Below are 53,907 nucleotides of genomic sequence, written 5' to 3'. Positions count from 1 at the left end.
TCAGGTAGGAGGCGCGATTGCCGGGCGTATCGAGGAAGGCGCTCTCTTCGATCACCGTCCGTTCCGCCCGCGACTTCAGGTGGTGGCAGACCCGGGTGGCTTCGAAGCGGGTGCGGCGAACCACCACCTCGCGCCAGTGTCCGGCATAGAGCCCGTGCGCGCACTCGTGGATCAACGCGCCGTTGCCGACGAAGCGGCTGTCCTCGATGACCAGGCGGTGGTCGCGCATCTCCGCCTTGGTCAGGATGCCGTTCTGGTTGTCGAGGAAGGCGGAGCGCCGGATGGTCAGGTCGCCGCCCTCCGCCCGGATGCCGGCCGCATTGCCGCCGGCGAAGGCCGCGCCCTGGAAGGTGATCCCCTCCACCGTGACGTCGCGGCCGGCGATGACGAACAGCCCCTTGTTGGCGCAGATCGGCCCGGTGATCAGCACCTCGCCCCCGGGGGCGGCGGCGATGGTGAGGCGATCGGCGCGCCAGACCGCACAATCGACGTAGCGTCCGGGCGCGATGACCACCCGATCGCTCGCCCGTGCGACGGCGGCCGCCTCGGAAGGGCGGGCGAAGCGCTTGCCGGGGCCGACCTCGAGCGTGGCGGCTGGCGCTGGGACGGCGGACAGGATCAGGACGATCAGAGCGAGGGGGGTGCGCATGCCGTCGTTCCGAGGGGCTCCGAGCGGGTGACCATGCCCACAGCGGCCGCGCCCGATCCAGCCCCCGCTGTGCGGTCCCGCCGCGGCGCTGGACGCGGCGAGCCTCGCCGTGGGAACGGGGCCGCATGATCCCGCACAACCTCGTTCTCGGCCTCGTGCTGCCGCCCCTCGGCCTTGCCCTGCTCGCCGCCGTGATGGGTTTGCTCGCCTGGCGCGGCCGACGCTGGGCAGGGCTGGTCGCCGCCCTGCTGCTGCTCGTTCAGGTCGCGCTCGCCACCCCGCTCGCCAACGCCGCGCTGGAGGCGTCCCTGCAGCGGGTGCTGCTGCAGTTGGCGCCGATCCGCCCAGGCGAGCCGCGTGCGATCATCGTGCTGGGGGCAGAGGTGGCGCATGCGGTGGACGGCTGGAAGGCCGGGCCGCTCACCCTCGAGCGCATGGCCGCCGCGGCCTCTCTCGCGCGCCAGAGCGGCCTGCCGCTGCTGGTCACCGGCGGGCCCGTCGCACCCGAGCCGTCGCCGCCGGTGGCGGAGGTGATGGCGGGGCAGTTCCGCAGCGACTTCGGGCTCGAGGTGCGCTGGATCGAACCCGAGGCAGGGAACACGCTGGAGAATGCCCGGTTCAGTGCCGCCCTGCTGCGCCGCGAGGGCATCACCGGCGCCTATCTCGTCAGCCATGAATGGCACCTGCCGCGGGCGATGCTGTCGTTCCGCGGTACGGGCCTCGTCCCCTTGCCGACGCCGGTGCGGCGTGCGCTGCCGCTCGAGCTTCGCGCCTCCTCCTTCATCCCGCGCGCCGATCGCTGGGGGACGAGCTGGTACCTGCTGCGCGAATGGGCGGGCCTCGGCGTCTATGCGCTGCAGTTGCGGCTCAGACGCGGCTGACGATTCGGTGAGCCGAGGCGATGGGGCGGGTGGCGGACCCGGCGCGATTCGAACGCACGACCTTTGCCTTCGGAGGGCAACGCTCTATCCAACTGAGCTACGGGTCCGCTGTTCGAGCCTATAGCCGAGGCGGGGCGCGCGTGCCAAGCGGCCGAGCCGTGCCCCGGCCTTGCCGCCGGTGCCGGCTCAGAACGTCTTGCTCACCGAGGCGATGGCGCGCGCTTCGCACACGTTCGACCCGCCGATGCCTTTCGGGCAGTCGCTCTTGCGGATGTTGGTGTCGTAGTAGCCGATGGCGAAGGTGAACCCGAACAGCTCGCGCGACAGCACGATCGACCAGTTGGCGAAGTCTCTCAGCCCGAAGCGGTCGTTCTTGTCGATCCACTGGTAGCCGAGGCGCCCGGCGAGGACGAACGCGAACGGCAGTTTCAGGTCCACCCCGCCCTCGACGTAGTAGCCGTTGCCGGACTCGAACTGGAACTCGGGCGACCAGTGGAAGGCGGCGCGCAGCGTGGCGGGGCCGATCTCGTAGGCCGCCTTCGCCGCCACCTCGAAGAAATTGTAGTTGAGCCCGCCCTCGTTCGCGCCGGGATAGGCGTAGTAGATGCCGCCCAGGTCGAACTTGATGCCCGCGAGAGAAAAGCGGTAGCCGAACATCGCATCGAGTTCGAGATTGGCGTCCCCGAAATCGACGTTCGAGCCGAAGCCCGCGACGTAGAGCCCCGTCTCGTGTTCGATGTCGATGCCGGCCTGCAGGGCGGGCTTGGTGTCGGTCTGGCTGATGCCGCGGAAGGTGTAGTCGGTCAGCAGCGCGGCCGAGCCGGAGACGGTGAGCCCCAGGCTCTCGATCGTCGTCTGCGCGGAGGCGGGCACGGCGACGACGAGGCCGAGACAGAGGGCGGGGACGGTCAGACGACGCATGGGCACCCCATCGGACATTCATTGCGGGTGCCGTGCCTGGCGTTCGAGGTTGGCCGCGCGAGCGGCGACGGTGCGAGTCTATGACGACGCGGCACGCCCTGCCAAGCCGCCCGCGCCGCTCTCGAGCCAGGCGAGGATGTCGGAAACGACCCGGGTGCGGATCGAATCGCGCAGCAGCAGGTGGTAGCCGTCGGAGTAGCGGATGAGCCGCTGCTGCCCCGAGGCAAGGCCGGGCAGGCGAGCGGCAAGCGCCTCGATGGCCCGCGGCGGGACGAGATCGTCGCGCCCGCCGTAAAGGATAAGTGCCGGGTGCGGGAAGGACCGCGCCGCTTCGAGGGCGGCGTCCATCGCCTGCACGAGGCCCCACAGCGCATCCACTCGGGTGTAACGAAGCACCAGCGGATCCCGCGCCATGGCGGCGAGAGCGGCGTCGTTGTCCGAGGGTCGGTGGAAGGGCGACGCATTGGCGAAGCCGAGCTGCGGCACGATGTGGGCGAGGGTGCGCAGGGCGGCGCGGCCGATGTCGCCCATGGCCTCCCCGCCCCAGACGGCGGGTGCGGAGAGCACGTAGGCATCGGCGGGCGGCGGGGTTTCGGCCGCACCGGCGAGCAAAAGCACCGCGGCACCCATGCTCTCGCCGAGGAGGACAAGCGGAAGCCCCGGGAAACGGGCGCGGGTGAGGCGAGCGGCGTCGATCGCGTCCGCCGCGAGGGCCGCATGGCCGGGCCAGAGCCCCGGGTGCGGCGCGGCGCCGAACCCCCTCTGGTCGTAGGCGAGAACGGTCCAGCCGGCAGCGGTGAAGAGCGGGGCCGGGATCTCGAAGGCGCGGCGATAGTCGTTGAAGCCGTGCAGGGCGAGGATGACGCCGCGCGCCGGTCCTTCCGCCGGCCAGACGGTGAGCGGAAGACGTGCGCCATCGGGCATCACGAAGGCCTCGCCCTCGTCGCGCGGCGCGCCGACGGCAGGGCCGGGCAGGGCGAAGCGCGGCGCGCAGCCGGCGGCGGCCGTCAAGGCGGCCGCCAGTACGCCGCGTCGGCCGAGTATCGCCAACGTTGATCCGCGCATGGCCCCGGGTATCATCCGCCGCCGCTTCGGCGACAAGGACGGAGCCCCGATGCCGCTCGACCCCCAGGTGCCGGCGCCCTTCGAGGTGATCGCCGTGCAGGACGCCATCGTCGCCTGCGACGGCGGCGGCGGTGTGCTCGGCCACCCGCGCGTCTTCCTCACCCTGGTCGACGGCATGGTGGTCTGCCCCTACTGTTCGCGCACCTACGTGCTGAAGGGATCGGAAGCAGAGCGGCGGCTGGCGGGGGGCACTGCCGCAGCCGCGCGCGACCGCGCGGCGTGAGCACGCGCAAGGCGCCCGCGCGACGGACGGAGGCGGCGGCGACGGCCTCGTCCGCCGGCAAGGACGGCGAGCATTTCAGCCTGATCCTGATCGACGGGTCGGGCTACATCTTCCGCGCCTTCCACGCGCTGCCGCCGATGACGCGGCCGGACGGCACCCCGGTGAATGCGGTGTTCGGCTTCGTCAACATGCTGGCGAAGTTCCTCACCGAGCACACGGCGGACAAGATCGCGGTGGTGTTCGACGCGGCGCGGAAGACGTTCCGCAACGACATCTATCCCGCCTACAAGGCGCAGCGCCCCGAACCGCCCGAGGATCTCGTGCCGCAGTTCGGGCTGATCCGCGAGGCGGTCGAGGCGTTCAACCTGCCGGCGATCGAGGCGGAAGGCTACGAGGCCGACGACCTGATCGCGGCCTATGCCAAGGCCGAACGGGAGCGCGGCGGCACGGTGCGCATCGTCTCCTCCGACAAGGACCTGATGCAACTCGTCCGCCCGGGCGTGGAGATGTGGGACCCGATCAAACAGAAGCCCCTCGGCGAGGCGGAGGTGATCGAGCGCTTCGGCGTGCCGCCTGCGAAGGTGCCGGACGTACAGGCGCTGGCCGGGGATGCGACCGACAACGTGCCCGGTGTGCCGGGGATCGGGGTGAAGACCGCCGCGCAGCTGATCGGCGAGTTCGGCGATCTCGAGACGCTGCTCGCCAAGGCCGACGCGATCAAGCAGCCGAAGCGGCGCGAGGCGCTGATCGCACACGCCGATGATGCGCGGATCTCCAAGCGCCTGGTGACGCTGGCGGACGACGCCCCACTCCCTCTCCCGCTCGAGGCGCTGGCGCTGAGGGAGCCCGACCGCGCGCGGCTCGCGTCATGGTTGCGCGAGCAGAACTTCCGCTCCGTGCTGCAGCGGCTGAAGCTCGAGGGCGAGGCGCCCTCCACCGTGCCCGTTCCGGCCAAGGCCGAGGTGAAGCCGCCCGACGCCCCGTTCGGCCCCTACGAGACGGTGACGGAGCTCGCGGCGCTCGAGTCCTGGGTGGCGGAGGCGACCGAGCAGCGCCATTGCGCCTTCGATACGGAAACCGACAGTCTCGATGCGCAGGCCGCGCGCCTGGTCGGAGTGTCGCTCGCGCTCGCGCCGGGGCGGGCCTGCTACGTGCCGCTGCGCCATGGGGGGGATGATCTCGCCGGGCGGGCACCGAAACAGATCCCCTTCGAAGCCGCACTCTCCGTGCTGCGCCCGCTGCTCGAGGACGCGTCGGTGCTGAAGATCCTGCACAACGCGAAATACGACCTCTCGGTGCTGGCACGCGAGGAGAACGGCGGCGTGCGGCTCGGCCCCATCGATGACACGATGCTGATCAGTTACTGCCTCGATGCGGGCCGCTGGGAGCACGGGATGGACGAGCTCTCGCGTCGCCATCTCGGCCACGAAACGATCACCTATGAACAGGTGGCGGGCAAGGGCAAGGGGGCGATCCCGTTCTCCGCCGTGCCGATCGATCGCGCCACGGCCTACGCGGCGGAGGATGCCGACGTCACGCTGAGGCTGTGGCTGATGCTCAAGCCGCGGCTGCGCACCGAGCGCGTGCTTGCGCTGTACGAGCATGTCGAGCGGCGGCTGATCCCGGTGATCGCGGCGATGGAACGCGAGGGCATCTCGGTCGATGCGCGCGACTTGCGCCAGATCTCGGCCGAGTTTGCCGACCGACTCGCCGCGCTGGAGGCCGAGATCCATCGCCTGGCCGGGCGCGCCTTCAACGTGGGCTCGACACAGCAGCTCGCCGCCGTCCTCTATGAGGACCTCAAGCTCGAGCCGCCCGGCGGGCGGCGGGCGAAGACGGCGACGGGGCAATTCGCCACCGACGCGGCGGTGCTGGAGGAGCTCGCGCTGCAGCACCCGCTGCCCGCCAAGGTGCTGGAATGGCGGCAGCTCGCCAAGTTGAAATCGACCTATGCCGATGCGCTAGTGAACCAGATCGATCCCGCAACGGGCAGGGTGCATACCAGCTTCTCGATGACCGGGGCGGCGACGGGGCGTCTCTCTTCCACCGACCCCAACCTGCAGAACATTCCGGTGCGCACGGAGGAAGGGAGGCGGATCCGCCGCGCCTTCGTCGCCGCGCCGGGGCATGTGCTGCTCTCCGCCGACTACAGCCAGATCGAACTCCGTCTGCTCGCGCATGTGGCCGAGGTGCCCGCACTCGTCGAGGCCTTCGCCCGCGGCGAGGACATCCACGCGCGCACCGCCTCCGAGGTGTTCGGCGTGCCGATGGAGAAGCTCGACCCCTTGCTCAGGCGTCGCGCGAAGGCGATCAATTTCGGCATCATCTACGGCATCTCGGCCTTCGGGCTCGCCGCCCAGCTCGGCATCACCCCGGGCGAGGCGAAGGCGTACATCGATGCGTATTTCAAACGATATCCGGGCATCCGCGACTACATGGAACGGATGAAGGAGGAGGCGCGGATCAAGGGCTACGTCACCACGCCCTTCGGCCGGCGCTGCTGGATCCCGGGGATCGCGGAGAAGAACGCGGGGCGGCGGGGCTTCGCCGAACGCCAGGCGATCAACGCCCCCCTGCAGGGTGGGGCGGCCGACGTGATCAAGCGCGCGATGGTGCGCCTGCCGCGGGCGATCGCGGAGGCCGGGCTCTCGGCGCGCCTCCTGCTCCAGGTGCACGACGAGCTGCTGTTCGAGGTGCCGAAGGCCGAGGCGGACGAGACCGCCGTGCTGGTGAAGCGCGTGATGGAAGGGGCGGCGCGGTTGCGCGTGCCGCTGGTGGTTGAGACCGGAATAGGGCCCAATTGGGAGGCCGCGCACTGAGCGGCGCGATCGCCTGGGGCAGGCCGGGTGGAAGAAGCGAGGGCGGAAAAGAAAAGCGCCCGGTTAGGGGGGTAACCGGGCGCCGTTCTCTTCCGTACGGAATGACCGCGGGCAACGGCAGGGGAGACCGCCCCCGCGGAACCTCGGCGCTCAATTGCCGCCGACGGTCATATTCATAGCGGAACGCGACGGCGTTGCAAACCCCAAACTCGCGTGAGCGCCATCGTCTTCGCGCATAAGTTGTGCCTGCCCGCCGCCGCAAGGCCCTGCGCCGAAGCTCAGCGTCGGATCAGGATCGCCTCGCCCTCGACGGTGGCGGTCAGAAGCACCTCCTCGGGCTCCGCTGCCGGCGGCTGGGCGGAGTCGGCCCGGGCGGCCGCCATGGGGCGCGGCAGCGGCCCTCCCTCGCGCGTCGGGAGATCCACCCGCACCTCGCGGAACCCGGCGAAGCCGAGGCCCAGCACGCCTGCCAGGCGCTCGGCGCGCGTCTTGAGCGCCACCAGCGCCTCCGCTGCCAACTCCTCGCGCGTGCGCCGCTCGAGCGGGCGGGAGACACGGTAGGTCAGGCCCCCGAGCGCGAGCCCCTGCGCCTGCAGCTCGCCCACGAGGTCGAGCAAGGCCGGCGCGGCCTCGGTGGCGGAAAGTCGGATCTCCTGCATCGCCCGCCAGGTCTGCAGCCTCTCCCCCTCGCGCCAGGTGTGATAGCCGCCCGTCGCGACCGTCACGCCGGGCACGGCGCGGGCGCGCTCCAGCGCGGCCTGGGCAGCTCGGTTCACCGCCTGCTGCACGGCGGCGACGGAGCTTCCCTGCGCTTCAGCGCGCAGGCTCGCGTGCAGCTCGTCCGCTCGCACGCGGCGTTCGGCCGATTCGGCCAGTTTCAGCACCGTCTCGCGCGGCGCGTCCTGCGCCATGGCGACGGGGGCGGCGAGGGCGAGCGCCGCGGCGAGCAGGGCCGCGCGCCTCACGACTCCCTCGGCAGCATGCGCCCGAGCGACCGTCCGCCGAAGATGTGGACGTGGAAGTGCGGCACCTCCTGATGTGCGTCGCGCCCCATGTTGGTCAACACCCGGTAGCCCGAGGCCTCGAGCCCAAGCTCTTTCGCCACCCGCCCGACCGCGCGCCAGAACCCGGCCACCTCGGCATCCGAGGCGTTGGCCGAGAAGTCGGCGATGGAGACGTAGCGTCCCTTCGGAATGACCAGGACGTGGACGGGCGACTGCGGGTTGATGTCGTGGAAGGCGAGGGCGTGCTCGTCCTCGTACACCTTCTTGCAGGGAATCTCGCCGCGCAGGATGCGGGCGAACACGTTCGCGTCGTCGTAGGGCGGAAGGCCGGTCACTGCCATCGTGGTCCTCGCTTCGGCTGGCGCGAGGGCTACCACAGCTTGCGCGTCTTCGGCAGGCGCCGCGCGAGCGCAGGCTGGGCCAGCGCCCGCGCGCGCGAGGCCTTTTCGGCGATCCCGCTGATGCCCTGGCGGCGTTCAAGTTCGGCCCAGATCTCCTCCGGCCGCACCCCCGCATCCACCCAGACGACGATGAGGTGATAGAGAAGGTCGGCACTCTCCGCGATCAGCCCCGCGCGGTTGCCGCGGGTCGCTTCGATCACCGTCTCCACCGCCTCCTCGCCCAGTTTCTGCGCCACCTTGGCGGTGCCGCGGGAGAGAAGCCGGGCGGAGTGCGACACCTCCGGGTCTGCCCCCTTGCGGGAGAGCACCGTGGCGTGCAGGCGATCGAGCACGGTGGCGTCCGGCAGGCGGGGGGGTACCAGCAGCGGTTCGAGGGCAGCGAGCACCTCGCGGCTCTTCTTGGCCCCCTTGTCGTCCTTGTCCTTGTCGCGCTTGGCCATGGCGTCAGGCAGATTCGGGGCTGGGCAGGCGGACGGGAAGGCCCGCGTCAGCGAGCGCGCGCTTCACCTCGGCGATCGCGAAGGTGCCGAAATGGAACACGCTGGCGGCGAGGATCCCCGTGGCTCCCGTTTTCGCGGCGTCGACGAAGTGCTCAAGCCGGCCCGCCCCACCCGAGGCGATGACGGGCAGCCCCGTCGCCTCCACCACGCGGCGGGTGAGTGCGAGGTCGAAGCCCTCGCCGGTGCCGTCGCGGTCCATCGAGGTGAGCAGGATCTCGCCCGCGCCGCGGCGCGCCGCCTCTTCGGCCCAGGCGATGGCGCAGCGCCCCGTCGGGGTGCGGCCGCCATGCACGTACACCTCCCACCGGTGGGGGGTAGAGCGCTTGGCGTCGATCGCGACCACGATGCACTGGCTGCCGAACTTGCCGGCCGCCTCGTCGATGAGCTCGGGGCGGGCGACGGCGGCGGAGTTGATCGAGACCTTGTCGGCCCCGGCGAGCAGCAACGCCCGCACGTCGGCGACACTGCGCACGCCGCCGCCGACGGTGAGGGGCATGAACACGCATTCCGCGGTGCGGGCGACGACGTCGAGCAGGGTGCCGCGGTTCTCCACCGAGGCGGTGATGTCGAGGAAGGCGAGTTCGTCCGCACCCGCCGCGTCGTAGGCGCGCGCCTGCTCGACGGGGTCGCCCGCATCGCGCAGGGAGACGAAGTTGACCCCCTTGACGACGCGACCGTCCTTGACGTCGAGGCAGGGGATGATGCGGATGCTCAGCACGGGCCCGGCTTCGTCCTTCGATGGACGCTTCCTCGATAATCCGTCTCCTCTGCCCCTGGCGTTCGTGGTCGTGCAAACGAAATTTCGGTAACGCTGGCAGGGTCGTTACGGGGTCGTGTGCAGCATGCGGATGATCTTGGCGAGTGGTCGGGACGGCCGTGGGGCGTGCTCGCGGCGTGGCGTGGTCGCCGCGGTGCTCGCACTGGCGCTCGCCGCCTGCACCGGGGTGCCGGAGGGTGTCGCCCCGGTGCGCTTCGACCCCGATCGCTACCTGGGCACCTGGTACGAGATCGCGCGGCTCGATCATCGTTTCCAGCGCGGCGACGTGGCGGCGACGGCGACCTACGCGCTCAACCCCGACGGAACGATCGCGGTGACGAATCGCGGCTGGCGTCCGGACGGGACCGAGCGGTCGGTGACGGGGCGGGCGCGCTTCCTCGGGGCCCGCGACGTCGCCTCGCTCGCGGTCAGCTTCCGCTGGCCCTTCGAGGGCGGCTACCACGTGATCCGGCTCGACCCCGAGTACCGGATCGCGCTCGTCTCCGGCCCGACGCGCGATTACCTCTGGCTTCTCTCCCGCACCCCCACCTTGCCCGAGCCGGTGGTGCAGGAGTGGCTCGCCTTCGCCGCCGCGCGCGGCTACCCCGTCGAGCGCATCATCCGCTCGCAGCCCCCGCCCGCCTGAGGGTGCGGGCTTGCCGGGGCGCGGGCGAGGCGGCATAGGGCCCCGGCCATGGCGCGACGCCGCGAATACCTCGTCATTCCCCGCATGTTGCCGCCGAAACCGCCCTCGCGCTGGGCACGGCGGGGCAAGATCCTGGCCGGCTGGGGCTTCCTCGGGCTCGGCGTGGCGGGGCTCTTCCTGCCCTTCGTGCAGGGCTTCCTGTTTCTCGCCGTCGGCCTCTACATCCTGCGCGACGAATACGCCTGGGCGGGCCGCACCATCGATTGGATGCGGCGGAAGTTCCCCCGCTACACGCGGCAGATGGACGAGGGCAAGGAGCGGGCGGCCGCCTGGCTCACCCGCTGGCGGCGCAAGATGCGGCGGACGATGTACGAGGTGCGGCGCTGAGCCTCGTGCGGCGGGCGCTTGAAGCCCGGCGGCGGGCGGGGCTGGAATGGCGGGCGAAGGACGGTCGGACCGACGGTCCATGATGCGGGCGGGGACCATGCCGCGAAGCGACCTCTACCCCGACATCGCGCCTTACGAGAGCGGCTATTTGCCGCTCGACCACGGGCACACGATGTACTGGGAGCAGGTGGGCACGCCGACGGGGATGCCGGTGCTGTTCCTGCACGGTGGGCCGGGGGCGGGGGCGGGGGCGGTGCATCGCCGCTTCTTCGACCCCGCGCGGTTCCGGGTGGTGATCTTCGACCAGAGGGGGGCGGGTCGGTCGCGCCCTCTCGGTTCATTGGTCGCCAACGACACGCCGCACCTGATCGCCGACATCGAGCGGCTGCGCGAGCACGTGGGGGTGGAGCGTTGGCTGGTGTTCGGCGGCTCCTGGGGGTCGACCTTGGGTCTCGCCTATGGTCAGGCGCACCCGGAGCGCGTTCGGGGCTTCGTGCTGCGGGGCATCTTCCTCGGCCGCGACGAGGAGGTGGCGTGGTTCCTCTACGGGCTGAGGCGCTTCTTTCCGGATGCCTGGGCGACCTTCGCCGGCCAGGTGCCGGAGGAGGAGCGGGGCGATCTGCTCGAGGCCTACTGGAAGCGGCTGACGCACCCCGACCCCAAGGTGCATCTGCCGGCGGCACGGGCGTGGAGCGTGTACGAGGGATCGTGCTCCACCTTGCTGCCGTCGCCGGAGACGGTCGCCTCCTTCGCCGAGGACCGCACGGCCTTGGGGCTGGCGCGAATCGAGGCGCACTATTTCCGCCATCGCCTGTTCCTGCCGGAGGGGGGCCTGCTTGCCGGGATGGGGCGGATCGCGTCGATCCCGGCCGAGATCGTGCAGGGGCGCTATGACATGATCTGCCCGCCGCAGAGTGCGGCGGAACTGGCGGCGGCGTGGCCGGCGGCGCGGCTGACCATGGTGCCGGATGCCGGGCATTCGGCCTTGGAACCCGGGATCAGGGCGGCGTTGCTGGCGGCGGTGGAGCGGTTCTGGCGGGGGTAGGTGGCGGCGAGGCACCCGTCGTCAGCGGCCAAAGCCGCCAGCGCCCACAGCGATCACGCCACCTCGGTCAGGCACAGGCGGGGCGGCGCCAATCAAACGCGATCACGGCGCAGTCGAGCGCGCGAACCTACCGCGTGCGTGACGCGGGCAGCCGAAGAAGCCGCAAGGGGGCCCTCAGGCCGTCACCGGCCGGTACTCCACCCCCTTTTCGGCGAAGAGCTGCGCAAGCTCGCCCGACTGGAACATCTCGGTGACGATGTCGCAGCCGCCGACGAACTCGCCCTTCACGTAGAGCTGCGGGATGGTCGGCCAGTTGGTGAACTGCTTGATGCCCTCGCGCAACGAAGGGTCCTCGAGCACGTTCACCGCCTTGAACTTCACCCCCATGTGCATGAGGATCTGCACCACCCGGGCCGAGAAGCCGCACTGCGGGAACATCGCCGTGCCCTTCATGTAGAGCACCACCGGGTTCTCGCTGATCTCCGCCTGGATGCGCTCGAAGACCGGGTTGGACATCCTGGTTTCGCCTTTCCGCCTCTGTGGGTTGATCTGCCTGGCGTAACGTTCCGCCCTCGTCTCGCGCGCCGCGTCCCGCCACACGCCCCCGTGCGCCGCCCGCGCCGCTCAGTCCTGCGGTGCGGCGGTCTGCAGCGCAAGCGCGTGCAGCGCCCCACCCATCCGACCCTGCAGCGCCGCATAGACCATCTGGTGCTGCTGCACCCGCGTCTTGCCCTTGAAGGAGGGGGAGATCACGGTCGCCGCGTAGTGGTCGCCGTCGCCGCGCAGGTCCTCCACCGTCACCTGGGCGTCCGGCAGGGCCGCCTTGATCAGCGCCTCGATCTCCGCCGCCGACATCGGCATCGCGCCATCCCCGTTCGTTGCACTCGCGATCGAGACGCCCGACCCTTCGCTCCTCGCGCCCCGGGTCTCACGCCCGCTCGCCCATCCAGCGCGGAAACCAGGACTCGTGCGCCTCGCGCAACCGTGCGAGCGATATGGAGAGGGTGCCGGGCAGTGTCAAATCCGCCCCGCCGGTGCGGCCGATGCGCGCCGCCGGCACCTGCGCGGCGCGGGCGGCGGCCACCACCCCCGCCCCGTCGGCGACGGCGAGCACGTAACGCGCTTGGTCCTCGCCGAACCAGAAGGCATGGGCGGGAAGGTCGTCCGGCCCCGGCAGCAGGGTGGCGCCGACGCCGCCGGCGAGCGCCATCTCGGCGACCGCGACGAGCAGCCCGCCGTCGGAGACGTCATGACAGGCGGCCACGCGCCCGGCCGCGATCAGCCCGCGCACCACGTCGCCGTGGCGTCGTTCCGCCTTGAGATCGACCGGCGGCGGCGCCCCCTCCTCGCGGCCGGCGATCTCGCGCAGCCAGAGCGACTGCCCGAGCCAGCCCCGCGTCTCGCCGATCAGCACGAGATCGAGCCCTGGGGCGAGGGCGATGCCGACCGCCCGCGCGGCATCCTCGAGCAGGCCCACACCGCCGATCGCCGGGGTCGGCAGGATCGCCCGCCCGTCCGTCTCGTTGTAGAGGCTGACATTGCCGGAGACGACCGGGAAGTCGAGGGCGAGGCAGGCCGCGCGCATGCCGCGGATGGCGGCGGCGAATTGGCCCATGATGCGCGGCCGTTCCGGGTTGCCGAAGTTCATGTTGTCGGTCAGCGCGAGCGGGCGGGCGCCGACCGCGGTGATATTCCGCCAGGCCTCGGCCACCGCCTGCTTGCCGCCCTCCTCCGGGTCGGCGGCGCAGTAGCGCGGCGTGCAGTCGCAGGTGAGAGCGAGCGCCCGGCCGGAGGGCGAGACGCGCACCACCGCCGCATCCGCCGCGCCGGGCCTCTTCACCGTCTGCCCGCCGACGGTGGAGTCGTACTGGTCCCAGACCCAGGCGCGGGAGCAGAGATCGGGGCAGCCGATCAGGGCGAGGAGGGCCGTCTCGAGCCCGACCGGGTCAGGCACGGAGCGGGGGGAGAGGGGGGCCTGTTTCGGCGTCTCCTCGATCGGGCGGCGATAGACGGGGGCCTGGTCGGAGAGGGGGGCGAGCGGGATGTCGGCCTCGACCCGGCCCCGGTGGCGGACGACGATGCGCCCGGTGTCGGTGAGCCGCCCAACGACGGCGAAGTCGAGCTCCCACTTCTCGAAGATGCGGCGCGCGATCTCCTCCGCGCCGGGGCGGAGGATCATCAGCATCCGCTCCTGGCTTTCGGAGAGCATCATTTCGTAGGCGGTGAGCCCCGCTTCGCGCTGCGGAACGCGATCGAGGTCGAGCTCGATCCCGACCCCGCCCTTGCCCGCCATCTCGACCGAAGAGGAGGTGAGCCCGGCCGCCCCCATGTCCTGGATGGCGACGATGGCGTCGGTTTCCATCAGTTCGAGGCAGGCCTCGATCAAGAGCTTCTCGGTGAAGGGGTCGCCCACCTGCACGGTGGGCCGCTTCTCGTCGGACTCCTCCGCGCCGAACTCGGCCGAGGCCATGGTCGCGCCGTGGATGCCGTCGCGCCCGGTCTTGGAGCCGACATAGACCACCGCGTTGCCCACGCCGGCCGCCTTGGAAAGGAAGATGCGGTCGGCGCGCGCGATGCCCACCGTCATCGCATTCACCAGCGGGTTGCCGTCATAGGCGGGGTGGAAGTTGACCTCGCCGCCCACCGTGGGGACGCCCACGCAGTTGCCGTAGTCGCCGATCCCCCGCACCACGCCGTCCACGATGCGCCGCGTGCGCGGGTTGTCGGGCGAGCCGAAGCGGAGCGCGTTGAGGTTGGCGATCGGCCTGGCCCCCATGGTGAAGACGTCGCGCAGGATGCCGCCCACCCCGGTCGCTGCCCCCTGATAGGGCTCGATGAAGGAGGGGTGGTTGTGGCTTTCCATCTTGAACACCGCGGCGAGGCCCTCGCCGATGTCGATCACGCCGGCGTTTTCGCCCGGGCCGTGGATCACCCAAGGAGCCGCGGTGGGGAGTTCCTTCAGCCACACGCGGGAGGATTTGTAGGAGCAGTGCTCCGACCACATCACCGAGAAGATGCCGAGTTCGGTGAGCGAAGGGGTGCGGCCGAGGATGGCGAGCACGCGCTCGTATTCATCGGCCTTCAGCCCGAAGGCGGCGGCGAGCTCCCGCGCGCGGTCGGGGGCGAGGGGAGCAGGCGTGGCGTCGGGAGGTTTGGACGTGGCGGCGGCGGGGATATCGGCCATGCGGCCTCCCGCGCCATGCGCGCGCGCCGCTGTCAAGCGGGTGTCGGGTCCTTGACCGGGCGGCCGGAGGTGACGCGTTCGATCAGGTCTAGCCAGCCGGCTGTGCAGGCCTCATCGGTGAAGTGTGCGACCGAACGGGGGGCGGCGGCGGAAAGGCGGCGGCGCAGGGCCTCGTCGCGGATCAGGCGGTCCAATGCGGCGGCGAGGCCGGCAGGGCCTTCGGAGCGCGGAACGAGCAGGGCGTTCTGCTCGTGTTGCAGCAACGCGCTGAGGCCAGGGCAGTCGTCATAGGCCACCACAGTGAGACCGCAGGCCAGCGCCTCGGTCGGGGCGCGTGGGAAGCCCTCGAACAGCGCCGGATGACAGAGGATGCTGCCGGAGGCGAGAAGCCGGGGCACGTCCTTGGTCGCGCCCGGCAGGCGACAGGACCGACCGACTCCGCGGTCTCGGATCAGGGCCTCGAGCATCGGCCGCTCCTCGCCCTCGCCATGGATCTCGACCGACCAGTCGGGATGGTCGGCGGCGATCATCGCCCAGGCCTCGATCAGATCCTTGAAGTTCTTCTGTGCGGCAAGCCGGCCGAGGCCGAGGATGAGGGGCCGGCGCGGCACCGTGCCGACGGCGCGGTCGATTCCCGGCGTCACGCCGTTGGGGATGACCACGGTCTTGGCCTGGATCTCCGGGGCGAAGAAGGAAACGAAGTCGGGCATCAGGACGTGCACCGCCGCGGCCTCGTGAAGAAGAGCAAGCCGGAGCCTGCGGTCGTACTCCGTGGGATGCCACATTGTCGGACTGACAAAATCAGAGTACGGGTCGGTGCGGAATGAGGTGATGACAGGAATTCCTGTCCCTCTTGCAGCAAGCAGTGTCGTCGTCGTCGCATCCGGCATGAAGGCTACGACGACATCAGGACGAAATTTAACAAAAACTTTTCTCAAAGAATTTTTGAATTGAGAGTGTGCGAAACGCCATTGTAAAAAATGCCGGAGTCTCCAATATGGAGCTCGACGCAAATAGAATTTTCTGAAGCTTGAGAATGGTCTTGGCCTGAAGACGTTGATGCGTTTTACAGAAGGATCAACGGGAAATACAGGCTCCTCGTCCGTCGGATCCTCCGAAACCATGGTCACGTAGTGACCGGCGGCGGCGAGCCCATTCGCCAAAAGGCAAATGCTTCTTTCCGCGCCGCCAATGACACCCGCCAGATTTCGGATCACCAGGGCGATCGAGAGCGGGCGTTTGACCGTCGCGCCAACGAGTTGGCCGGTTCGACCAGCACCCGACTGCGCAACGTGACGATGCTTGATCATAGCCAGCGATAGCTGCAGCGGCTTCGCCTTTACGGTCAACCAAGGCAGCTGGACGGCAGGGCTGCTCCCTCGTTCTGGCCACGACTGGAACATCTCGCGTCGTCCGGGGTGCTCCGAGCGGACATCCCCGGCTGTTGACGAACGCTCACCGCTCGAACGGGCCCAACGGTTCTTCGACCGCTGGTCTGGGCACACGCCGATGGTTTACCACCCGACCGATCAGATCGAGCCAGCGGGTGAGGAAGGCCTCCTCGGAGTATCCGGCGACCGAGGCGGGGGCGGCGGCGGAAAGGCGGCGGCGCAGATCCTCGTCGCGGATCAGGCGGTCCAATGCGGCGGCGAGGCCGGCGGGGCCTTCCGAGCGCGAAACGAGCAAGCCGTTCTCCTCATGTCGGACGATGGCCGTCAGACCGGGCACATCGCCGTAGCCGACAACGGGAAGGCCGCACGCCAGCGCTTCCAGCGCGGCCAGCGGAAAACCCTCGGTTATCGAGGGAAGACAGAACAACGTTGCGGACGCCAGCGTGCTCGGCACGTCAGGCGCCCACCCAGGCAGGCGGCAGCTTCCCTGCAGGCGGTGGGCTGCGATGAGGCCCTCGAGCTCTGTCCTGAGTTCGCCCTCGCCGTGGATCTCGACGGTCCAGGCGGGATGGTGATCGGCAATTCGTGCCCAAGCCTCCACGAGGTCAGCAAAGTTCTTCAGCGGCTCGAGGCGACCAAGGCCAAGAACGACGGGTCTGCGTGGAACACGCCCGACGGCACGAGTGATGCCGGGCGTCACCGTGTTCGGGATCGCAATCGTCTTCCGAGTGACATCGGCAGAAAAAAGGTCAGCATATTCAGGGAGCAGAACGTGAGTTGCGGCGGCATGGCGGAGGGCACCAAGCCTCCTTTTCAGCTCATATTTCGGTATCCGCCGGTCCTTCTCGGAATAATCGATCTCCGGCGTGAAATGGATCGAGGCGACCGCAGGCACCCCTGTTTGGCGCGCCGCCAACAGGAGTGGCGTGTTGGCACAGGGCCCAAACCCGATTGCGACATCCGGACAGTGAGCCTGCAGCCAGCCGACGAGCGCTCGCCGGAACGGCGCGTTGTGGGCATACCACTGAATTGGGTGGCGCACCCTCCAATATTGGATGCGATCCAAGCCCAGGTAACTCCACCACCGGACCGTCGGCCGACGGAGGTTGACCTGTGAGACTTCCGGCGCGAGGGGAAATCCGGCGGGACCGTCCTGCTCGTCCCAATGCAGCACGGTGACGCGATGGCCCTTGGCAACGAGCCCGTTGGCCAGGGTGACCAGAACACGCTCCGTCCCGCCGATCACTCCAACGAAGGGGCGGATGACCAGCGCGATGGATAGGGCACGGAGCTCCGTGCTCGGTTTTTCCTCGATCATGACCCTGCGCGGATGGGACCGGCTGAGCGATATGCCGGTGCCGCACCTAGCACAGCCCTGGTCAACCGTTGATGAAGAGACGTCGGCCGCGCCGGCGCTTCGGTACTCGATCGGGCTCACGGCACGGTGCGGCGGCGCAGCAGGAAATCCCCAGCGGCATAAGCCAGCACCGAGGCGGCGAAGAGCGCCGTCACCACCGTCGGGTCAGGGCCGAGCCCCGCATGCACCGCCACCCCCGGCCAGCCGTCCCAGATGAGTTTCAGCGCGACATAGACGATCAGCGAAAGCCCGGCCCAGCCGATCCAACGGTGGCGGTCGAGCAGCCGCGCGATGAAGGAGGCCGCCACCCCCATCAGCACAACAGAAAGCAGAAGCCCGAAGGCCATGATCCAGGGGTGCTCGCGCGCCGCCGCCGCCACCGCGAGCACGTTGTCGAGGCTCATCGACACATCCGCCACCACGATCGTGCTCATCGCCGAGGCGAAGGACTTCGGCGCCGCGCCGAAGGCCTCGGCCGCGTGCTCGCTTTCCGCCTCGCGCTCGGCGCGCAGGTCGCGGAACATCTTCCAGCACACCCAGAGCAGCAGCAGCCCGCCCGCGAACAGGAGTTCGGTGATCTGCAGGAGCCGGGTCGTAATCAGCGCGAAGGCGATGCGGAGCCCCGCCGCCGCCGCGATGCCGAGGATGATGGCACGCCGCCTCTGTTCGGGCGGAAGCCCCGCCGCCGCCATCCCCACCACCACGGCATTGTCGCCGGCGAGCGCGATGTCGATGCCGATCACGGCAAGCAGCGACCAGAGCTGCGACAGCCCGAAATCCATGGTGCGGCTGATCCCCTGAACCAGCGCGATCCCAGGCCTCACCCGCGGGGCTTGTCAAGCGCGCCCCCCCACGTCATCCGTGCCGCCCTTCCCCCGGAGGCCAGCGCGCATGATTCCCCGTTACTCCCGCCCCGAGATGGCCGCGATCTGGGAGCCGAGGAACCGGTTCCGGATCTGGTTCGAGATCGAGGCGCTGGTCGCCGAGAAGCAAGGGGAGATCGGGCAGATCCCGCCCGAAGCGGCGCGGATCATCCGCGAGAAGGGGGCGCCCCGCGTGGCGGCGATGACGGAGGACGACCTCGCCCGCATCGAGGCGATCGAACGCGAGGTGCGGCACGACGTCATCGCCTTCCTCACCTGGCTCGGCGAAGGCCTTGGCGAGGAGGCGCGCTGGCTGCACCAGGGCCTGACCAGTTCCGACGTGCTCGACACCGCGCTCGCCGTGCAGCTGCGCGACGCCGCACGCCTGCTCGATGCGGGGCTGGAACGGTTGCTCGCGGCGCTGAAACGTCGCGCGCTCGAACACCGCCACACGCCCACCATCGGCCGCAGCCACGGCATCCACGCCGAACCGACCTCGTTCGGGCTCAAGCTCGCCGGGCACTGGGCGGAGTTCGCACGCAACCGCACCCGGCTCGCCCGCGCCGCCGAGGAAGTCGCCACCTGCGCCATCTCCGGCGCGGTCGGCACCTTCGCCCACGTCCCCCCCGTGGTGGAGGCGCACGTGGCGAAGGCGCTCGGCCTCGCGGTCGAGCCCGTTTCGACGCAGGTCATCCCGCGCGATCGGCACGCGATGTTCTTCGCCACGCTGGCCGTGATCGCCTCGGGGATCGAGCGGCTCGCGGTCGAGATCCGGCATCTGCAGCGCAGCGAAGTGCGCGAGGCCGAGGAGTACTTCCACCCCGGCCAGAAGGGCTCCTCGGCCATGCCGCACAAGCGCAACCCCGTGTTGTCGGAGAACCTGACGGGGCTCGCGCGCCTCGTGCGCGGCTACGCCATCCCCGCACTCGAGAACGTGGCGCTGTGGCACGAGCGCGACATCTCGCACTCCTCGGTCGAGCGGGTGATCGCGCCCGACGCCACCATCGCGCTCGACTTCGCCCTCCATCGGCTCGCCGGGATGATCGAGACCCTGATCGTCTACCCCGAGCGGATGGCGGCCAATCTCGAGGCGTTGGGGGGCATCGTGCACTCGGGCGAGGTGTTGCTCGCCCTCACCCGCGCCGGGGTCAGCCGCGAGGACGCATACCGGATCGTGCAGCGCAACGCGATGGCGACCTGGATGAGCCTCGGCACCGAGGCGGCGCGCAGCTTCCGCGAGAACCTCGAATCCGACCCCGAGGTCGCAGGCAGGCTCGATCGCGCCGCGCTCGATCGGGCGATGGACCCGCGCGCGCATCTCGCCCATGTGGACGAGATCCTGGCGCGGGTGTTCGGCGACCCGGTCGAGGACCAGCCCGGCGACGCGGACGGGGGCTGAGGCCGAGCTGACCCGGACCCCCCCCGCACCCGTGCCACGCTCGGGCGTCAGCCCTTCGCCGCTTCCTCTACGATCTGCTGGCGGGCGACCGCGAGCAGGCGCTCGTACTCCGCCCTCAGCTCGGTCTCCGGGTGCGTCTTGCCGGCCTCGGCGAGGTCACGCTTGACCTTGTCCATCACGTCGTCGTGGCCGGGCTTCTGCAGGTCGGCCGCGACCACCGACTTGGCGTAGGCCTCGGCCTCTTCGCCGGCCTTGCCGAGGATGCCCGCCACCCACAGCCCGAACAGGCGGTTGCGCCGGGCCTGGGCACGGAACTCCATCTCCTGGTCGAGCTTGAACTTGGCCTCGAACCCCTTCTCGCGTTCGGCGAAGAGCTCGTCGCTCATCGGGCGTCATCCTCCGGCAGGCTTTGGCGTCTCGCCCCTCCTGTAGCAGAGGGCGCGGGCGCGCGCACGGGAGGGGGCAGACCCGCCCCCGCCTGCGGTGGCAGGCCGGTCCCCCCGTTGCTATATCGAGGCCGCCGCGCGCGGCCCCCTCGGGCCAACCGGGGGTGTCGGAGGCTGGTCCCATGGCGAGGCGCAGACAACTCTACGAAGGCAAGGCGAAGATCCTGTTCGAGGGGCCGGAACCGGGCACCCTCGTGCAGTACTTCAAGGACGACGCGACCGCCTTCAACGCCCAGAAGAAGGGCGTGATCACCGGCAAGGGCGTGCTGAACAACCGCATCAGCGAGTTCATCATGCTCCGCCTGCACGAGATCGGCGTGCCGACCCACTTCGTCCGCCGCCTGAACATGCGCGAGCAGCTCATCCGCGAGGTCGAGATCATTCCGCTGGAGGTGGTGGTGCGCAACGTGGCCGCGGGCTCGCTGTCCACCCGGCTCGGCATCGCCGAAGGCACGCCGCTCCCTCGCTCCATCGTCGAGTACTACTACAAGAACGACGCGCTCGGTGACCCGCTGGTGGCCGAGGAGCACATCACCGCCTTCGGCTGGGCCTCGGTGCAGGACCTCGACGACATCATGGCGCTCTCCTTGCGCATCAACGACTTCCTGACGGGCCTCTTCCTCGGCGTCGGCATCCGCCTGGTCGACTTCAAGCTCGAGTTCGGCCGGCTGTGGGAGAACGACGAGATGCGGATCGTGGTGGCGGACGAGATCTCGCCGGATTCCTGCCGGCTGTGGGACATCAAGACCGGCGAGAAGCTGGACAAGGACCGTTTCCGCCGCGACCTGGGCCGCGTCGAGGAGGCCTATCAGGAGGTGGCGCGGCGCCTGGGCATCCTGCCCGAGGCGGGGGCGCGCGACCTCAAGGGCCCGGAGACCATGCAGTGAGGAGGCGTGGCGGGCGGCCGGCCGCGCACGAGGGGGATCGGGCGTGAAGGCGCGCGTCACCGTGATGCCGAAATCCGGCGTGCTCGATCCCCAGGGCAAGGCGATCGGGCACGCGCTCGCCTCGCTCGGCTTCGCGGGCGTGGGCGAGGTGCGTGCGGGCAAGGTGATCGAGCTCGAGCTCGCCGAGACCGATCCGGAGAAGGCGAAGGCGGCCGCCGAAGAGATGGCACGCCGGCTGCTCGCCAACCCGGTGATCGAGAGCTTCCGCGTCGAGATCGCGGGCTGACGCGGGGCGGCAGGGCGTGACGGGCGAAAGCGGCGGCTGAGGCGGGCGGCACGTGGTCAAGGCCTCGCTCGTCGTCTTCGCCCTCTTCACCGTCGTCATCGCCTGGGCGCTCGCCCGCCGCCGCGCCGCGCCCGCCGCGCGCGGGCCCGTTTCGCGCGCTCGCAGGGCGATCCGGCTCTGGTTCGACGCCGCTGCCCTCGCCGTGTTCATCACGCTGGCGCTCCTCGCCGCCATGCACTGGCTGAGGCTCGAGTGGTTCGCATGAAGGCCGGCATCGTCGTCTTCCCCGGCACCAACCGCGAGCGCGACATGGCGTTGGCGCTCACCCGCGCCGGCGCCGAGGTCGCCTGGCTGTGGCACCGCGACGGCGATCTGCCCGCGGGCCTCGACCTCGTCGTGCTGCCGGGCGGCTTCTCCTACGGCGACTACCTGCGCTGCGGCGCCATCGCCGCCCGCGCCCCCATCATGCAGGCCGTCGCCCGCCACGCCGCGCGCGGCGGCCTCGTGCTCGGCGTGTGCAACGGGTTCCAGATCCTCTGCGAGGCGGGGATCCTGCCCGGCGCGCTTCTGCGCAACGCCAGCCTGCGCTTCCTCGCCTCCGACTGCCTCCTGCGCGTCGAGCGCACCGACACGCCCTTCACCGGCCTCTACCGCGCGGGGCAGGTCATCCGCTGCCCGATGGCGCACGGCGATGGCAACTACGTCGCCGACGAAGACGTGCTCGATCGGCTCGAGGGCGAGGGTCTGGTGGCGTTCCGCTACGTCGACGAACGGGGCGAGGCGGTGGCGGAGGCCGCGCGCAACGGTGCGGCGCGCAACATCGCCGGCATCCTGTCGCCGAACCGGCGCGTGCTCGGGCTGATGCCGCATCCGGAGAACGCGGTGGATCCGCTGACGGGCGGCGAGGACGGGCTTCCCCTGTTCCTCTCCCTCGTTCAGGCCGCCGTGGCGACCTGACCCTCGAGCGAAGCGCGGAGCCGTTCGCGCAGCACGTCGATGGGCAGCAGCGCGCCGGCCTCCTCGTAGTGCCAGAAGGTCCAGCCGTTGCAGGCCGGCATCTCGGCCACCAGCGCGCCGATGCGGTGGATCGAACCCCGCGCCGTGCGCGTGCGGATCGTTCCGTCCGCGCACACTTCGGCACGGTGCCGGCCGTCGCGGCTGACCAGCACGTCACCGGGAAGAAGGAGCCCCGCCTCGAGCAGCGCGCCGAACGGGATGCGCGGCGCGTCACGCTTGGAGGGCGACAGCGTCAGCGTCTCGTCGGCCACGGGCTCCACCGCCGCGATGCGCGCCTCGGCGGCGGCGGCGTAGGCCTCGTCGCGCTCGATGCCGATGAAGCGGCGGTTGAGCCGCCGCGCCACCGCCCCCGTGGTGCCGGTGCCGAAGAACGGATCGAGGATCGTCTCGCCGGGATTGGTGCAGGCGAGGATGATGCGATGAAGCAACGCCTCCGGCTTCTGTGTGGGGTGCAGCTTGCGCCCGCCCGGCCCCTTCAGCCGCTCCGCCCCGGTGCAGAGCGGGATCGTCCAGTCGCTCCGCATCTGCAGGTCGTCGTTCAGCGCCTTCATCGCTTCGTAGTTGAAACGGTAGCGGGAGTGGCGGTCCCACGCCGCCCAGATCAGCGTCTCGTGCGCATTGGTGAAGCGGCGGCCGCGGAAATTCGGCATCGGGTTCGACTTCCGCCAGACGATGTCGTTGAGGATCCAGAAGCCGAGATCCTGCAGGATGGCGCCGATGCGGAAGATGTTGTGGTAGGTGCCGATGACCCAGATCGTCGCATCCCGCCGCATCACGCGTCGGCACTCGGTGAGCCAGGCGCGGGTGAAGGCGTCGTAGGCGGCGAGATCGGGGAAGCGATCCCACTCCTCGTCCACGCCGTCGACGAGGCTGTCGTCGGGGCGGCGCAGTTCGTTGCGCAGTTGCAGGTTGTAGGGCGGGTCGGCGAACACCGCATGCACGCAAGCGGGTGGGAGGGAGCGCAGCACGGAAATGCAATCGCCCCTCTGCACGCGATCGAGCGGCAAGTCGAATTGGCGGCCCATCGACGACCGTTCCGCTTCCGATGATCCCCCTCGCGAAGCCGCGCATCCTGGAGAGGGGGAGTCGCGGCGTCAATGGCGCCCGAGTGCCTGCGCGACGGGGGCGAAGCCGCGCCGGTGATGGGCGGTGACGCCGAAGCGGGCGAGGGCCGCGCGATGCTCCGCCGTCGGATAGCCCTGGTTGCGTTCCCAACCGTAGAGCGGGTGGCGCCGTGCCAAGCGCGCCATGACGCGATCGCGCGTCACCTTGGCGAGGATGGAGGCGGCGGCGACCGACAGGCTGAGACCGTCGCCGCGCGGCACGCAGCGCACCGCGCAGGGCAGCTCGGGCGCGATCGTGCCGTCGATCAGCGCGAGGTCGGGGTTGAGCGGCAGCCGCGCGACGGCGCGACGCATCGCGAGTAAGGAGGCGCGCAGGATGTTCAGCCGCGCGATCTCGGGCACGGAGGCGGCGGCGACGGCGAAGGTCGCCACGCCGTCGTGCCGCGCCGCGATCAGGGCAAGGTAGGCTTGCTCACGCGCCGCCGGGTCGAGCCGCTTGCTGTCGTCGATCGCCCGCGCGAGCGTCTCATCCGGTTCGCGCAGGAAACAGACGGCTGCCGCAACGACGGGGCCGGCGAGCGGGCCGCGGCCCGCCTCGTCCACCCCGGCGACGAGGCCGCCGGCCGCGCGTTCGAGGTCGAAGGTCGGCCGCGTCCCGCTCAGCCCGCCCCCCGTGCCTGCGCTTCCAAGGCGTCCTTCAGCCCCGGTTCGAGACCGAGACGATCGGCGAGCGCATCGAGGAAGGCACGTTCCGCCGGCTGATCCGGCACGGCGGCGAGACGTGCGGCGAGCCACAGTTCCGCCGCCTGTTCGCGCGTCGCGGCAAGCCGCGCGAGGGCGGCCGGGTCGGCCGGCTCGTTCATGGCGCGGAACAGGAACGCCTTCTCCTCCGCGCCGAGGCCTGATTTGTCGATCGCCTCGACGATGCGTCGGCTCTCCTCGGCGTCGATGTGGCCGTCGGCCTTGGCGGCGGAGATCATGGTGCGGATGACGGCGAGGGCGAAGGGCTGCCCGTCGGCAGCGGTGAGGCGTTCGGGCGCGAAACCTTCCGCCGAGAGCGCGGGCGGGGCCGAGGCGGCCTTCTGCTGCTGCCAGGACTGCCAGGCGCGGTAGGCGAGTGCGCCGAGCGCGGCAGCCCCCCCGTAGCGCGCCACCTTGCCCGCCTTGCCGCCGACCAGCAGCGCGATCAGCCCGGCGCCCGCGGCCGCTCCGGCAAGGCCCCCCGGCACCCCCGCCTGGGCGAGCCGCTCATGCGCCGCCCCCACCGCCCCGGCGGCGCGATCCGCCGTGCCCACGCCCAGGAACCGATCCAACAGCGACTTGGCGTCGATCATCCTGCCCTCCCTCGTCGGCGCCGGCTTCATGCCAGAAGGGCGGAGACGAAGGAAGCAAGACCCGTTTGGCGAACCCGCTTCAATCGTTCCGCCGCCAGGACGGCGCGGACGGAAGCGACCGCGAGATCGAAGTCACGATTGACGACGACGTAGTCGTACTCGTCCCAGTGCGCGATCTCGGCCGCCGCCTTGCCCATGCGACGCCGCACCGTCGCCTCGTCGTCGGCGCGGCGCGCGCGCAGCCGCCGCTCGAGCTCCGCCATCGAGGGCGGCAGGATGAACACCGAGACGACGTCGCCCGGCAGGGCGGCACGGAGTTGGCGCGTGCCTTGCCAGTCGATGTCGAACAGGAGGTCGCGCCCCTCCGCGAGAGCCGCCTCGACGGGGGCGCGCGGCGTACCGTAGCGCGCGCCGAACACCTCGGCGTGCTCGATCAGCTCGCCGTTCCGCACCGCCTCGTCGAAGCGTGCGGCGGAGACGAAATGATAGTCCTTGCCGTCGATTTCGCCCTCGCGCGGCGGCCGCGTGGTGAGCGAAACGGAAAGCCCGAGATTGGGATCGGTGACGCGAAGCGCCCGCCCGATCGAGGTCTTGCCCCCGCCCGAGGGCGAAGACAGCACGAGCAGGATCCCCCGCCGGGCGATCTCATTCGACATTCTGCACCTGTTCGCGGAACTGCTCGATCGCGGCCTTCAGCGCGAGCCCCGTGGCCGTGAGCGTGGTGGAGGCCGACTTGGCGCAGAGCGTGTTCGCCTCGCGGGCGAATTCCTGGGCGAGGAAATCGAGCCGCCGCCCGATCGCCACTCCTTCCGCGAGCAAGCCACGCGCGGCGGCGAGATGGGCGCGCAGCCGCTCGATCTCCTCGCGCACGTCGGCGCGCGACGCGAGCACGGCGACCTCCTGGGCGAGGCGCTCCTCGGGCAGGGCCGGTGCTTCGGCGAGCAAGGACCGCAGCGTGTCGAGCAGCCGCGCGCGGATCATCTCCGGCTGGGCGGCGGCGTCTGCCGCTGCCCGTTCCGTCAGCGAGGCGATCTCGTCGAGGATGGCGGCGAGCATGACGCCGAGCCGCGCCCCCTCCGCGCGTCGGGCGGCGACCAGCGCCTCGAGCGCGCGGCCAAAGGAGGCAAGGAGGGCGGCGTGCAGCGCGGCTGTCCTCTCCTCGTCCTCCTCCGCCGCCGGCGCGCGCAGCACGCCGGGCAGGGCGAGCACCGCCTCGGGTGCCACTGCGGCGGTGGTGCGCAGCCGAAGCCGGATCCGCTCGATCAGCGCGAGCGCGGAGTCGAGGGCCGCTTCGTCGAGCACGGGCCGCGTCGCCTCCGGCGTGCGGGAGAGAGACAAGGTCGCGGTGACCGAGCCGCGGCGCAGCATACGCGCGGCCGCCTCGCGCAAGGCGGGTTCGAGGGCGTCGAAGCCCGCGGGCAGGCGAAGGCGGAGATCGAGGCCCCGGCCGTTGACCGAGCGGATCTCCCAGGCGAACTCCACGCCGTCATGCGCGCCGCGGTCGCGCGCGAAACCGGTCATCGAGGCGAGCGAGGGGGAGGAGCTCATGGGGTGGCGCGTTGTAGCGGCCGGGGCGGCGGAGGGGAAGCGATGAGCCCTCTCGTCCGCGCGGCGATCACCGGCGCCTCGTCGGGACTCGGGCGCGCGCTGGCCGCGGCTCTCGCCGCGCCCGGTGCGGTCGTGCATCTTTCCGGCCGCGATCCGGCGCGGCTCGCCGAGACCGCCCGTCTGGTGCGCGCCCGCGGCTCGGAGGCGACGGTGACCGTGCTCGATGTGCGCGATGCGGCGGCGGTCGCGGCATGGATCGCGCGCGCGGGGAGGCTTGATCTCGTCATCGCCAACGCTGGGGTGTCGGGCGGCACGGCAGGCGGGGCCGCCGAGAGTGCGGCGCAGATCCGCACCATCGTCGAGACCAACGTCTCCGGCGTGATCAACACGGTGCTGCCCGCGATCGCGCTGATGCGCGAGCAAGCCCCGCAGCCGGACGGCGTGCGCGGACGGATCGCCGTCATCGCCTCGATCGCCGCCTTCGTGCCGGCTCCTGGCGCGCCGACCTACTGCGCCGCCAAGGCCTTCGCCGATGCCTGGACCGTCGCCACCGCGGAAACGGTCGCACGCGCAGGCATCCTGCTCACCTCCGTCTGCCCCGGTTACGTCGCCACACCGATGACCGCGGGCAACCGCTTCCCGATGCCCGGCCTGATGTCGGCGGAGCGTGCGGCGGCGATCATCCTGCGCGGGGTCGCGCGCGGGCGGCGTCGTATCGTCTTTCCCTGGTGGCTCGGGCTCGCGGCGAGGATGGTGGGGCTTCTCCCGGCGCGCTTCGCGACCGGACTGCTCGGACGCGCCGAGGGCAAGGCGCTGCTCGGTGCCACCCCGTAGCGTTACGGGTGCGTGCCGGTGCTGCCGAAGCCGCCGGCACCGCGCGCGGTGTCGTCCAGCACCTCGCTTTCCACCCAGGCGATGCGCTCGAACCGGGCGACGACGAGCTGGGCGATGCGCATGCCGCGCGTGATGGTGAAGGGCTCCCGCCCCGCGTTCAGCAGCAGGACGCCGATCTCGCCGCGATAGTCGGCATCGATGGTGCCGACCCCGTTCGCCATGCAGATGCCGTGGCGAAGCGCAAGCCCCGAGCGTGCGCGCACCTGCGCCTCGAAGCCGGGCGGCAGCGCGATCGCGATGCCCGAGGGGATCACGGCGCGCTCGCCTGGGCCGAGCACGACGGGATCCGTGACGGCGGCGTAAAGATCCATCCCGGCCGACTGCTCGGTCGCGTAGGCCGGAAGCGGCAAGCCCTCGGCGTGCGGCAGGCGACGGATCGCGACGCGCAGCATCAGCGCAGCGCCTCCGCGATGCGCGCGGCGAGGCGTCGCGCCACATCCTCCTTCGCCATGCGCGGCCAAGGTTCGGCGCCGGCCTCGGTCACCAGGGTCACCGCGTTCTCCGCCGCGCCGAACACGCCCGCGCCGACGTCGTTGGCGAGGATCCAGTCGCAGCCCTTGCGCGCGCGCTTCGCTTCGGCATGGGCGATCACGTCCTCCGTCTCGGCGGCGAAACCGATGACGAGGCGCGGGCGGCGGTCTCCCGCTGCCGAGAGCGTGGCGAGGATGTCGGGGTTTTCCGCAAGCGCGATCGCGGGCGGGGGGGCACCCGCCACCTTCTTGATCTTCGCCCCGGCTTCCGTCTCGGGGCGCCAATCCGCCACCGCCGCCGCGCAGACCGCGACATCGGCCGGCAGGGCGGCTTCGCAGGCGGCCAGCATCTCGCGCGCACTCTCCACGCGGATGACGCGCACGCCGGGCGGGTCCGGCAACGACACCGGGCCGCTCACCAGCGTGACGCGAGCCCCCAAACCGGCGAGTGCGGCGGCGATGGCGTGCCCTTGGCGCCCCGACGAGCGGTTGCCGATGAAGCGCACGGGGTCGATCGCCTCGAAGGTGGGGCCCGACGTGACGAGGGCGTGACGACCGGCGAGGGGACCGTCGGCGAGCATCGCGCGCACGGCCTCGAGCAAGGCGGGAGGCTCGACCAGGCGGCCAAGGCCGTGCTCGGGCTCAGCCATCTCGCCCTCCTCGGGCCCGGCGAAGGCCACGCCACGCCCGCGCAACGTTTCGACGTTGGCGCGCGTGGCCGGATGCGCCCACATCGTCGGGTTCATCGCGGGAGCGACCAGGACGGGCCGCGTGGTGGCGAGCAGCACGGTGGTGGCGAGATCGTCGGCGAGGCCGGCCGCCATCTTCGCGATCAGATCGGCGGAGGCGGGGGCGACGACGATCGCATCGTGATCGCGCGCAAGCCGGATATGCCCCGCCTGCACCTCCTCCTCGAGCGACCAGAGATCGCCGTGGACCCGGGAGCCGGTGATGGCGGCGAGCGCATGCGGCGTGACGAAGCGCGCCCCGCCCGCGGTGAGCAGCCCCGTCACCGCGAAGCCCCCCTTGCGCGCGAGGCGGGCGAACTCGAGCGCCTTGTAGGCGGCGACCGACCCCGAAACGATGAGCAGGATCCGCCGCACGCCGCCCCGCTCAAACCCCGGCGAGGTCGCACAGCACGCGGGCCAGCACGCGCGCGCCGTTGGCGCACGCCTCCGGCGTGGCGTACTCCGAGGGATGGTGGGAGACGCCGCCGCGGCAGGGGATGAAGATCATCCCTGTGGGGCAGATGCGGGAGAGGAACTGCGCGTCGTGGAAGGCGCCCGACGGCATGCGGATGATGGACAGCCCCAAGTCGCGTGCCGCCCGCTCGACGAGGTCGGGCACGAGCGGGCCGAAATCGGCGGGGGCGGCGTTGAAGCGTTCGTGCACCCGCGCGGTGCAGGTGGTCATGGCACGGGCCACCGTCTCCGCCACCGCATCGCCGCGCTCGCGCAGGACCCTTGCGTCAGGGTGGCGGAAGTCGATGGTGAACACCACCTCGCGCGCGACCGAGTTCGAGGTGTCCGGCTTGACGCGGAACGATCCGACCGTGAAGCGGAGCACGTCGTCCGGGTCGTGCATCAGGGCGTTCAGGGCCTGGATCGCTCGGATCGCGTCCTGCACGGCGTCCTTGCGCAGGCGCAACGGGGTGGTGCCGGCGTGGTCGGTGCGCCCCTCGACGGTGACGGTGAACCAGCGGCAGCCCTGGATGCCCGTCACCACGCCGATGTCCTTGCCTTCCGCCTCCAGCCTCGGCCCCTGTTCGATGTGCGCCTCGACATAGGCGTGCGGGACGTAGCCGAGCGGCCGCGAGGGAAGGTCGGCTTCGAGGGCAAGCTGTTCCGCCAGCGCATCGGCATAGCGTATGCCTTCGGCGTCGCGGATGTCGTCGAACGTCTCCATCGGCTCGGCCTTGGTGAAGCTCATCGAGCCGGTGCAGCCCGGGGCGAAGCGCCCACCCTCCTCGTTCGTCCAGGCGACGACCTCGATCGGCCGCCGCGGCCTGACCCCTGCAGCGATGATCGCCTCCACCGCCTCGAGCCCGGCGAGCACGCCGTAGATGCCGTCGAAGCGCCCGCCTTGCGGCTGGGTATCCATGTGGCTGCCCGTCAGCACGGGTGCGGCAGAAGGGTCCTGCCCCTCGAGGCGGAGGAACAGGTTCGCCGCCGGATCGACGGCGACGGCGAGCCCGGCGGCCTTCGCCCAGCCGATGAGCAGGCGGCGTGCCTCGCGATCCAGCGGCGAGAGGCAGGGGCGATTGACGCCCTCATGCCCATCCTCGGTGGTGAAGCCGCCGATGCGGCCCATCTCCATCAGCCGCCGCCACAGCCGATCGCGCTCGACTGCGCGCGCGGCATCCGCCTCCGTCGCTGCCTGAACCATCGCTCGACCCTCTCTCGCTCCGGGCGGGGGGACCGTGCACCATGTGCGCGCTCTTGCCAACGGAGGAGAGGATGCCCATGGCGGGGAAGAGGCCGGGCTTGACGACGCATGTGCTGGACACCGCGCGCGGGCGGCCGGCGGCGGGGATGCGGGTGGAGCTCGTGCGCGACGGCGCGATCGTCGCCGCGGTGACGCTGAACGAGGACGGGCGGACCGATTCGCCGCTGCTGAGCGAAGCGACCTTCGCGCCGGGCCGCTGGGAGCTCCGCTTCCATGTCGGCGCCTATTTCCGCGCCTTGGGGCTCGGCGATGATCCGCCCTTTCACGACGTGGTCGCGGTTGCGGTAAACCTCAGGGCCGATCGCGGCCACTATCACGTGCCGCTGCTCGTCTCACCGTTCGGCTACACGACCTACAGGGGATCGTGATCGGCGGCGGGCTCGACACGGCAGGCCCCTTCGCCTACCCCCCGGCCCCGCACAAGCGGAGGAAGTGATGGCGAAGATCCTCGTTCTCTACTACTCGACCTGGGGCCATGTGCTGGCGCTCGCCGAGGCGGTGGCGGAGGGCGCGCGCGGAGCCGGAGCCGAGGTCGCGATCCGGCGCGTGCCGGAGCTGATGCCGGAGGAGACTCTGAAGGCGATCGGCGCCAAGACGGACCAGCCGCATCCGGTGGCGACGGTCGATGAGCTGCCGGCCTATGATGGCATCGTGTTCGGCACGCCGACGCGCTTCGGCAACGCTGCCGCGCAGCTTCGCAACTTCCTCGATCAGACCGGCCAGCTGTGGATGCAGGGCAAGCTCTACGGCAAGGTCGGCTCGATCTTCGTCTCCACCGGCACCGGCGGGGGCAACGAGAGCACGATCCTGTCGCTGCTGCCGACCCTGATGCACCACGGCATGATCTACGTCCCGCCGGGCTACGGGGCGGCGGAGCTGATGGACCTTTCGGTGATGCACGGCGGCAGCCCGTACGGTGCCGGAACCATCGCCGGACCGAAGGGCGAACGCGCACCGCTGCCGCAGGAGCTGGCGGTCGCCCGCCTGCAGGGCAAGCGCGTGGCCGAGGTGGCGGCGAAGCTGTTCGGCTGAGAGGGCGGCCCGGCGGAGGGGCGGTCAGACCAGGCCGGCGAGTGGGTGCACGGCGGCGGAGTTCGGGAACACCACGGTGTCGAGCAACGCCGCCGGCACGCCGAGATGCGCGCCGAGCAGCGCCTTCGCTACCGACCGCAGGTCCGTCGTCGGGCGCAGGTCGCGCCCTTCGAGCAGCGCCGCGAGCGAGAAGGCCGGGCCAGTCGCCCAGCACCCGTCCGCCGCGGATCGCGACGCCCGCGCGGTCCGCCGCCCGGTTGGCTGCAGGACCACGGTCGGGGTCGGTCTCCGCCAGCACCTCCAAGGCGAAGCGTCGCGCGATGCGGCCCTCGGCCATGGCGGGGCCAAAGAGCAGGTCGCGGGCATAGAGCGCGGCGAGACGCTCCATGGTCTCGGCAGAGACGGGGACGGGGCGCGGCGGTGTCACGCTCGCCGCGTGGGCGGGCCCGCGCAGGAGAAGCGGCAGGCCCTGGCCGAGGGCGACGGCACGGCGCGAGGGGCCATCCGCCGGCCCGGTCTCCGCCGGCCACAGGGCGGCGACGGCGCGATTGAGCCAACCGTCCTCCAAACGGCGTTCCGCCCCCGATTCGAGCGCGTCCTGCGCGTCGAAGTGGCTCCGCGTCCGGTGGGGCCCCGCCACCGCGTGCACGATCGCCGCCTCGCCCGCCGCCTACCAGGCGCCGCGCGTGGCAAGCGCGGGATGCAGCCCAAAGCGGCCGCCGAGGTCGATCAGGCCACCCTCCGCTCAGGGTGAGCGGCGCGCGCAGCTCGACCAGCAGAGGGGCGCCGTAGGGCTGCACGGCGGCCAGCCCATCGAGGCCGCCGCGCAGGATGACGACGACGAGGCGCGCCTCGCCCGGAGCGGCGGCGAAGGCGACGCGGTGCGCCCCGGCGGCGAGGGCGGTGAGGCCGAGCAGGAGGCCGCGGCGGCCCAGCGGCATCGCGCGATCTCCTCTGGAAGGCCGGGGAGGCGAGACCGAGCAGCACGCCCTCGCGCACCGACGGCGCGCCGCGCACGGCAGCCCGCGTCTCTGCATCCGCCAGCGGGCCGAGCACCGCGTCCAGGAGCTCGCGCGGATCGGGCGGGTCGGTCAGCCGTGCGGCGAGACGGCCGGCCCAGTCGATGCGGCGCAGGATCGATTCGGGTGCTGCCCAGGCGGCGGCCTCGTCCGGCCAGCCCTTCGGCGAGGGCGCGGTGAACAGGGGCTGGCCGAGTTCGCCGAAGGCGGCGAAGCGGGCGGGCGGCGGCAGCGGGGCGCCGGTCGCGCGCAGGGCGGCGATGACGAACGCCGCAGGCGTTCGGAGCTTGGCGAGCGGGGCTTCCCACGCGAGCGGGTGCTCGATCAGGGCGCGCATCGCCGCCCCGAGATCGCCGCCCGTTTCGGCCAGCCGCCGTTCCACCGTCGCGACGAGGCCCGCCGGCGGATCATCGGCGACGTAGGGGCGGACGAGACGGAGGGCGAGCCGCTCGATCACCGGCGTTTCCGCCGTCGGCCTGTGCGCGGGGAGCGCGATCATGCTCTGCTGGTAGGCGGTGGCGATCGGGCTTGGCGTGCCGGGGGGGCGGGCGGTTGCGCTGGGTTTCGAGCAAGGTGGCGAGGCCTTGCTCGGCGGTTGGATCCGCCTGATCGAGGGAAGAGGGCAGCGGCGGGACGCGCTCGAGCTGGGCCAGCACCCAGCCCTTCGGGTCGTGGGCGATAGCCGCGCACTCCCCGGGCCGCGGACCGAGCCCGAAGCGGATGGCGGCGACGGCGCCAACCCGGCTCATGACCAGACGCTAGCGCGGAGCCCGGCGGCAGCGCAGTGACGAAGGGTAACGGGTGGCCGCTGCTGCCCGGCCCCGCCCGTCAGATCGGTGCCGAGAAGCCCTCCGCCCGCTTCGGCTTCAGGCTCGACCAGAGGGCGAGCAGCAGGAGAACGGCGGTGATCGCGACGAAGGTCGCCGAAATCGGGCGCTCGAGGAAGACCATCGGGTCACCGCGGGCGAGCAGCATCGCGCGCCTCAGGTGCTCCTCCATCAGCGGACCGAGCACGAAGCCGAGCAGGAGCGGGGCCGGTTCGAAGCGCATCAGGTTCATCGCGTAGCCGACGAAGCCGAACAGAATGCAGGTGACGACGTCGAACACCGAGTTGTTCACCGAATAGACGCCGATCACCAGGAAGACGAGGATGGCGGGGTAGAGGATCGAGTAGGGGATGCGCAGGATCGCGACCCAGATGCCGATCAACGGTAGGTTGAGGATCACGAGCATCACGTTGCCGATCCAGAAACTGGCCGCCAGGCCCCAGAAGAGCTGCGGATGCTCGGCCACGAGCCGCGGCCCCGGCTGGATGCCCTGGATGATCAGGGCGCCCAGCATCAGCGCCATCACCACGTCGCCCGGAATCCCGAGGGTGAGGGTGGGGATGAAGGCCGTCTGCGCGGCGGCGTTGTTGGCGGCCTCCGGCGAGGAGATGCCCTCGATCGCGCCATGGCCGAACCGTTTCGGCTCGCGCGCGATCTTCTTCTCGAGCGCGTAGGCGAGGAAGGCGGAGATGGTGGGGCCCGTGCCCGGCAGGGCACCGAAGAAGGAACCGATGGCGGAGCCGCGCACGGAGGAACCGGGGATGCGCCGCCAGTCCTCGCGCCCCGGGTCCATCGCGCGCCAGAAGTCGCGCGTCCAGGGCAGCACGGACGAGCGGTAGGTGCTCCGCTGCTGCGCCACCCGGCCGACGGAGTTGATCACCTCGGCGATGCCGAACATCCCCATGGCGAGGGAGACGAGGTTGATCCCGTCGGCGAGCGGCAGGAGACCGAAGGTGAAGCGCTGCTGGCCGGTCTGCACGTCGGTCCCCACCAGGCCCAGGGCGACGCCGACCACCACCATCGCCACCCCCTTGAGCGGCGCACCGGTGGCGACGGTGGAGGCGGCGACGAGCCCCAACAGCATCATGGCGAAGTACTCGGCCGGGCCGAACTTGAGCCCGATCTCCGCGAGCGCAGGGGCGAAGCCGGTGAACAGCAGGATACCGATCGAGGAGCCGATGAAGGACGCCAGCGTGGTCGCCATCAACGCCACACCGGCGCGGCCTTGCTTCGCCATCGGGTAGCCATCGAGGCAGGTGACGGCCGAAGACGGCGTGCCGGGCAGGTTGAGCAGGATGGAGGCGGTCGAGCCGCCGTAGTTCGCCCCGTAGTAGATGCCGGCGAGCATGATGATCGCGCTCGTCGCATCGAGGTGGAAGGTGACGGGCAGCAGCATCGAGATGGTGGCGAGCGGCCCGATCCCCGGCAGCACGCCGATGAAGGTGCCCATGAAGACGCCGACGAAGCACCAGAACAGCGTCTTCAGCGAGAAGGCGACGGAGAAGCCCATCGCCAGGTTGGCGAGCAGGTCGCTCATGGGTTCCACCGGAAGGGCTGGAAGGGGATGCCGAGGCCCCAGGCGAACAGCACGACGGCAAGGGCGGCGAGGCCGAGGGCGAGCAGCGTGGTGCGCAGCAGGCGATAGGGGCTTTCGCCGAGGGCGGCGACGAACACGAGCGCCACGACGGCCGGAACGACACCGAACCGTTCCACCGTCAGCGCGAACACGCCGGTCGCGGCGATGACGGCGATCAGCGGGCGGAGGCGGATGACGATCGGGTCACCGGCGCGCAGGAAGCCCAACAGCGCGATCACGCCGCCCAGGCCCGCGACCAAGAAACCGACCCAGGCGGGGAAGTAGCCCGGGCCCATGCGCCGCGCCGTGCCGTAGGCGTAGTGTTCGAGCGCGTAAGCGCCGAACCACAGTCCGAAGGCGACGAGGAGGAGCCCGCCCACGACGTCGCCGAGATCGATCCGGCGCATCAACGGCCTGCCCCGGGGCTTGCATCCGCCTCCGTCATCCTCCGCCTCCGTCTCGTTTCGTTGCCCGGCGGTATCATGGCCGCCGAGGAAGGCCAAGACGGCGACGGGCAGGACACTCAGTGCCAGGTGCCGTCCGGCCACTCGACGGGATTGTTGAGGTAGTACTCGTCGCGGGGGAAGAGGTCGGTGTTGATCTCGCCCTCGCGGCGCACCGTCTCCGGCCCCCAGACCACCGCCTGGGCAGCGATCATCTGCGCAAACGCGCGGGGATCCACCCCGGCCCGCTGCGCCCAGGCGCGGAAGGCCGCGCTGTCGAGCCGGGCCAGCACCTCGTCCGGGTCCCACGGGATCGGCAGGTTCGATCCGATCAGCACCGAGATCGGGCGCAGCAGGATGACGTGCGGGAAGACCGAGACGAAGGACTGCACCACCCGCTTGGTCGGCGCCCATTGCACGAAGATCCCGCCCTCGTTCAGGCTGTCCCTCACTTGGCGCAGGAACTCGACGGAGTAGAGCATGCCCGAGTGCGAGGTGTAGGGCAGGATCGCGTCGGCCTCGATGACGTCCCAGCGCCGGCCTGAGACGAAGATCTCCCGCCGCCCGTCGCCCACCGCGAGCTCGAAGCGCGAATCGCGGGCGAGCCAGGCGGGGGCGCTGTTCGGCGCAAGCCTGGCGTAGGCGCGGATGACGTCGTAGACGGGCTGCACGAGTTCGATCGCGCGCACGGTGCGGGTCTCGGGGCGCCAGCCGGCGGCGTAGGGCGTGCCCCCCGAACCGACCCCGATCACCATCACCTCCTTCGGCATCGGGTGGATGGCGGGGCCGATCGCGCCGAGGAAGACGTGATGGGGGTGGAACGGCACCCGACTCTGCGCATGGCCGGAGATGAACATCGGCCCCTCGCCATCCTTCAGCCGGAGCACCACCACACCGGAGCGGTCCTCGGCGACGAGCCCTGTCTCGCCATCCTCGTCGACGGCGTGGATCCGGCTCCACCACGCCTCGTTGCGCGGGAAGACGACAACGAGGGCGACGAGTGCCGCGGCGAGCGCAAGCCCCGCCCGCTCGCGCTGGCCTTCCGACGCGGCGAACCAGGTCCACCACAGAAGCATCAGCCCGGCGAGCAGAACGAGAGCCGATGTGGTGCCGGCGGTGCCGAGCAGATGGAGCATCACCAGGCCCGAGGCGAGCGAGCCCGCCGCGTTGCCGACGATGTTGCCGAGCTGGACCATGCCAACGCGGAAGCCGACCGAGGCGAGGTCGCGCTGCACCGCCTTCTGCACCAGCGGGAAGCTCATGCCCAGCAGGAAGGCGGGCGGCCCGACGAGGACGGCGGCGAGCAGCGACAGCCGGGCGAGTGCCGCCGTGCCGACCCGGTTCGCATCCACCCCCATGGTTTCGGCGAAGGGCGGGAAGGGGTAGATCAGCCACAGCCCGAGTAGAGTGAGGGCGGCGACGAGCGCGGCCCAGCCTTGCAGCAGGATGAAGGCGCGGCGCGGATCCTCCACACGCGCCACCCAACGCGCGCCGTACAGGAGGCCCGCCCCGTCGGCGAGCAGGAACACACCGAGGATCAGCGGGAAGGCGTAGGCCGAGCCTTGGCCCGCGATGCCGAGCACGCGCACCCAGAGGATCTCGAGGGCGACGATGAGGAAACCGGAGAGGAAGACGAGCAGCGTCCAGGCGGGAAGACCGAGCGCGCTCGCCTCGCGCCGGGCCGCGATCGCGCGCGCCCGCGGGGCGGGCTCTGGCCGGTCGGGCGACAGCCAGGGCCGTATCAGCAGCGCGGCCGCGGCGGCGAGTGCATTGAGCACCGCAGCGGCGCGCAGCGACGCCTCGAAGCCGATCGTGCCGACGATGAGGAAGCCGCCGATCAGCGTGCCGGCGGCCGCGCCGAGCGTGTTGATGCCGTAGAGGAGGCCGATTCGGTTCGCCGCCTGCTCGATTCGCGCCACCACCGCCTTGGCGAGCACGGGAAGCGACAGGCCCATCAGGAAGGTCGGCACCAGGAGCCCCGCGAAGCAGACGGCGAACACCTCCCAGCGGCTCGTCATCAGGGGCCCGAGTTCCTCCACCACCAGGTCGTACAGGAAGGGGCGGGAGAGGAGGGCGAAGCCGGCGATGCCGAGTTCGATCAGCGCGAACGCGGTGGCGGCGCGGCGCGGCGCGAGCCGGTCGGCGGCCAGCCCGGCGGCGAGCGAGCCGAGGCCGAGCCCGAGCAGGAAGGCGCCGACGACGAGGGCGGCGGTCACCGCATCCGAGCCCGCGAACAGGCCCAGCATGCGCTGCCAGATCACCTGATACAGAAGCGCGGCGAAGCCCGAGGCGAAGAATGCGCCGCCGAAGACCCAAACGACCGCACGCTCGCCCTGCCGGGCGCGCACCGGCGCCGCCACCATGCCGTGCATGGACCTCCCCTGACCGTTCTTCCCGTTGCCGACACCACATGCGCGCCGAACGGCGCGGTGTCGTATCGAAACGGCAATCTGCCGCCTCTTGGATCGTTCGCCAAGGTGTCGGAAGGAAGGCGCGGAACGAACCGAACCGTGGAGCATTCTCCCGTATGTCGTCGCCCGTCCGTCTCGCCGTCGTCGGCGCCGGCCATTTCGGCCGCTACCATGCCTTGAAGGCGGCCGCCGATCCGCGCGTCGATCTTGTCGGCATCCTCGATCGCGATCCCGCCAAGGCCGAACGTCTCGTCGCCGAAACCGGCGGCCGCGCCTTCGCCTCGCTGGAGGAGGCGCTCGGCGAGGCGGAGGCGGTGATCGTCGCCGCCTCGACGCGCGCGCATTACGAGCTCGGCCTGCGCGTGCTGGGCGCGCGCCGTCATCTGCTGATGGAGAAGCCGCTCGCCACCCGGCTCGACGAGGCGGATGCGCTCGTTGCGGCGGCGAAGGCCGCTGAGGTGGTGCTGCAGGTCGGCCATCTCGAGCGCTTCTCCGCCGCGCAGGGTCTGCTCGGCCGTTTCGTGCGCGATCCCTTCGCCATGGAGTTCCTCCGCCACGGGCCGTTCCGCCCGCGCGGCACCGATGTCTCGGTCGTGCTCGACCTGATGATCCACGACATCGACCTCGCCCTGGTGCTGGCGGCCGCCGTCCCGGTTCAGATCGAGGCCGTCGGGCGCGCCGTGCGGTCGCCCACCCTCGATGTCGCGCTCGCGCGGGTGACGTTCGCGAACGGAAGGGTGGCGCAGTTCAGCGCCTCGCGCCTCGCCCCCGCCGTGGAGCGCGTGGCGCGGCTCCACGACGGCGAGGGATCGGTGGTGGTCGATCTCGTCGCGCGCCGCCTGCTGCGGACACGGAACGATACGGTGGAAAGCGAATCCTGGCAGGAGGCCGATCCGCTCGCCGCCGAACTCGCCGCCTTCGTCGCCGCGGTACGCGGCGAGGCGCCCGTCGTGGTGGATGGCGAGGCGGGGCGGGCGGCGCTCGCGGTCGCGCTCGCGATCGAGGAGGCGGCGTTGGCCTCCGCGCGCTGACGAAACCTCAGCGGTCGGTCAGGCGGAACTCGATGCGGCGGTTGCGGGCGAGCGCGTCGGGCGTGTCGCGCGGGTCGATCGGCTGGAACTCGCCGAAGCCCGTGGCGGCGAGCCGGTTTTCCGGCACGCCGAGGAGCGCGAGCAGGCGCACCACGGTGATCGCGCGCGCGGCGGAGAGCTCCCAGTTCGACGCGAAGCGCCCGCCCGGCGCGATCGGCGTGCGGTCGGCGTGGCCGTCGACGCGCAGGATCCAGGGGATCTCGGGCGGGATCTCGCGCGCAAGCTCGCGAATGACGCCCGCGATGCGGCGGATCTGCTCCGCCCCTTCCGCGTTGAGGTCGGCCGAACCGGGCGGGAAGAGGATCTCAGAGGGCAGCACGAAGCGATCGCCCACCACCTGGATGTCGGCGCGGTTGCCGAGCACCTCGCGCATCTTGCCGTAGAACTCGCTGCGGTAGCGTTGCAATTCCTCGACCCTGGCGGCAAGCGCGAGGTTGAGGCGCTGGCTGAGATTGGCGATCTGCGCGTCCTTGTCGCGGCCCGATTCCTCGGCGGCATCGAGGGCGGCGGCGAGGCGGGCGATCTGGGCGCGCAGTTCCGCGATCTGGCGGTTGAGGAGAGCGACCTGGGCGCGGGCGGTCTCGCCCAGGCGGCGTTCCTCCGCCAGCATCGCTTCGACGGCGCGACGGCTCTCCTCCTCGCTCACCGCCCGCGCGGCGGCGCGCGCCACTTCCGCCTCCAGCCGATCCCGCAGGGCGGCGAGGGCTTGCACCTCGGCGCCGAGGCGCGCGAGTTCGCTCAGACGCGCGGCGATGGTCTCCCGTCCGACCTGTACCTCGCGATCGAGAGCCGCCGCCTCCTCGCGCAGGCGCGCGAGTGCGGCGCGCTCCTCCTCCAGGGCACGGCGGGCTTCGGCGAGGGCGCGCGCGGTCTCGGCCTCGGCGCGGGCACGGGTGTCCGCCTCGATCCGGGCCTGATCGGCCCGGGTCAGCGCCTCCGCGAGCTGCGCCTCGAGCCGCGACAGGCGATTGAGCGCCACTTCTGCGCGGCCTTGCGCATCGGCGAGCAGCCCGGCGAGGCGGTCGCGTTCGCGGGCGAGCGCGTCGCGTTCGCTGCCTGCCCGATCGCGTTCGGCGAGTGCCGCCTCGAGGCGACGGGCGAGGGTGTCGCGCGCGGCGGAGGCCGCACGCAGGTCGGCGGACAGCCGGGCGACCGAGGCGCGCAGTTCCTCCGAGGTGCCGCGTTCCAGCGCCAGCATGTCGGAGAGTTCCGCGATCTGGCGATTGAGCCGCGCCAGCGCCTGGTCACGCCCCGAGAGGGCGGCGGACAGGAAAGCCTGGGCGAGGACGAAGACGAGCAGGACGAAGATGATGACCATCAGCAGCGTGGACAGCGCGTCCACGTAACCGGGCCACGGATCGAACCCCCCTCGGCTTCGCCTCGACTGCACGGCCGGCATCGCGCCTCTCCCGCTCGCTCCTCAGGCGCCGCCGCTCACCGCGGCTGCTCCTCGGCCAGCGCCGCGATCGTGCGGGCAAGGAGCTTGATCTCGCTCCGGATCTCATTCGTGCTCTGCACGCGGCCCTGCGTCGTCTCGTCGAGAAGCCGGGCGAGATAGACCTCGATGTTGCGGATGTGCGCCCGGGTGGCGTCATCCAGCGCGCCGACCGACTGCGCATCCGCCAGCCGCGCGAGCACTGGGCGAAGCTCGCTCTGCCCCTCCGCCACCTTGAGCAGGAGCTGCTGCGAGGCGCGCATCTGGTCGGTGAGCTGGCCGAGGCGTTCGGTCAGCGACAGCACGGCCTGGTTGGCGGCGATCCGCCCCTCCTCGCCGCGCGCGAGAATGCCCTGCAGGCTCTCCAGGTTCTCCGCCGTCTGCTCGAGGAGCGCCTGCACGTAGAGCGGCACCGAGCCCCCGCCCTCGCCCTCCGCACCGAGCGCGCCGGAAGAAAGACGCGTCTGTGTGGCCAGCAGTTCCTCGAGGTCGTTGAAGAAGCGGTTCTGCGCCTGGCCGGCGGTGAGGTCGAGGAAGCCGAGCACGAGGGCGGCGCCGAGGCCGAAGAGCGAGGTGGAGAAGGCGGTGCCCATGCCCTTCAGCGGCGCCTCCAGCCCCGACTTCAGCTGGTTGAACAGCATCGGCAGATCGCCCGTGCCGATGCTCATGCCCGCGATCACCTCGCCGATCGAGGTGATGGTGAGGAGAAGCCCCCAGAAGGTGCCGAGGAGGCCAAGGAAGATCAGCAGCCCCACCATGTAGCGCGAGAGCTCGCGACTTTCATCGAGCCTGCTCTGGATGCCGTCGAGCAGGCTGCGCATGGCGAGGGCGGAGAGGGTGAAGCGCTCGCGCTTCTCGGCCAGCATCGCCGCCATCGGTGCGAGGAGGCGCGGCGCGGGCAGCCCGGCGAGGCCCGGGCGGTTGCGGCGGAAGGTCTCGAGCCATTCCACTTCCGCATCGAGCGCGATGACCTGGCGCACCGTGTAGGCGATGCCGAGGACGAGCACGCCGAGGATCAGCGCGTTCAGCGCCGGATTGGCGGCGAAGGCCTCGATGAGCGGGGCGTGCAGCACGGCGGCGAGCGCACCCACGGCGGCGAGGAACCCCGCCATGCGCAACAGGAACGGGCGGGGGCGCGTCACGAGCGGGAGCCTCCGATCAGAATGTCGACACGGTCGGGCGGGCCCTCGCCGGCGGCAAGCCCGAGGGCGCGGACGTCGATTCGGGTTGCGCGCACGCCCTCCTCCATCAGCGCCGCGCGCACGGCGAGCGCACGGGAGAGCGAAAGCCTGCGCGCGACGGAGGGGTTCGCCGGGTCGCCGCCGGCGTAGGCGTTGATGGTGAGGCGGACGGTCTCGTCCTCCGGCAGGGCGGCGGCGAGAGCTTTGAGGTCGGCCCGCATGGCGGGGGTGAGGTCCTGACTGTCGCCGGCGAAGAGGAGGCGGAGGGGGGCGAGCGTGCCCGGCGCGCGCACGACGCGGACCGGCGGGGGCGCGGCAGGGGCGGAAGGCGTCGGCGGCGCTGCGGCCGCTTGGCCGACGGCGGGCGCGGGCGGTTGTGCCGGCACGGGGCTCGGTGCGGTCGGCATGGGTGCCGCCGGCACCGCGGCGACCGGGCGTGGCGGCGGCTCGGCGAGCGGCGGCGGGAGCGGCAAGGGGGGGACAGCTTCAGCCCTCACGGGGGGCGGGGCCACCGCCTCGGGCGGCAGGGGCAGGGGCGCGGGCGAGTTGGGGGGGGCCGCGGCCGTCGGCGGGGCGGCGGGCTGCACGGGACGGCGGACCGGGCGCTGGGGCTGCGGCCTCGTGTCCGGCGTCGGTGAGAGGGTTTCGGCGGCGAGCGGCAGGCCGCTCGCGCGTGGCGCTTCGGCGGGTGCCCGCGGCGCCGGGGGTGGGGGGCCGAGACTGTCCAGCACCGAGCGATCGACGCGCACGGGGCCGTCGCGCGCGGCGGCCGCCGCGGCGAGCGCAGCCGCGACCATCACCCCCGCCGAGGCTCGAACCACCCACGCCATGCCGTGCAGGATGACCGTCTTCCGCCGATCCGGCGAGACCCTAGCGGATCACGACGCGGCGCACCACGACCGCGACCCTTGCCTCAGGCGGCGGCCTCGAGCCCGGCCAGCACGATCTCGCGCAGCCGCCCGTGCAGATGCGGGTTCGCCGCCACCACGTTGCCCGAGGCGAGGGGATCCCCACCCTTCTCGTCGGTGACGAAGCCGCCCGCCTCGCGCACGAGCAGGATGCCCGCCGCGATGTCCCAAGGGTTGAGCCCCAACTCCCAGAAGCCCTCGTAGCGGCCGGCCGCCACCCAGGCGAGGTCGAGGGCGGCGGAACCGAAGCGCCGCACGCCGGCGACCTCCGGCATGATGCGCTCGAGGGTGGCCGAGAAGGCGCGCTTGGTGGGGAGCGCGGCGTAGGGGATGCCGGTGGCGAACAGGGCCTCCGCCATCTCGCGCCGGGCCGACACACGGATGCGCCGATCATTCAGGTAGGCCCCGACCCCCTTCTCGGCGACGAAGAGCTCGTTCTGGGCAGGCGAGAAGATCACGCCGGCGACGATCTCGGTGGTCTTGGCCAGACGCCGCTCGAGCGCGATCGAGATCGCCCAGTGCGGAATGCCATGCAGGAAGTTGGTGGTGCCGTCGAGCGGATCGACGATCCAGCGGAACTTCCACCCCTCCGGACCGTGCGTGCCGCCCTCCTCGAGCAGGAAGGCATGGTCGGGGCGGCCCTTGGCGAGTTCGGCCTTCAGCGTCGCCTCCGCCGCAAGGTCGGCCTGGCTGACGAAGTCGGAGGGCCCTTTGATCGAGACCTGGAGCTGTTCGACCTCGCCGAAGTCCCGCAACAACCGGCGCGCGGCCTTGCGGGCCGCCGCCACCATGGTGTTGACGGCCGGAGAGAATTGCGGGGGCGCCACGGGCGGGACCGAGCGGTCGGGCGAACGGGGGCAGCGGAGCCGGTCAGCCCTTGGCGCGCTCGACATAGGTCGCGTCCTCGGTGCGGACGACGACCTTGTCCCCGGTCTCGATGAAGGGCGGCACCATGATTCGCACGCCGTTGGACAGCACGGCGGGCTTGTAGGAGGAGGCGGCCGTCTGCCCCTTCACCACCGGGTCGGCCTGCGCGACCTCGAGCACCACGGTGGGCGGGAGGTGCACGGCGACCGGCTCGCCTTCCACGAGATCGACCGTCAGCACCATACCCTCCTGCAGGAACTGCTTGGCTTCGCCGCAAAGGTCGGCCGGCACCTCGATCTGCTCGAAGGTCTCCTTGTCCATCAGCGTGAGTATGTCGCCGGTGGAGAAGAGGTAGTCGTACTCCTTCTCCTCGGTCATCAGCCGTTCGACCGTATCCACCGTGCGCCAGCGCTCGTCCTTCTTCGCGCCCGTGCGCAGGTTGCGCATCTCGACCTGGATCACGGCCGCACCCTTGCCGGGCGTGTTGATCTGGCTCTTGAGGATGGTCCAGCGCTCGCCCTCGTGCTCGATCACGTGGCCCGGGCGCATCTGGTTGGCCTGCATCTTCGGCATGGCGAAACGGCGATCCGTCTGCAGTGTCGGGGGTCGGGCGGGGAGTTAGCCGCTTTCCGCCGCTGCGGCAACGCCGGGGGGCAGGGCGTGGGGGGCGCCCGAGGGGTCGATGGCGACGAAGCCGCCGTCGGGCGTGGGGAGCAGGCGGGGCGCGTTCGCCTCCACCTTGCCGGCACCACCCGGGATGTCGAGCACGAGGGCGGGGATGGCGTGACCGGGCAAGCGGCCGCGCAAGCTCGCGTGCAGGGCGCGGGCGCGCGCGAGCGGCACGCGGAAGCGGGCGGTGCCGGGGGCCGGGTCGAGCAGGTGCAGGTAGTGCGGCTTGACCCGGGCCCTGATCAGCGCACGGAACAGGGCCTCGAGCGCCTCCGTGCTGTCGTTGACGCCCCGGAGGAGGACGGTCTGAGCGAGGAGCGGAATGCCGCGCGCGCGCAGGCGGTCGAGCGCGGCGAGGGCCGAGGCGGAGAGTTCGCGGGCGTGGTTGACGTGCACGAGGAGCCAGAGCGGGGGACCATCGGCGAGTGCGGCGACGCGTTCGTCGGTGATGCGCGCGGGGTCGGCGACGGGGACTCGGCTGTGCACGCGCACGGTCTCCACGTGCGGCATGCCGGCGAGGCGGCGAAGGATGTGCGCGACGCGTCGGGCCGAGAGAATGAGCGGGTCGCCGCCCGTGAGGATCACCTCGCGGATGGCGGGGGTCGCGGCGATGTAGGCGAGGGCGGCGTCGAGTTCGGCCTCGGTCAGCGTGCCGCCGTCCGGCCCCACCCGGTCGCGTCGGAAGCAGAAGCGGCAGTAGACCGCGCAAGCGAGGGTGGGGAGCAGCAGCGCGCGGTCGGGATAGCGGTGAACGACGCCGCGAACGGGGCCGTGCGGACCATCGCCCGTCGGGTCGGCGGCCTCGTCGGGAAGCGTGACGAGCTCCTCAACGTGGGGAACGTATTGCGCCGCGATCGGGTCGGCCGCGTCGGTGGGGTCGATCAGCGCGGCGACGTTCGGCGTGACGGCGACGGCGTAACGGTCGGCGACGGCGGCGAGAGCGGCGGCGTCCTGCCGTGCGACGAGGCCGGCAGCGGCGAGGGCGGGGATGTCGCGGAGCGTGCGGGCGGGCGGCGGGCCGTCGAACATGGGGCGCCATGTAGCGCGCGCACCGCTGGCGGGCGAGCCGCCGGGCCGCTGCCGTTCGGCCCATGCCGGCGCGGGCGCCGCGGCGACTGCTGTCAGGCCGCCTTGGCCGGAGCGGGCGGCAGGAAGATTCGCGCGAGGAGTTCGGCGGCGATGCGCCGCCGCCGCTCCGGGCCGAGGGCGGGGCGGTGGTGTTCGGACAACAGGCGCAGGATGAGCGCCTCGCGCGCCGCGTCGGAAACATCGGTGAAGGCGAAGGCGAAACCACCGTTGCGCTGACCGACGAGCCGGGCCTGGAGCGGCGGCACGTTGCGCAGGGCGACCGTCACGCGCGCTGGCAGATCGGTTTGCAGCGGCTGATCAGGCCGGACGAAGGCACCGCCGAGCGAAAGGTCGACGAGCGAAACCGGGATCGTTCGGTCGCCGACCCGGAGTTGCGCCGCCTCGCCGCCCATGTCGAACCGCTCCTCGGCCCGCTGGGGCGGGCGTCCGGTCGCCATCACGCCGACCAGCACGAGCACGACGGCATTGTAGACGGCCCAGCCCGAGACGATCGGAATGAGCGCATTGCGATCGACCACCTGCGTTTCCACTGTCGCGTTGATCAGCAACCCGACGATGGTGGCGAGGAGGATCGTCGCGGCGATCGTCAACACCAGGTCGTCGCGGTTGGCCGCTCGTCCGTCCCGCCCCTTTGGTGTCACCCTGAACGGGTGGCCGAATGGCCGAACGAATGTCCACAAAACGGCGGGCAGCAGCCGCACGCAACTGAACGCGGAGAGCACGACCGCTGGCAGGGGCTGGTAAGCGCCCTGCGAGAGGCGGACGAAAGCGGCGAACAAGGCGACCACGGTCGGGATCTGATACTGCAGGACCTCGACCAGTGTCAGATTCGCGATCGGAACAATGCCGGTGAACATGAAAACGAGGGGGGCGAGCAGGGCGAAGGCCTGCACGAGGCTGCCCGAGATCCAGTGCGTGGGGAGGAAGAAGAGCCGGTGCAGGAAGGAGAGACCGGGACCGAGCGGACCGTGCCTGAGGAAGAGGATCTGAATCGCGCCGCGTGCCCAGCGCGCGCGTTGCACGAAGAAGGCGGCAGTCGATTCCGGGGCGAGACCGAGGGCGAGTTTTTCGTTCAAGTAGCGCGTGACGTGGCCGCGCCGCAGCAGGACGAGGGTGGTGAGCATGTCCTCGGTGATCGAGCCTTCGGGCAACCGGCCGCCGATTTCCGCGATCGCGGAACGGCGGAGGATGCCGTTGGAGCCGCAGCAGAAGGCGGCGTCCCAGGCATCGCGGCAGGGCATGATCTCGTCGAAAAAGAGCCGCTGGTCGTCCGGCAGCACGCGATGCAGCGCAAGGTTCTGCTGCATCGGATCCGGGTTGTAGAAGGCGTGCGGGGCCTGGACGATGCCGACGCGCGGATCCTCGAAGAACCCCATCATGCGGTAGAGCATGTTGCGACGCGGCGCGAAGTCGGCGTCGAGCACCAGCACGAAGGGGGCCGAGGTGCGGGCGAGGGCTGCGTTGATGTTGCCGGCCTTTGCCCCCCTGTTGTCGGGCCGGGTCAGATAGCCCACGCCCTTTTCGGCGCAGTAGCGGGCAAGCCACGCACGCCTGCCGTCATCGCAGACCCAGACGCGCACGTCGGGCCAATCGAGCGCGCGGGCGCAGAGGATGGTGCGTTCCAGCACCTCGAGCGGCTCGTTGTAGGTGGCGATCAGCACGTCCACGGCCGGCAGCGTGCGCGGGTCGGCCGCCCGCAGGCGCGCCTCATGCCGATCGGCCTCGGGCGAATTGTCGCGCCGGCGCGACATCATCAGGGCGAGCACGAGCCCATCGAACAGGCCGAGGAGTTCGACCGCGAAGAAGGTGAGGATGAACACGCGGTCGGCCGGCCCGATGCCAGGACCATCGAGCGTCGCCGTCATGCGCCAGGCGAGATAGCGCAGGACGATCAGCAGCAGGCCGAGCACGGTCAGCACGCGAGCGAGGCGATCGTGTCGCAGCTCGGAAACCAGCAGGTAGGCGCCGAGCACTGCCGCCAGCGGCAGGAAAGCGGCGGCCGGAACGTCGTGGATCACGGCCCGCTCGCGGGCTCGGCGGCGGCGGGCGGTGTGAGCGACTTGGCGAGGCTGGAAACAAGGTCGCTGCCGCGGCGCCAGAGCGCGAGGGCAAGCTCGGCCGGGTTCCAACCCGGGCCGGCAGGGAAGGAGACCTCCGCAAGCCGACCGATGCCGCAGAAGGAGCCGTCGGACGGATGGGCCAGGCGTTCGGCGGCGTCGGCCGGCAGCGCGACCCGGACCGTGAGCCGCGCGCCAGGCTCGCCCGGCAGTTCCGCCGCGGCGAGGCTTCGGCTGGCTCTCGCGCCCGCCCCGCGCAAGGCGGTGACCCCGCCCTCCAGGGCGAGACCGCCGGGCAGACGCACCCGTGCCGTCTCCCCGGGCCCCACGGCGGCGAAGGCCCGGTCCGGCAAAGAGACCTCGACGAACAGTCGGTCGCAGCGCACGAGGTCGAGCAGCGTCTCGCCGGCGCCGACGGGCGCTCCGGGAGCGACATGGCGCTGCCAGACCAGCATCGGCGTCTCGATGCGCTGGGAGAATGCGGCCCGTCGGCGCGCCGCCTCCTCCTCGACCGCCAGGGCGGCAACCAGCACGCGCTCGCGCGCCTGCGCCTCCGCCAAGCGGTCGAGCGCCGCTTCGCGCATGATCAGGATCCGGTCGCGCTGTTGCACGCTGTAGGGGACGTCGTTGTAGCCGTCGCGCAGATGCACGCCGATCGCGAGCGCGCCGATTTGCGCCTCGATGCGCGCGATGCGGGCGGTGAGCGCCTCCTCCTCCGACTCGGCGGCGGCGAGGGCGGCACGGGCCGCCTCCACGCGCGGCGCGGCGAACAGGCCGCGCCGGTGCATCTCCTCGGCGTGGGCGAGCTCCACCGCCGCCTGGCTGGCGCGAGCCCGCGCGGCATGGCGTGCAGCAGCGGCTTCGGCACGCTCGCGCAACAGCACCTGCTCCGCCGCGGCGACGAGCTTCCTCCCCCGCTCCGTCACCTCGCGTTCATGGGCAGCGAGCACCGCCAGCGTCTCGTTCAGCCGGTCAATTTGCGCCCGCACGCTCTCGAGCTCCTGCGCAAGGCGGAACCGCTCGCGCTCCTCGGGCACGAGGCGATGCACGAGCACCACCTCCGTTCCAGCCGGGAGGACGGTGCCGGGCTGCGGCAGGGCAGCATCCGCCACGCCGGCGATGGGAGCGGAGAGGCGAACGAGATCGGCATTCACCACTGCCGCGGTGGAGATGCGGTGTGTGAGGTGCGGAAGGCCCGCAGCGGCGGCTGCGCCGAGCAATCCGACCCCGAGCAGAATGCGACTGAACCGGCGCGCCAGCATGGACGGCTCCTTAATGCACACAACTGCGAGTAGGCCATACTACCCGTAAAAATTGCATTAAGGCCAAGCCTTGCTCCCCAAAAGACCCGGCGACATCACGGTCCGCCATGACCGCCCGACCCGCCCGGCTCTCCGCCCCGTGGAGCACCGACCGTCTCGCCGCCCGTCGCCCGCATTTGCAAAGACGCGCCCGCCTGCGCGCCGAGATCGCCGCCTTCCTCGCCGCGCGCGGCTACACCGAGGTGGAGACGCCCATCCTGCAGCCCTGCCCGGGAATGGAGCCCAATCTCGACCCCTTCGCCACCCGCTACGTCGCCAAGATCGGGATGGAGGAGCGCCCGCTCTTCCTGCAGTTCAGCCCGGAATTCGCCATGAAGAAGCTGCTCGCAGGCGGGGCGGGGCCGATCTTCCAGTTCGCCCGGGTCTTCCGCAACGGCGAGGCGGGGCCGCTGCATCAGCCCGAGTTCACCTTGCTCGAGTGGTATCGACCGGGGCTCGACCTTGCCGGGCTGATGGACGAGACGGAGGCGCTGATCCGCGCCGTCTGTCCCGAGGGCCTGCGGCGGGGCGGGCTCGTGGTGCCGACCGACCGCCCGTTCCTGCGCCTGACCATGGCGGAGGCCTTCGCCCGCCTGCTCGGCGTCGATCTGCTGGCGACGGCGGATGATGCGCTGGCGCTGGCGGCTGCGGCGGGAGAGCCGCTGCGACCGGCCGACACCTGGCAGGACGTGTTCTTCCGGCTCCTGCTCGGCCGCATCGAGCCCGCGATCGGGCGCGACGTGCCGTGCTTCCTCACCCACTGGCCGGCCTCGGAAGCCGCGCTGGCGCGACGCGACCCCGCTGATCCCCGCGTCGCGCTGCGCTTCGAGCTGTTCGCGGCCGGGGTCGAACTCGCCAATGCCTACGAGGAGTTGACCGATGCCGCCGAACAGCGGGCGCGCTTCGCGGCGTGGCGGGAAGAGCGGCGGGCGGCGACCGGCGAGGACCGGGTGCCGGATGAGGATTTCCTCGCCGCACTCGAGGCCGGCCTGCCGCCCTGTTCGGGGATCGCGCTCGGCTTCGATCGCCTCGTCATGCTGGCCACGGGGGCGGCGCGGATCGAGGACGTCCTCTGGCTGCCCGTGGTCTGACCGCAGCAGGCGGCCGAATGCGACCGCTTCCGACGCTCATCCCGCCGTGCAGTCGTGACGTTCATGCCGAAGGCTTGGCGGCGCCCGCAGGAAGGGGGCAGCTGCGACGACGCACCGCAGGTTCCCGCGACGACACCGACCAGCGATGGGTGGCAGCGGCGAAGCGTGGGTCGTCGTCATCGATCGTTCCCGCGGTCGGCTTGCCGACCGGCGGAAGGACGTCAGCGTCCCACGAGCGAGCTCAGCCGAACCGCGTGGGCCCCGCGATGCCCGAAATCTCTCGGATCAGCTTGCGCAGCACCGCCCCCTGGAAGGCCTCGAAGTCGTCGGCCGGAATGACGAAGGCGCCAGGGCCGCCGATGACGAACTCGACGAAGTACTGGTCGAGCGTCATGTTGTGCGGGCGGCCGAACGGGCTGCGATCGTTCAGGATCGGCAGGCCGTTGATGGTGATGCCGGCATCGACGGCAAGGTCGCGCAGCAAGGTGACCGGCGCGCCGGAGTTGTTCACCCCGTCGCCCGAGATGTCGATCACCTTCCGCGTCGGCTCGAAGGGCGCATCCTCCAGCACCCGCATGGAGAATTCGATCGCGCCCGAGATCGAAGTCCAGTTCATCGACACGCGCGGGGCGGCATCGAGGGCCGCCGCCCAGGCCTGCGCGCTCTCCATGCTGTCGATCTTCGTCCAGGGGATGACGAGGCGCTGATAGTCGGCCGAAGCCCACTCGACATAGGCAAGGCCGATGGCACCGATGGTGCCGGATCGGATCGCGTTCACCACGCGGGGGTCGACCATCGCGTTGCGGTAACCCTGGCGCTGGAGTCTCGCCTCGTCCTCGTCGATCGAGCGCGAGACGTCGACCGCGAGCACGAGCGCAACATCGACCGGGATCTTCTCCGAGGCGCGGGCCGGGCGCGCGAGCGCCTTAAGCGCGGAGACCGCCGAAACCCCCGCTACGAGACCGCGCCGCGACACACCCATGGGCCACCTCGTCCGTCGTTTCGCCCTCAAAGCATATCAGGGTTGCGGGAGTCGCGGCCGTAAAAGAACCGTCATCTCACGTCTGTGATCACCGAGCGGCATGATCGGGTGCAGCCGGGGGCGAGGCCTCACGCCCCGCCTTGCCGCAGGCGGGCGGAAAGGAGGGCGAAGGCCCGCGCGCGGTGGCTGATGGCGTGTTTGCGCGCGGGCTCCATCTCGCCGAAGGTCTCCCGCTCGCCGTCGGGCACGAACATCGGGTCGTAGCCGAAGCCCCGCGCCCCACGCGGCGGCCATGTCCACTGCCCGTCGACGCGGCCCTCGAAGGTCTCCACCACGCCGTCGGGCCAAGCCAGCGCAAGGCAGCAGGTGAACCAGGCCCGCTTGTCCGCCGCTTCGCCGAGGCGGGCGCGGGCGAGCGCCATCGCCACCCCGAAGTCGCGCGACCCGTCGGGCAGCACCGCCCAGTCGGCGGTGTGCACGCCGGGGGCACCCTTCAGCGCGGCGAAACCGATCCCCGAGTCGTCGGCGAGTGCGGGCAGGCCCGCGCCGCGCGCCGCCGCCAGCGCCTTCAGGGTCGCGTTCTCGGCGAAGCTCGAGCCGGTTTCCGCGGGCTCGGGCAGCCCGAGCTCCCCGGCCGAGACGAGGACGAGGTCGAACGGGGCGAGGAGGTCGGCGATCTCGCTCAGCTTGCCCGCATTGTGGGTGGCGATGACGAGCCGGTCGCCGCGGCGAAGCCGCCGGTGTTCAGCTCGCGCCACCGAGCGCCTCCCGCTGCGCGGCGAACAGGCTGCTGCACCCCTCGCGGGCGAGATCGAGCAGCGAAGCGAGCTCCTCGGCCCGAAAGGGGCGCTTCTCGGCGGTGGCCTGCACCTCGACCAGCCCTCCTTCCGCCGTCAGCACGAAATTGGCGTCGGCTTCCGCTTCCGAATCCTCGGCGTAGTCGAGGTCGAGCACCGGCGTGCCGCGATAGAGACCGCAGGAGACCGCCGCGACCTGGGTGCGGATCGGCGAGGCGCCGAGCACGCGCGCCTCGACGAGGCGACGGCAGGCGGCGGCGAGCGCGACCCAAGCGCCGGTGATGGCGGCGGTGCGCGTGCCGCCGTCCGCCTGAATCACGTCGCAATCGAGCGTGATCGTCGTCTCGCCGAGCGCGGAGAGATCGATCGCCGCGCGCAGCGCGCGCCCGATCAGGCGCTGGATCTCCTGCGTGCGCCCCGACTGCTTGCCGCGTGCCGCCTCGCGTTCGGTGCGCGTGTGGGTGGCGCGCGGCAGCATGCCGTATTCGGCGGTGACCCAGCCCTGACCGCTGTTGCGCAGGAAGGGCGGCACCTTGGCCTCGACCGAGGCGGTGCACAGCACGTGCGTGTGGCCGAACTTGACGAAGCAGGACCCCTCGGCGTGGCGGATCGGGTTGAGCTGCAGCGAGACGGGACGAAGGGCGTTCGGCGCGCGGCCCGAGGGACGCATGGCAACTCCGATGAGGGAAGGGCGGGGCCGGGACCATAGCGGTGGTGTGCTCCGCCGGCGAGGGGGCGGGCCGCGTTGACCGAGGCCCCGCGCGTTCATAGGTTGTTCCGGGGACGAGTGATCGAGCCATGAGCAACGACGGCCCTCTGCCCGCCCGCGCCGCCGAACGCGCGAGCCGCCGCGAGGAGGTGCAGCGCGCCGGGCTGCCTGCGCGCTCGGCGCTGATCCTGCGCGAGATCGTCGAAGCCTATGTCGAGACCGGCGAGCCGGTGGGCAGCCGCACGCTGTCGCGCCGCCTGCCGCTGTCGCTATCACCGGCCACCATCCGCAACGTGATGGCCGATCTCGAGGAGGCGGGGCTGATCTACGCGCCGCACACCTCGGCTGGTCGCCTGCCGACCGATCGCGGGCTTCGCCTGTTCGTCGACGGGCTCCTTGAGCGTGGCGCGCTCACCCCCGAGGAGGAGGAGGCGATCGCCGCGCGCTGCGCGGCGCGCGGCCGCTCCATCGAGGAGGTTCTGGAGGAGGCTTCGGCCTTGCTTGCGGGCCTCTCCCAGGCCGCTGGCCTCGTGCTGGCGCCGAAGGCGGATGCGCCGCTGCGCCATGTCGAGTTCGTCGCCCTCGGCCCCGGTCGCGTGCTCGTCGTGCTGGTCGGCGAGGACGGGTCGGTCGAGAACCGGATCATCGAAACCCCGCCGGGGATCCCGCCTTCCGCCCTCACCCAGGCCACCAACTACGTCAACGCGCGCCTGGCCGGCCGCACCTTGGAAGAGGCCCGCCGCGCGATCGAGGAGGAGATCAGGCAGGCGCGGACCGAACTCGATGCGCTCGCCTCCAAGGTGGTGGAAGCCGGCCTCGCCACCTGGTCGGGCGGACCGTCGGGGGGTGCCCTCATCGTGCGCGGCCAGGCCCGGCTGCTCGCCGACGTCACCGCGCTCGCCCAGCTCGAGGCCATCCGCACCCTGTTCGAGCGGCTGGAGGCGAAGGAGACTCTGCTCAAGCTCCTCGAACTCGCTCAGGCCTCGGAGGGCGTGCAGATCTTCATCGGCTCGGAGAACCGGCTGTTCGAGACCGCCGGCGTGACCATGATCGTCGCCCCCTACCGCAACGCGCGTGAGCGCGTGGTGGGGGCGATCGGGGTGATCGGGCCGACACGGATCAATTACGGCCGCATCATCCCGGCCGTCGACTATACGGCGAAGGTGATCGGCCGCCTGCTCGGCTGATCGCCCTTCCCCTCGCGTCCCACCCTCTCTAGGGATGAGTGTCATGCAGACCGAGACCCCGAAGCCTGTCGCCGACGCCGCACCCGAAGCCGCTGCCGCCGAAGCCGCGGCGGCGGCCGACCCCGCGCCGGGGGCCGAGGCGCTGATGGCCGAGGCCGCCGAGCGCATCCGTGCGCTCGAGGCGGAGCTCGCCGAGATGAAGGACCGCTGGCTGCGCGCCGAGGCCGAGACGCAGAACGTGCGGGTGCGCGCAAAGCGCGACGTGGAGGACGCGCGCAACTTCGCCGTCCAGAAATTCGCCCGCGACATCGTCGAGGTGGCGGAGACGCTCGATCGCGCGCTCGCTGCCCTGCCACCGCCCGTCGAGGGCGAGGCCGAGATCCTGGCCAAGCTGCGCGAAGGGGTGGCGGCGACGGCGCGGATGTTCCTCGCCAGGCTGGAGCGGCACGGCGTGCAGCGCCACGAGGCGGCGGGGGTGAAGTTCGACCCCGAACTCCACCAGGCAATGGCGGAGGCGCCTTCGCCCACCGTGCCGGCGGGGCATGTGGCGCAGGCCTGGACGCCGGCCTGGACGCTGAACGGGCGGCTGCTGAAGCCCGCCATGGTGGTGGTGAGCACCGGGGGCCCGGCCGCTGCCGCGCCGGAGCCCGCCCCACCACCCGGCGGGTCGCTGGACGCCACCGTGTGAGCCCCCGCCGGCGAGGCCGCTGTTCGAGAAGACCTCGAGCGGCCTCGCTGCGGTGCCACCAACGAGCTTCGAGGCGGAGGGCGTTCGCGAAGCCGAATTGCGTCGGCTTCTTGTGTGCCAGATCGAGGTGCTGGGCAGGGCTTCCTTCTGCTCGCCGAAGGTTCGGCGAGGGGGAGGGCAGGGGGCGACGGATCGACCTTCTCTGCCTTGATCGCGACGCGCGCCTGGTCGTGATCGAGCTGAAGCGGGAGGAGGACGGCAGCCACGCCGAGCTGCAGGCGCTGCGCTACGCGGCGATGGTGTCGGCGATGAGCTTCGAGATGGCGGTGGCGACGCGGGCGCGCCTCCTCAACCCGGCGCAGCCCGATCTCGATCGCGCCCGCCGGGAGACCCTGGAGTTCCTCGGCTGGGACAGGCCGGAGGAGAGCTCCTTTCCGTCGGACACGCGCGTCCTTTTGGTCGCAGCCGATTTCGGTCGCGAACTGACCACGACCGTGCTTTGGCTGCGCGAGCGCGACGTCGACATCCGCTGCATCCGTCTGCGCCCCTATCGCGCGCCCGGCGGTCAGTTGCTGCTGGATGTGCAGCCGATCATCCCGCTGCC

At 71.4% G+C, this 53,907-nt stretch carries 57 protein-coding genes and 1 tRNA gene (2 of these 58 running past the window's edge); 19 read left to right on the top strand and 39 right to left on the bottom strand.

Translation table 11 applies throughout. The features are described from left to right. A protein-coding gene (locus tag DWB05_RS11995; RefSeq protein ID WP_114377420.1) for a right-handed parallel beta-helix repeat-containing protein crosses the window boundary here: on the bottom strand, positions 1 to 649 show its 5' portion. Its footprint begins 269 nt before the window's first position; the window shows 649 of its 918 coding nt (coding positions 1-649); its start codon is at positions 647 to 649; the stop codon falls past the left edge of the window. 125 nt (positions 650 to 774) lie between these two features. Here DWB05_RS11995 and DWB05_RS11990 point away from each other — a divergent pair, with 125 nt between their 5' ends. Further along, on the top strand, positions 775 to 1,530 hold the full coding sequence (locus tag DWB05_RS11990) for a YdcF family protein (RefSeq protein ID WP_114377419.1): 756 nt from the start codon (positions 775 to 777) through the stop codon (positions 1,528 to 1,530). Positions 1,531 to 1,560: 30 nt separating this feature from the next. On the opposite strand, the gene DWB05_RS11985 is transcribed toward DWB05_RS11990, so the two are convergent. The 3 genes from DWB05_RS11985 to DWB05_RS11975 form a co-directional block, all read right to left on the bottom strand. Next, a tRNA-Arg gene (locus DWB05_RS11985) sits at positions 1,561 to 1,637 on the bottom strand. A 79-nt stretch (positions 1,638 to 1,716) separates the two neighbouring features. Further along, positions 1,717 to 2,451 carry a TorF family putative porin gene (locus DWB05_RS11980; protein ID WP_114377670.1) on the bottom strand — a complete coding sequence of 245 codons (735 nt, stop codon included), beginning with the start codon at positions 2,449 to 2,451 and terminating at the stop codon, positions 1,717 to 1,719. A 78-nt stretch (positions 2,452 to 2,529) separates the two neighbouring features. After that, positions 2,530 to 3,501 carry an alpha/beta fold hydrolase gene (locus DWB05_RS11975; RefSeq protein WP_198669155.1) on the bottom strand — a complete coding sequence of 324 codons (972 nt, stop codon included), beginning with the start codon at positions 3,499 to 3,501 and terminating at the stop codon, positions 2,530 to 2,532. Between the two features lie 13 nt (positions 3,502 to 3,514). Between DWB05_RS11975 and DWB05_RS11970 the strand changes: the two genes are divergently transcribed. Both DWB05_RS11970 and polA read left to right on the top strand, forming a co-directional pair. Beyond that, positions 3,515 to 3,799: a zinc-finger domain-containing protein gene (locus DWB05_RS11970; protein ID WP_332871723.1), complete on the top strand. Its 285-nt coding sequence runs from the start codon at positions 3,515 to 3,517 to the stop codon at positions 3,797 to 3,799. An 80-nt stretch (positions 3,800 to 3,879) separates the two neighbouring features. Next, positions 3,880 to 6,618, top strand: coding sequence for a DNA polymerase I (gene polA, locus DWB05_RS11965; protein ID WP_114377669.1), 2,739 nt, complete (start codon positions 3,880 to 3,882; stop codon positions 6,616 to 6,618). A gap of 278 nt (positions 6,619 to 6,896) precedes the next feature. Here the strand turns inward: polA and DWB05_RS11960 are convergent, their stop codons facing one another. From DWB05_RS11960 to hisF, 4 genes are read right to left on the bottom strand one after another with little or no spacing between them, the layout of a single operon-like run. Beyond that, positions 6,897 to 7,583 (bottom strand): SIMPL domain-containing protein, encoded by a 687-nt coding sequence (locus tag DWB05_RS11960; RefSeq protein WP_114377416.1) that lies wholly within the window; start codon positions 7,581 to 7,583, stop codon positions 6,897 to 6,899. After that, positions 7,580 to 7,963: a histidine triad nucleotide-binding protein gene (locus DWB05_RS11955; RefSeq protein WP_114377415.1), complete on the bottom strand. Its 384-nt coding sequence runs from the start codon at positions 7,961 to 7,963 to the stop codon at positions 7,580 to 7,582. The genes DWB05_RS11960 and DWB05_RS11955 overlap by 4 nt, the downstream gene beginning before the upstream one ends. Before the next feature lie 29 nt (positions 7,964 to 7,992). Continuing rightward, positions 7,993 to 8,463, bottom strand: a complete 471-nt coding sequence (locus DWB05_RS11950; protein WP_114377414.1) for a phosphoribosyl-ATP diphosphatase — start codon at positions 8,461 to 8,463, stop codon at positions 7,993 to 7,995. A 4-nt stretch (positions 8,464 to 8,467) separates the two neighbouring features. Next, positions 8,468 to 9,241: an imidazole glycerol phosphate synthase subunit HisF gene (gene hisF / locus DWB05_RS11945; protein ID WP_114377413.1), complete on the bottom strand. Its 774-nt coding sequence runs from the start codon at positions 9,239 to 9,241 to the stop codon at positions 8,468 to 8,470. A 130-nt stretch (positions 9,242 to 9,371) separates the two neighbouring features. Between hisF and DWB05_RS11940 the strand changes: the two genes are divergently transcribed. The 3 genes from DWB05_RS11940 (at position 9,372) to pip (ending at position 11,358) form a co-directional block, all read left to right on the top strand. Continuing rightward, on the top strand, positions 9,372 to 9,926 hold the full coding sequence (locus DWB05_RS11940) for a lipocalin family protein (protein ID WP_114377668.1): 555 nt from the start codon (positions 9,372 to 9,374) through the stop codon (positions 9,924 to 9,926). A gap of 48 nt (positions 9,927 to 9,974) precedes the next feature. Next, a complete protein-coding gene (locus DWB05_RS11935) occupies positions 9,975 to 10,313 on the top strand; it encodes a PGPGW domain-containing protein (protein ID WP_114377412.1) in 339 nt (112 codons plus the stop codon). A gap of 97 nt (positions 10,314 to 10,410) precedes the next feature. Then, positions 10,411 to 11,358: a prolyl aminopeptidase gene (gene pip / locus DWB05_RS11930; protein ID WP_114377667.1), complete on the top strand. Its 948-nt coding sequence runs from the start codon at positions 10,411 to 10,413 to the stop codon at positions 11,356 to 11,358. Between the two features lie 174 nt (positions 11,359 to 11,532). On the opposite strand, the gene grxD is transcribed toward pip, so the two are convergent. The 6 genes from grxD to DWB05_RS11900 form a co-directional block, all read right to left on the bottom strand. Beyond that, positions 11,533 to 11,874, bottom strand: coding sequence for a Grx4 family monothiol glutaredoxin (gene grxD, locus DWB05_RS11925; protein ID WP_114377411.1), 342 nt, complete (start codon positions 11,872 to 11,874; stop codon positions 11,533 to 11,535). A gap of 108 nt (positions 11,875 to 11,982) precedes the next feature. Continuing rightward, the gene (locus tag DWB05_RS11920) at positions 11,983 to 12,219 is read right to left on the bottom strand and encodes a BolA family protein (protein ID WP_114377410.1); all 237 of its coding nucleotides are present in this window, start codon (positions 12,217 to 12,219) and stop codon (positions 11,983 to 11,985) included. 67 nt (positions 12,220 to 12,286) lie between these two features. Next, a complete protein-coding gene (purL, locus tag DWB05_RS11915; RefSeq protein WP_114377409.1) occupies positions 12,287 to 14,542 on the bottom strand; it encodes a phosphoribosylformylglycinamidine synthase subunit PurL in 2,256 nt (751 codons plus the stop codon). 32 nt (positions 14,543 to 14,574) lie between these two features. Then, positions 14,575 to 15,891 (bottom strand): glycosyltransferase, encoded by a 1,317-nt coding sequence (locus DWB05_RS11910; RefSeq protein WP_198669154.1) that lies wholly within the window; start codon positions 15,889 to 15,891, stop codon positions 14,575 to 14,577. A 106-nt stretch (positions 15,892 to 15,997) separates the two neighbouring features. Next, positions 15,998 to 17,251: a glycosyltransferase gene (locus DWB05_RS11905; RefSeq protein ID WP_114377407.1), complete on the bottom strand. Its 1,254-nt coding sequence runs from the start codon at positions 17,249 to 17,251 to the stop codon at positions 15,998 to 16,000. Positions 17,252 to 17,367: 116 nt separating this feature from the next. Then, complete coding sequence (locus DWB05_RS11900) at positions 17,368 to 18,072, bottom strand: YjbE family putative metal transport protein (protein ID WP_114377406.1); 705 nt, start codon at positions 18,070 to 18,072, stop codon at positions 17,368 to 17,370. A gap of 109 nt (positions 18,073 to 18,181) precedes the next feature. Between DWB05_RS11900 and purB the strand changes: the two genes are divergently transcribed. Further along, the gene (gene purB / locus DWB05_RS11895) at positions 18,182 to 19,552 is read left to right on the top strand and encodes an adenylosuccinate lyase (protein WP_114377405.1); all 1,371 of its coding nucleotides are present in this window, start codon (positions 18,182 to 18,184) and stop codon (positions 19,550 to 19,552) included. 47 nt (positions 19,553 to 19,599) lie between these two features. Here purB and DWB05_RS11890 read toward each other — a convergent pair whose 3' ends face one another. Continuing rightward, entirely contained in the window at positions 19,600 to 19,938 is a 339-nt protein-coding gene (locus DWB05_RS11890) for a DUF1476 domain-containing protein (protein ID WP_114377404.1), read from the bottom strand. A 182-nt stretch (positions 19,939 to 20,120) separates the two neighbouring features. Between DWB05_RS11890 and purC the strand changes: the two genes are divergently transcribed. Genes purC through purQ form a run of 4 tightly spaced genes read left to right on the top strand, consistent with a single transcriptional unit; the run spans position 20,121 to position 22,128 of the window. After that, positions 20,121 to 20,885 carry a phosphoribosylaminoimidazolesuccinocarboxamide synthase gene (gene purC, locus DWB05_RS11885; protein ID WP_114377403.1) on the top strand — a complete coding sequence of 255 codons (765 nt, stop codon included), beginning with the start codon at positions 20,121 to 20,123 and terminating at the stop codon, positions 20,883 to 20,885. Between the two features lie 43 nt (positions 20,886 to 20,928). Further along, entirely contained in the window at positions 20,929 to 21,171 is a 243-nt protein-coding gene (gene purS, locus DWB05_RS11880; protein WP_114377402.1) for a phosphoribosylformylglycinamidine synthase subunit PurS, read from the top strand. Positions 21,172 to 21,223: 52 nt separating this feature from the next. Next, positions 21,224 to 21,436, top strand: coding sequence for a hypothetical protein (locus DWB05_RS11875; RefSeq protein WP_114377401.1), 213 nt, complete (start codon positions 21,224 to 21,226; stop codon positions 21,434 to 21,436). Continuing rightward, on the top strand, positions 21,433 to 22,128 hold the full coding sequence (gene purQ / locus DWB05_RS11870; RefSeq protein ID WP_114377400.1) for a phosphoribosylformylglycinamidine synthase subunit PurQ: 696 nt from the start codon (positions 21,433 to 21,435) through the stop codon (positions 22,126 to 22,128). The genes DWB05_RS11875 and purQ overlap by 4 nt, the downstream gene beginning before the upstream one ends. Here purQ and DWB05_RS11865 read toward each other — a convergent pair. The 5 genes from DWB05_RS11865 to DWB05_RS11845 all read right to left on the bottom strand — a co-directional run bounded on the left by DWB05_RS11865 (position 22,107) and on the right by DWB05_RS11845 (position 26,134). Further along, a complete protein-coding gene (locus DWB05_RS11865) occupies positions 22,107 to 23,213 on the bottom strand; it encodes a site-specific DNA-methyltransferase (protein WP_114377399.1) in 1,107 nt (368 codons plus the stop codon). The genes purQ and DWB05_RS11865 overlap by 22 nt on opposite strands. Positions 23,214 to 23,282: 69 nt before the next feature. Next, entirely contained in the window at positions 23,283 to 23,855 is a 573-nt protein-coding gene (locus DWB05_RS11860; protein WP_232818525.1) for a ribonuclease HII, read from the bottom strand. A gap of 56 nt (positions 23,856 to 23,911) precedes the next feature. Further along, positions 23,912 to 24,586, bottom strand: coding sequence for a tellurite resistance TerB family protein (locus DWB05_RS11855; protein ID WP_114377398.1), 675 nt, complete (start codon positions 24,584 to 24,586; stop codon positions 23,912 to 23,914). Between the two features lie 26 nt (positions 24,587 to 24,612). Then, a complete protein-coding gene (gene gmk / locus DWB05_RS11850; RefSeq protein WP_114377397.1) occupies positions 24,613 to 25,242 on the bottom strand; it encodes a guanylate kinase in 630 nt (209 codons plus the stop codon). Beyond that, positions 25,232 to 26,134: a YicC/YloC family endoribonuclease gene (locus DWB05_RS11845; protein WP_232818524.1), complete on the bottom strand. Its 903-nt coding sequence runs from the start codon at positions 26,132 to 26,134 to the stop codon at positions 25,232 to 25,234. Before DWB05_RS11845 ends, gmk begins: the two co-directional genes overlap by 11 nt. Before the next feature lie 42 nt (positions 26,135 to 26,176). On the opposite strand from DWB05_RS11845, the gene DWB05_RS11840 reads away from it, so the two are divergent. Beyond that, a complete protein-coding gene (locus DWB05_RS11840; protein WP_114377396.1) occupies positions 26,177 to 26,968 on the top strand; it encodes an SDR family NAD(P)-dependent oxidoreductase in 792 nt (263 codons plus the stop codon). 2 nt (positions 26,969 to 26,970) lie between these two features. Here DWB05_RS11840 and dut read toward each other — a convergent pair whose 3' ends face one another. From dut to DWB05_RS11825, 3 genes are read right to left on the bottom strand one after another with little or no spacing between them, the layout of a single operon-like run. Then, positions 26,971 to 27,420, bottom strand: coding sequence for a dUTP diphosphatase (gene dut / locus DWB05_RS11835; RefSeq protein WP_114377395.1), 450 nt, complete (start codon positions 27,418 to 27,420; stop codon positions 26,971 to 26,973). Next, positions 27,420 to 28,601 carry a bifunctional phosphopantothenoylcysteine decarboxylase/phosphopantothenate--cysteine ligase CoaBC gene (gene coaBC, locus DWB05_RS11830; RefSeq protein ID WP_114377394.1) on the bottom strand — a complete coding sequence of 394 codons (1,182 nt, stop codon included), beginning with the start codon at positions 28,599 to 28,601 and terminating at the stop codon, positions 27,420 to 27,422. Before coaBC ends, dut begins: the two co-directional genes overlap by 1 nt. A 10-nt stretch (positions 28,602 to 28,611) precedes the next feature. Next, complete coding sequence (locus DWB05_RS11825) at positions 28,612 to 29,883, bottom strand: M20 family metallo-hydrolase (protein ID WP_114377393.1); 1,272 nt, start codon at positions 29,881 to 29,883, stop codon at positions 28,612 to 28,614. 77 nt (positions 29,884 to 29,960) lie between these two features. Between DWB05_RS11825 and uraH the strand changes: the two genes are divergently transcribed. Both uraH and wrbA read left to right on the top strand, forming a co-directional pair. Then, positions 29,961 to 30,311 (top strand): hydroxyisourate hydrolase, encoded by a 351-nt coding sequence (uraH, locus tag DWB05_RS11820; protein ID WP_114377392.1) that lies wholly within the window; start codon positions 29,961 to 29,963, stop codon positions 30,309 to 30,311. Between the two features lie 67 nt (positions 30,312 to 30,378). Then, a complete protein-coding gene (gene wrbA / locus DWB05_RS11815; RefSeq protein WP_114377391.1) occupies positions 30,379 to 30,975 on the top strand; it encodes an NAD(P)H:quinone oxidoreductase in 597 nt (198 codons plus the stop codon). A 24-nt stretch (positions 30,976 to 30,999) separates the two neighbouring features. On the opposite strand, the gene DWB05_RS15105 is transcribed toward wrbA, so the two are convergent. The 5 genes from DWB05_RS15105 to DWB05_RS11785 form a co-directional block, all read right to left on the bottom strand. After that, on the bottom strand, positions 31,000 to 31,248 hold the full coding sequence (locus DWB05_RS15105; protein WP_232818523.1) for a hypothetical protein: 249 nt from the start codon (positions 31,246 to 31,248) through the stop codon (positions 31,000 to 31,002). 456 nt (positions 31,249 to 31,704) lie between these two features. Beyond that, positions 31,705 to 32,493, bottom strand: a complete 789-nt coding sequence (locus DWB05_RS11805; RefSeq protein ID WP_232818522.1) for a DUF1800 family protein — start codon at positions 32,491 to 32,493, stop codon at positions 31,705 to 31,707. A gap of 329 nt (positions 32,494 to 32,822) precedes the next feature. Next, on the bottom strand, positions 32,823 to 34,358 hold the full coding sequence (locus DWB05_RS11795; protein ID WP_114377389.1) for a tripartite tricarboxylate transporter permease: 1,536 nt from the start codon (positions 34,356 to 34,358) through the stop codon (positions 32,823 to 32,825). Then, a complete protein-coding gene (locus DWB05_RS11790; protein ID WP_157967178.1) occupies positions 34,355 to 34,804 on the bottom strand; it encodes a tripartite tricarboxylate transporter TctB family protein in 450 nt (149 codons plus the stop codon). The genes DWB05_RS11795 and DWB05_RS11790 overlap by 4 nt, the downstream gene beginning before the upstream one ends. Positions 34,805 to 34,920: 116 nt before the next feature. Beyond that, positions 34,921 to 37,212: a fused MFS/spermidine synthase gene (locus tag DWB05_RS11785; protein ID WP_198669153.1), complete on the bottom strand. Its 2,292-nt coding sequence runs from the start codon at positions 37,210 to 37,212 to the stop codon at positions 34,921 to 34,923. Between the two features lie 155 nt (positions 37,213 to 37,367). Here DWB05_RS11785 and DWB05_RS11780 point away from each other — a divergent pair, with 155 nt between their 5' ends. Continuing rightward, positions 37,368 to 38,282, top strand: a complete 915-nt coding sequence (locus tag DWB05_RS11780) for a Gfo/Idh/MocA family protein (RefSeq protein ID WP_114377386.1) — start codon at positions 37,368 to 37,370, stop codon at positions 38,280 to 38,282. Between the two features lie 7 nt (positions 38,283 to 38,289). Here DWB05_RS11780 and DWB05_RS11775 read toward each other — a convergent pair whose 3' ends face one another. From DWB05_RS11775 to DWB05_RS11740, 8 genes are all read right to left on the bottom strand, one after another. Beyond that, positions 38,290 to 39,684 carry a peptidoglycan -binding protein gene (locus DWB05_RS11775; protein ID WP_232818521.1) on the bottom strand — a complete coding sequence of 465 codons (1,395 nt, stop codon included), beginning with the start codon at positions 39,682 to 39,684 and terminating at the stop codon, positions 38,290 to 38,292. Between the two features lie 92 nt (positions 39,685 to 39,776). Beyond that, positions 39,777 to 40,919: a MotA/TolQ/ExbB proton channel family protein gene (locus DWB05_RS11770; protein ID WP_114377384.1), complete on the bottom strand. Its 1,143-nt coding sequence runs from the start codon at positions 40,917 to 40,919 to the stop codon at positions 39,777 to 39,779. After that, the gene (locus DWB05_RS11765; RefSeq protein WP_232818520.1) at positions 40,916 to 41,788 is read right to left on the bottom strand and encodes an OmpA family protein; all 873 of its coding nucleotides are present in this window, start codon (positions 41,786 to 41,788) and stop codon (positions 40,916 to 40,918) included. The genes DWB05_RS11770 and DWB05_RS11765 overlap by 4 nt, the downstream gene beginning before the upstream one ends. Before the next feature lie 83 nt (positions 41,789 to 41,871). Next, entirely contained in the window at positions 41,872 to 42,657 is a 786-nt protein-coding gene (locus tag DWB05_RS11760; protein WP_114377383.1) for an inositol monophosphatase family protein, read from the bottom strand. Between the two features lie 79 nt (positions 42,658 to 42,736). Continuing rightward, positions 42,737 to 43,306, bottom strand: coding sequence for an elongation factor P (gene efp / locus DWB05_RS11755; RefSeq protein WP_114377382.1), 570 nt, complete (start codon positions 43,304 to 43,306; stop codon positions 42,737 to 42,739). 45 nt (positions 43,307 to 43,351) lie between these two features. After that, positions 43,352 to 44,431 (bottom strand): lysine-2,3-aminomutase-like protein, encoded by a 1,080-nt coding sequence (locus tag DWB05_RS11750; RefSeq protein ID WP_114377381.1) that lies wholly within the window; start codon positions 44,429 to 44,431, stop codon positions 43,352 to 43,354. A 92-nt stretch (positions 44,432 to 44,523) separates the two neighbouring features. Continuing rightward, positions 44,524 to 46,509, bottom strand: a complete 1,986-nt coding sequence (locus tag DWB05_RS11745) for a glycosyltransferase (RefSeq protein ID WP_114377380.1) — start codon at positions 46,507 to 46,509, stop codon at positions 44,524 to 44,526. Continuing rightward, positions 46,506 to 47,810, bottom strand: a complete 1,305-nt coding sequence (locus DWB05_RS11740) for an HlyD family secretion protein (protein ID WP_114377379.1) — start codon at positions 47,808 to 47,810, stop codon at positions 46,506 to 46,508. The genes DWB05_RS11745 and DWB05_RS11740 overlap by 4 nt, the downstream gene beginning before the upstream one ends. A gap of 107 nt (positions 47,811 to 47,917) precedes the next feature. On the opposite strand from DWB05_RS11740, the gene epmA reads away from it, so the two are divergent. Continuing rightward, positions 47,918 to 48,940 carry an EF-P lysine aminoacylase EpmA gene (epmA, locus tag DWB05_RS11735; protein WP_114377378.1) on the top strand — a complete coding sequence of 341 codons (1,023 nt, stop codon included), beginning with the start codon at positions 47,918 to 47,920 and terminating at the stop codon, positions 48,938 to 48,940. A 241-nt stretch (positions 48,941 to 49,181) separates the two neighbouring features. On the opposite strand, the gene DWB05_RS11730 is transcribed toward epmA, so the two are convergent. The 3 genes from DWB05_RS11730 to rph all read right to left on the bottom strand — a co-directional run bounded on the left by DWB05_RS11730 (position 49,182) and on the right by rph (position 51,389). After that, entirely contained in the window at positions 49,182 to 49,922 is a 741-nt protein-coding gene (locus DWB05_RS11730) for a DUF1194 domain-containing protein (protein ID WP_114377377.1), read from the bottom strand. A gap of 128 nt (positions 49,923 to 50,050) precedes the next feature. Further along, positions 50,051 to 50,680 (bottom strand): non-canonical purine NTP pyrophosphatase, encoded by a 630-nt coding sequence (locus tag DWB05_RS11725; protein ID WP_114377376.1) that lies wholly within the window; start codon positions 50,678 to 50,680, stop codon positions 50,051 to 50,053. Beyond that, positions 50,667 to 51,389: a ribonuclease PH gene (gene rph / locus DWB05_RS11720; protein ID WP_114377375.1), complete on the bottom strand. Its 723-nt coding sequence runs from the start codon at positions 51,387 to 51,389 to the stop codon at positions 50,667 to 50,669. Before rph ends, DWB05_RS11725 begins: the two co-directional genes overlap by 14 nt. Before the next feature lie 128 nt (positions 51,390 to 51,517). Here rph and hrcA point away from each other — a divergent pair, with 128 nt between their 5' ends. From hrcA to DWB05_RS11705, 3 genes are all read left to right on the top strand, one after another. Continuing rightward, a complete protein-coding gene (gene hrcA / locus DWB05_RS11715) occupies positions 51,518 to 52,615 on the top strand; it encodes a heat-inducible transcriptional repressor HrcA (RefSeq protein ID WP_114377374.1) in 1,098 nt (365 codons plus the stop codon). Between the two features lie 43 nt (positions 52,616 to 52,658). Continuing rightward, positions 52,659 to 53,303, top strand: coding sequence for a nucleotide exchange factor GrpE (locus DWB05_RS11710; RefSeq protein WP_114377373.1), 645 nt, complete (start codon positions 52,659 to 52,661; stop codon positions 53,301 to 53,303). Between the two features lie 230 nt (positions 53,304 to 53,533). After that, positions 53,534 to 53,907, top strand: the beginning of a protein-coding gene (locus DWB05_RS11705) for a DUF4268 domain-containing protein (protein WP_114377372.1). 502 nt of this gene lie beyond the right edge of the window; only the first 374 of its 876 coding nucleotides appear in the window; it begins with the start codon at positions 53,534 to 53,536; the stop codon falls past the right edge of the window.

The organism is Elioraea thermophila (ex Habib et al. 2022) (assembly GCF_003336755.1).
Taxonomy (GTDB): domain Bacteria; phylum Pseudomonadota; class Alphaproteobacteria; order Acetobacterales; family Acetobacteraceae; genus Elioraea; species Elioraea thermophila.
Note: the sequence above shows the minus strand (reverse complement) of the source record. Positions and strands in the feature narration are given on the sequence as shown.

What these genes read in the sequence shown, in the direction of transcription:
- DWB05_RS11730 (WP_114377377.1), bottom strand. Translation starts at nt 49,922, where the DNA reads ATGGGTGTGTCGCGGCGCGGTCTCGTAGCGGGGGTTTCGGCGGTCTCC.
- pip (WP_114377667.1), top strand. Translation starts at nt 10,411, where the DNA reads ATGCCGCGAAGCGACCTCTACCCCGACATCGCGCCTTACGAGAGCGGC.
- DWB05_RS11950 (WP_114377414.1), bottom strand. Translation starts at nt 8,463, where the DNA reads ATGGCCAAGCGCGACAAGGACAAGGACGACAAGGGGGCCAAGAAGAGC.
- DWB05_RS11805 (WP_232818522.1), bottom strand. Translation starts at nt 32,493, where the DNA reads ATGATCGCGCTCCCCGCGCACAGGCCGACGGCGGAAACGCCGGTGATC.
- DWB05_RS11990 (WP_114377419.1), top strand. Translation starts at nt 775, where the DNA reads ATGATCCCGCACAACCTCGTTCTCGGCCTCGTGCTGCCGCCCCTCGGC.
- gmk (WP_114377397.1), bottom strand. Translation starts at nt 25,242, where the DNA reads ATGTCGAATGAGATCGCCCGGCGGGGGATCCTGCTCGTGCTGTCTTCG.
- DWB05_RS11980 (WP_114377670.1), bottom strand. Translation starts at nt 2,451, where the DNA reads ATGCGTCGTCTGACCGTCCCCGCCCTCTGTCTCGGCCTCGTCGTCGCC.
- DWB05_RS11710 (WP_114377373.1), top strand. Translation starts at nt 52,659, where the DNA reads ATGCAGACCGAGACCCCGAAGCCTGTCGCCGACGCCGCACCCGAAGCC.
- hrcA (WP_114377374.1), top strand. Translation starts at nt 51,518, where the DNA reads ATGAGCAACGACGGCCCTCTGCCCGCCCGCGCCGCCGAACGCGCGAGC.
- DWB05_RS11940 (WP_114377668.1), top strand. Translation starts at nt 9,372, where the DNA reads ATGATCTTGGCGAGTGGTCGGGACGGCCGTGGGGCGTGCTCGCGGCGT.
- DWB05_RS11785 (WP_198669153.1), bottom strand. Translation starts at nt 37,212, where the DNA reads ATGCACGGCATGGTGGCGGCGCCGGTGCGCGCCCGGCAGGGCGAGCGT.
- uraH (WP_114377392.1), top strand. Translation starts at nt 29,961, where the DNA reads ATGGCGGGGAAGAGGCCGGGCTTGACGACGCATGTGCTGGACACCGCG.
- wrbA (WP_114377391.1), top strand. Translation starts at nt 30,379, where the DNA reads ATGGCGAAGATCCTCGTTCTCTACTACTCGACCTGGGGCCATGTGCTG.
- DWB05_RS11825 (WP_114377393.1), bottom strand. Translation starts at nt 29,883, where the DNA reads ATGGTTCAGGCAGCGACGGAGGCGGATGCCGCGCGCGCAGTCGAGCGC.
- DWB05_RS11905 (WP_114377407.1), bottom strand. Translation starts at nt 17,251, where the DNA reads ATGATCGAGGAAAAACCGAGCACGGAGCTCCGTGCCCTATCCATCGCG.
- purC (WP_114377403.1), top strand. Translation starts at nt 20,121, where the DNA reads ATGGCGAGGCGCAGACAACTCTACGAAGGCAAGGCGAAGATCCTGTTC.
- dut (WP_114377395.1), bottom strand. Translation starts at nt 27,420, where the DNA reads ATGCTGCGCGTCGCGATCCGTCGCCTGCCGCACGCCGAGGGCTTGCCG.
- DWB05_RS11900 (WP_114377406.1), bottom strand. Translation starts at nt 18,072, where the DNA reads ATGGATTTCGGGCTGTCGCAGCTCTGGTCGCTGCTTGCCGTGATCGGC.
- purL (WP_114377409.1), bottom strand. Translation starts at nt 14,542, where the DNA reads ATGGCCGATATCCCCGCCGCCGCCACGTCCAAACCTCCCGACGCCACG.
- DWB05_RS11840 (WP_114377396.1), top strand. Translation starts at nt 26,177, where the DNA reads ATGAGCCCTCTCGTCCGCGCGGCGATCACCGGCGCCTCGTCGGGACTC.
- DWB05_RS11765 (WP_232818520.1), bottom strand. Translation starts at nt 41,788, where the DNA reads ATGGCGTGGGTGGTTCGAGCCTCGGCGGGGGTGATGGTCGCGGCTGCG.
- purB (WP_114377405.1), top strand. Translation starts at nt 18,182, where the DNA reads ATGATTCCCCGTTACTCCCGCCCCGAGATGGCCGCGATCTGGGAGCCG.
- DWB05_RS11845 (WP_232818524.1), bottom strand. Translation starts at nt 26,134, where the DNA reads ATGAGCTCCTCCCCCTCGCTCGCCTCGATGACCGGTTTCGCGCGCGAC.
- purQ (WP_114377400.1), top strand. Translation starts at nt 21,433, where the DNA reads ATGAAGGCCGGCATCGTCGTCTTCCCCGGCACCAACCGCGAGCGCGAC.
- DWB05_RS11790 (WP_157967178.1), bottom strand. Translation starts at nt 34,804, where the DNA reads ATGCGCCGGATCGATCTCGGCGACGTCGTGGGCGGGCTCCTCCTCGTC.
- DWB05_RS11795 (WP_114377389.1), bottom strand. Translation starts at nt 34,358, where the DNA reads ATGAGCGACCTGCTCGCCAACCTGGCGATGGGCTTCTCCGTCGCCTTC.
- DWB05_RS11750 (WP_114377381.1), bottom strand. Translation starts at nt 44,431, where the DNA reads ATGTTCGACGGCCCGCCGCCCGCCCGCACGCTCCGCGACATCCCCGCC.
- DWB05_RS11890 (WP_114377404.1), bottom strand. Translation starts at nt 19,938, where the DNA reads ATGAGCGACGAGCTCTTCGCCGAACGCGAGAAGGGGTTCGAGGCCAAG.
- DWB05_RS11780 (WP_114377386.1), top strand. Translation starts at nt 37,368, where the DNA reads ATGTCGTCGCCCGTCCGTCTCGCCGTCGTCGGCGCCGGCCATTTCGGC.
- DWB05_RS11955 (WP_114377415.1), bottom strand. Translation starts at nt 7,963, where the DNA reads ATGGCAGTGACCGGCCTTCCGCCCTACGACGACGCGAACGTGTTCGCC.
- DWB05_RS11935 (WP_114377412.1), top strand. Translation starts at nt 9,975, where the DNA reads ATGGCGCGACGCCGCGAATACCTCGTCATTCCCCGCATGTTGCCGCCG.
- rph (WP_114377375.1), bottom strand. Translation starts at nt 51,389, where the DNA reads ATGCGTCCCTCGGGCCGCGCGCCGAACGCCCTTCGTCCCGTCTCGCTG.
- DWB05_RS11760 (WP_114377383.1), bottom strand. Translation starts at nt 42,657, where the DNA reads ATGGTGGCGGCGGCCCGCAAGGCCGCGCGCCGGTTGTTGCGGGACTTC.
- DWB05_RS11920 (WP_114377410.1), bottom strand. Translation starts at nt 12,219, where the DNA reads ATGCCGATGTCGGCGGCGGAGATCGAGGCGCTGATCAAGGCGGCCCTG.
- epmA (WP_114377378.1), top strand. Translation starts at nt 47,918, where the DNA reads ATGACCGCCCGACCCGCCCGGCTCTCCGCCCCGTGGAGCACCGACCGT.
- DWB05_RS11865 (WP_114377399.1), bottom strand. Translation starts at nt 23,213, where the DNA reads ATGGGCCGCCAATTCGACTTGCCGCTCGATCGCGTGCAGAGGGGCGAT.
- efp (WP_114377382.1), bottom strand. Translation starts at nt 43,306, where the DNA reads ATGCCGAAGATGCAGGCCAACCAGATGCGCCCGGGCCACGTGATCGAG.
- DWB05_RS11740 (WP_114377379.1), bottom strand. Translation starts at nt 47,810, where the DNA reads ATGCTGGCGCGCCGGTTCAGTCGCATTCTGCTCGGGGTCGGATTGCTC.
- DWB05_RS11970 (WP_332871723.1), top strand. Translation starts at nt 3,515, where the DNA reads ATGGCCCCGGGTATCATCCGCCGCCGCTTCGGCGACAAGGACGGAGCC.
- DWB05_RS11855 (WP_114377398.1), bottom strand. Translation starts at nt 24,586, where the DNA reads ATGATCGACGCCAAGTCGCTGTTGGATCGGTTCCTGGGCGTGGGCACG.
- grxD (WP_114377411.1), bottom strand. Translation starts at nt 11,874, where the DNA reads ATGTCCAACCCGGTCTTCGAGCGCATCCAGGCGGAGATCAGCGAGAAC.